This is a genomic window from Pseudomonas ulcerans (assembly GCF_036324125.1).
GTDB lineage: Bacteria > Pseudomonadota > Gammaproteobacteria > Pseudomonadales > Pseudomonadaceae > Aquipseudomonas > Aquipseudomonas ulcerans.
This window is the reverse complement of record NZ_JAZDQN010000046.1, coordinates 1-51,122: the sequence shown is the minus strand read 5'-3', so window position 1 is coordinate 51,122 and position 51,122 is coordinate 1. Positions and strand designations below refer to the sequence as shown.

Genomic DNA, 51,122 nt, shown 5'->3' with positions numbered 1-51,122 from the left:
TCCGATACCACCTGGAACGCCTAACTCGTTGATATTCAAGGAGTTTTCCGTTTCGACTGCGCCGGAAGTGGGGCGAATTATAGACAGATAAAACGGGGCGTCAAGCACTTATTGCAACATATTTGTCATTACAGTCAAAAAGCCCGTAAAACGAAGAGGGGAGGCCTTGCGGCCTCCCCTCTTCTATATAGCTACGCTCACAGACTCGGGAACGCGAACTGCGAAGCCTCGTGGCTGGCCCGCTGCGGCCAGCGCTGGGTGATCGCCTTGCGCCGGGTGTAGAAGCGCACGCCATCCGGGCCATAGGCATGCAGGTCGCCGAACAGGGAACGCTTCCAGCCACCGAAGCTGTGATAGGCCACCGGTACCGGCAGCGGTACGTTGACGCCGACCATGCCGACTTCGATCTCGTCGCAGAACAGGCGAGCGGCTTCACCGTCCCGGGTGAAGATACAGGTGCCGTTGCCGTATTCGTGTTCGTTGATCAGTTGCATCGCCTCTTCCAGGCTATTCACCCGCACCACGCACAGCACAGGCCCGAAGATCTCTTCCTTATAGATGCGCATCTCGGTGGTCACGCGGTCGAACAGCGTACCGCCAACGAAGTAGCCGTCTTCGTTGCCAGCAACACGATAGCCACGACCGTCCACAACCAGTTCGGCACCGGCAGCGACGCCATCGTCGATGTACCCCACGACCTTGTCACGCGCCGCAGCGGTAACCAGAGGCCCCATGTCCAGACCGCAGGAAGTCCCGGCACCGATCTTCAGGCCCTTGATCTGCGGAACCAGCTTGGCCACCAGTGCATCGGCCACCTGGTCGCCAACGCACACAGCCACCGAGATCGCCATGCAGCGTTCGCCGCAGGAACCATAGGCCGCGCCCATCAGCGCGCTGACCGCGTTGTCCAGGTCGGCATCCGGCATCAGCACGGCGTGGTTCTTCGCACCGCCCAGGGCCTGGACACGCTTGCCGCGCTTGGTGCCTTCGGCATAGATGTACTCGGCGATCGGCGTCGAGCCGACGAAGCTCAGCGCCTTGACTTCCGGCGCCTCGATCAGCGCGTCCACCGCTTCCTTGTCGCCGTGCACCACGTTCAGCACGCCCTTCGGCAGACCCGCTTCGTGCAGCAACTGGGCAATCAGCAAGGTCGAGCTCGGATCACGCTCGGACGGCTTGAGGATGAAGCAGTTGCCGCAGGCGATGGCCAGCGGATACATCCACAGCGGCACCATGGCCGGGAAGTTGAACGGCGTGATACCCGCCACCACGCCCAGCGGCTGGAAGTCCGACCAGGCATCGATGTTCGGGCCGACATTGCGGCTGTACTCGCCCTTCAGCACTTCCGGAGCGGCGCAGGCGAACTCGACGTTCTCGATCCCGCGCTTCAGTTCACCGGCGGCGTCTTCCAGAGTCTTGCCATGCTCTTCGCTGATCAACTGGGAGATGCGCGCTTCGTTCTGCTCCAGCAGTTGCTTGAAGCGGAACATCACCTGGGCGCGCTTGGCCGGTGGAGTGTTGCGCCAGGCCGGGAAGGCCGCCTTGGCCGAATCGATGGCCTGCTGTACGGTGGCACGGCTGGCCAGGGCGACCTTGTGGATCGCTTGCCCGGTGGAAGGATTGAAGACGTCGGCGCTGCGGTCGTTGCCGGAAACCAGCTCGCCATTGATCAGATGTGCAACGGTGCTCATGCAGTAACTCCAGGTATTCAAGTGGGGGCAGGCGCACGGGCCTGCCCCGGGAAAGGGAATCGATCAGTCGATGGCGTTCAGGGCTTCGCCGACGGCGTCGAACAGACGGTCCAGCTCCTGCGGCCTGGTATTGAAGGTTGGCCCGAACTGCAGGGTGTCTCCACCGAAGCGCACATAGAAACCGGCTTGCCACAGCTTCATCGCCGCTTCGTAAGGACGGACGATGGCATCACCATCGCGCGCAGCGATCTGGATGGCGCCGGCCAGGCCGTAGTTACGGATATCGATGACGTTCTTGGTGCCCTTGATGCCATGCAGCACGTTCTCGAAGTGCGGCGCCAGCTCGGCGGCGGACTGCACCAGGTTTTCCTTCTGCAACAGGTCGAGGGCGGCAATACCGGCCGCGCACGCCACCGGGTGCGCCGAGTAGGTGTAGCCGTGGGGGAATTCCACAGCGTACTCGGGGGTCGGCTGGTTCATGAAGGTCTGGTAGATCTCGCTGCTGGCAATCACCGCGCCCATCGGAATGGCGCCGTTGGTGACCTGCTTGGCGATGCACATCAGGTCCGGGGTCACGCCGAACGCTTCGGCGCCGGTCATGGCGCCCATGCGGCCGAAACCGGTAATGACTTCGTCGAAGATCAGCAGGATGTTGTGCTGGTCGCAGATTTCCCGCAGGCGTTTCAGATAACCCTTAGGCGGCGGCAGGACACCGGCGGAGCCGGCCAGCGGCTCGACGATCAGCGCGGCAATATTGGAAGCGTCGTGCAGCTCGATCAGCTTGAGCATTTCATCGGCCAGCGCAATACCGCCCTCTTCCGGCATGCCCTTGGTGAAGGCGTTGCCCGGCAGCACGGTGTGCGGGATATGGTCGACGTCCAGCAACTGGCCGAACAGCTTGCGGTTGCCGTTCACGCCACCGAGGCTGGTACCGGCGATGTTCACGCCGTGGTAGCCACGGGCACGGCCGATGAGCTTGGTCTTGGTGGCCTGGCCCTTCAGGCGCCAGTAGGCACGCACCATCTTCACTGCGGTGTCGCAGCACTCGGAACCGGAGTTGGTATAGAAGACGTGGTTCAGGTTGCCCGGAGTCAGTTCGGTGATTTTCTCGGCCAGCTGGAACGACAGCGGATGACCGAACTGGAACGCCGGCGAGTAATCCAGCACGCCCAGCTGGCGAGCGACGGCTTCCTGGATTTCCTTGCGGGTGTGGCCAGCGCCGCAGGTCCACAGGCCGGACAGTGCGTCGAAGATCTTGCGGCCCTTGTCGTCGACCAGATAGTTGCCTTCCGCGGCAACGATTAGGCGCGGATCACGCTGGAAATTGCGGTTGGCGGTGTAGGGCATCCAGTGAGCATCCAGCTTCAGCTGGCTGGCCAGACCGACAGGAGCGTTTTCAGGCAGGTTCATCGTCGCGACCTCGCAAGGCAATTGAACAGCATTCGTAGGAAAGCGTTGTATTGCCGATAACTTGTCACGGCTATAAAGTCTGGAAAACTCTACTTTTCTAATCCTCAGTTCACCGGACACTAAACTATGAGCCGTCGCCCCGAACCGCTTTCCCAGGTCAGCGATTTCGACATCCGCCTGCTGAAGATCTTCCGCAGCGTGGTCGAGTGCGGCGGCTTCTCGGCGGCGGAAAACGTGCTGGGCATCGGCCGCTCGGCAATCAGCCAGCAAATGGGCGACCTGGAGCAGCGCCTCGGCCTGCGCCTGTGCCAGCGCGGGCGCGCCGGCTTCTCGCTGACCGAGGAAGGCCGCGAGGTCTACCAGTCGGCGTTGCAACTGCTAAGCGCCCTGGAAAGCTTCCGCACCGAGGTCAACGGCCTGCACCAGCACCTGCGTGGCGAACTGAACATCGGCCTGACCGACAACCTGGTGACCTTGCCGCACATGCGCATCACCCATGCCCTGGCCCAGCTCAAGGATCGCGGCCCCGACGTGCGCATCCGCATCCGCATGATCCCGCCGAGCCAGGTGGAACAGGGCGTGCTCGACGGCAGCCTGCATGTCGGCGTGGTACCCCAGGCCAGCCCGCTGTCGGGTCTCGAATACCAGCCGTTGTACAGCGAGCGTTCGCTGCTGTACTGCGCGGTCGGCCACCCGCTGTTCTACGTCGACGACCGGCAATTGGACGATGACCGCCTCAATGCTCAGGACGCCATCGCCCCGACCTTCCGCCTGCCCGCCGAGATCCAGGCGGCGTACCAGGCACTCAACTGCACCGCCAGCGCCTCCGACCGAGAGGGCATGGCCTTCCTGATCCTCACCGGTCGCTACATCGGCTACCTGCCGGATCACTACGCGACGTTCTGGGTCCAGCAGGGTCGCCTGCGCGCACTCAAGCCGGGCGAGCGCTTCTATGACCTGAGCCTGGCCTGGGTCACGCGCAAGGGGCGCCGCCCGCATCTGGTCCTGGAAAGCTTCCTCGAAAGCCTGGCTGCGACACGTTAGGACGCAATTGCGATATTCTCGCGTTTCGCGCTTGTGTGCCCGCCGTGCCTGGGGTATCAGTGCATGTGCCTTTATTTCCCAGCTCTTGCCGGAACCGCCCATGACCCTTGAAGTGCCCGCCCACCGTACCCTTGCCGTCAAGCCCGCCGGGCGCATCCGCCAGAAGAACGAGCAGGCCATCATCCAGGCCGCCGAGGACGAGTTCGCCCGCCACGGTTTCAAGGGCACCAGCATGAACACCATCGCCCAGAACGCCGGGCTGCCCAAGGCCAACCTGCACTACTACTTCACCAACAAGCTGGGCCTGTACATCGCGGTGCTGAGCAACATCATCGAGCTGTGGGACAGCACCTTCAACGCCCTCGACGTCGACGACGACCCGGCCCAGGCCCTGGCCCAGTACATCCGCGCGAAGATGGAATTCTCACGGCGCAATCCGCAGGCCTCGCGGATCTTCGCCATGGAGATCATCAGTGGCGGCAACTGCCTAACCGACTACTTCAGCCAGGACTACCGCGAGTGGTTCAAGGGCCGCGCCGCCGTGTTCCAGAGCTGGATCGACGCCGGCAAGATGGACCCGGTGGAGCCGGTGCACCTGATCTTCCTGCTATGGAGCAGCACCCAGCACTACGCCGACTTCGCCACGCAGATCTGCCAGGTCACCGGCCGCAGCCGCCTGACCAAACAGGACATGGAAGACGCCGGCAACAACCTTATCCACATCATCCTCAAGGGCTGTGGCCTGACCCCGCCGAACTGAACACCCGCTTATGCCTTCTACCCTGCTGGACACCTGCGAATACCGCGAGGAAATTCGCAAGAGCCGCTTCATCACCCTCGCCGCGCCAATCAGCACGCCCGCCGACGCCCAGGCCTTCCTCGAACGCCACAGCGACCTGGCCGCCACCCACAACTGCTGGGCCTGGAAACTCGGCGCCCAGTACCGCAGCAGCGACGACGGCGAACCCGGCGGCACTGCCGGACGACCCATACTCGCGGCCATCGAGGCGCAGGACTGCGACCAGGTCGTGGTACTGGTGATCCGCTGGTACGGCGGCATCCAGCTGGGCACCGGCGGCCTGGCCCGGGCCTATGGCGGCGGCGCCAACAAATGCCTGCAACAGGCGCCGAAACGCCTGCTGGTCAGCCGGACCGAGCTGAAATGCAGTTGCTCGTTCAGCGAACTGGCCCTGCTCAAGCTGCGCGTCGCCGAGGCCGACGGGGTGATCCTCGATGAAGCCTTCACCGCCAACGGCGTCGACGTGCGCCTGGCCCTGGGCGCCGAACAGCTCGACACCGTGCAACGGCAACTGGCCGATCTCAGCCGCGGCCGGATCCTCCTGGAAAAAGGCTGAGCAGTTGCCCACATCCACTGTGGGCCCGGTTGTGGATAACCTCTGGGCAGCCGGCTGGAAGCCTTTGCCAGCAAGGCTTTCAGGCGAAAGATCATATTTTGATCAAAATTTGATGACAGCCTTGGTTCCGTCGAAAAATCAGCTGCTTAACCCGGATTATCGCCGTTCGAAGGCAGCCCGGCAGGGCTTATGCCCAGCGCAGCGGCTTGCTCACAGATACTGTGGGGCAAGCTGTGGATAAACCGTGCAAGCCTGCGTCAATCGCCTGCCCGGCCGTTACGCAGCGGAATTGATCGTTTTTTGATCAGCGCTGCGTACCGGCCAAAGTTGCAGCACTGCCCAGAACAACTCCATCAGCAGAATGCCCCCGAGCAACTGGCTCGCACCCTGCGCCAGCGCATAGCCCTGCCACAGGGCGAACAGCAGACGCCCTACCGCGTCATAGCGCCCGAACTGCGCCTGCGGATCACGAATGCGCAGCACCGACCAGACACACACGATCGACCCCATCAGGTTCGCCATCAGCACATGCATCGGGGCGAAATCCGGCAGGTCGCCCGCCAGCCCCCACTGGGCGCTCAACTGCCGCAACAACCCGTGCAACGCCATCAGGCTCCACGGGGTGACGAACGCTGCCGTGATCAGCAGATCGTACCAACCGCTGGCCCGCACCAATCCTCGATAACCGCTCTGGCTCCACATGTTCCGCTCCTTTCTGGAAAGTGAGAGCGGCAGGCTAAAGCCTGGAGTATGCTCCAGGGTCAACCCCTTCTCCCAGGAATTGCCCGTGCGTATCGGCGAACTGGCGCAGACCTGTGGCGTCAGCCGCGACACCCTGCGTTTCTACGAAGATCGTGGCCTGATCCGCGCCCAGCGCAGCGCCAACGGCTATCGTGACTATCCGGCAGAGACTGTGCAGTTGGTCCTGTTGATAAAGACCGCGCAGAAGCTCGGTTTCAGCCTTGGCGAAATCAGCCAGAACGTCGCCGAGCTGTGGCAGGCACAAGACCCGGAAGCGCTGGTGACGCGCTTCATCGAAGACAAGCTGGCACTGGTCGAGTCGCGCATCGATGCCCTCGTCGAGTTGCGCCAGGCACTACACCAGCGCCTGGCAGATCGCTGTCCCCTCACATTGAAAGGAGCTCCCGCATGACTACCAAAACCGCCCTGATCATCGGCGCCTCCCGCGGCCTGGGCCTCGGCCTCGTGGAACGTCTGAGCGAAGACGGCTGGAAGGTCGTCGCCACCGTGCGCGATACCGCCAAGGCTGGCGCCCTCAAGGCCCTGACGGGCGTCCAGGTGCAAACCCTGGAAATGAACAGCAGCAGCCAGCTCGATGCCCTGCAGAAACACCTCGAAGGCCAGGTCTTCGACCTGCTGTTCGTCAACGCCGGGATCAAGGGCCCGGACAACCAGGACGCCGAGGTGGCGCAACTGGCAGAAATCGGCGACCTGTTCATGACCAACAGCGTGGCGCCGATCCGCGTTGCCCAGCGCTTCGCCGGGCAACTGCGCGAAGGCAGCGGAGTGATCGCCTTCATGAGCTCGATCCTCGGCAGCGTGGCCATTCCCGACGCACCAGACCTGGCGCTGTACAAGGCGAGCAAGGCCGCACTGAACTCGATGATCAACAGCTTCGTCGTGCGCCTCGGCGAGACCGGCCTGAGCGTGCTGGCCATGCACCCGGGCTGGGTCAAGACCGACATGGGCGGCGAAGGCGCGGACATCGATGTAGCCACCAGCACCCGCGGCATGGTCGAGCAGGTCAAGGCCCACAGTGGCAAGCCGGGCCTGCACTACATCAACTACAAGGGCGAAACCCTGGTCTGGTGATTTCCCGCGCGGTGGGTGTAGACTCGACGCCTCGCCCACCGCGGCGGACCTGGATCAGCAGACAGGGCAACACTGAGCTGGCTAACCCTGAACCCACTTTCAGAGGAGCCGGCGACCATGCCTGCGACCCGTATCTGGTTGAAAAACCCCCTTGCCATCTTCACTGCCAACGACCTCGACGCCCGCGGCGGCCTGGTCATCGAAGACGGCGTCATCCGTGAAGTCCTCGCTCTCGGCCAGGTTCCCTTCCATCCCGTAGAACAGACCTTCGATGCCCGCGAGCATGTGGTGCTGCCGGGCCTGATCAACACCCACCATCACTTCTACCAGACCCTGACCCGGGCCTGGGGTCCGGTGGTCAACCAGCCTTTGTTCCCATGGCTGAAAACCCTCTACCCCGTCTGGGCCCGCCTGACGCCGGCCAAGCTGGAACTGGCCAGCCAGGTGGCCCTGGCCGAGCTGCTGCTGTCCGGCTGCACCACCGCTGCCGACCACCACTATCTGTTCCCGGACGGCCTGGAAAACGCCATCGACGTGCAAGTCGAAGCCGTGCGCAAGTTGGGCATGCGCGCCATGCTCACCCGTGGCTCGATGAGCCTGGGCGAAGCCGACGGCGGCCTGCCACCACAGCAGACCGTGCAGCAAGGCGAGGTGATCCTCGACGATAGCCAGCGACTTATCCACAGCTACCATGAACGCGGTGCGGGCGCGCAGATCCAGATCGCCCTGGCCCCCTGCTCGCCCTTCTCGGTCACGCCGGAAATCATGCGCGCCAGCGCCGAACTGGCCGAGGAACTGGACGTGCGCCTGCACACCCACCTGGCGGAAACCCTCGACGAAGAGGACTTCTGCCTGCAACGCTTCGGCCTGCGTACCGTCGACTACCTGGACAGCGTCGGCTGGCTCGGCCCGCGTACCTGGCTGGCCCACGGCATTCACTTCAATGCCGATGAAATCGCCCGGCTGGGTGCTGCCGGCACCGGCATCTGCCATTGCCCAAGTTCGAACATGCGCCTCGCCTCGGGCATCTGCCCCACTGTCGAACTCACCGATGCCGGTGCACCGGTCGGCCTGGGTGTCGATGGTTCGGCGTCCAACGATGCTTCCAACATGATCCTCGAAGCCCGTCAGGCCCTGTACCTGCAGCGCTTGCGCTACGGCGCCGAAGCCATCACCCCGGAACGCGCGCTGACCTGGGCCACCCGAGGCTCGGCGAAGCTGCTGGGCCGCGACGACATCGGCCAGCTGGCGGTCGGCAAGCAGGCCGACCTGGCGCTGTTCAAGCTCGACGAACTGCGCTTCTCCGGCAGCCACGACCCGATCTCGGCCCTGCTGCTCTGCGGCGCCGACCGCGCCGACCGGGTGATGGTCGGCGGCAAGTGGCGGGTCATCGACGGCCAGGTCGAGGGCCTGGACATCCAGGCGCTGATCGCCAAGCACCGCCAGGCCGCCGCGCAACTGATCGCCGGCTGACGAGCAACAACAGCCAGGTCACCAGCTCCCCCTGGAACCTGGCCGCACTGCTGGCCCGGTGCTGCTATCGTTGAACCTGCCGGTCAGGTTTTACCGCGCCGGGCCGGCAACCTCTGTAGAATGCGTCGATTGCACCTGATGAGAACCCACCATGTACGATTGGCTTAACGCGCTGCCCAAGGCAGAACTGCACCTTCACCTGGAAGGATCGCTGGAGCCCGAATTGCTGTTCGCCCTGGCCGAACGCAACAAGATCGCCCTGCCCTGGAACGATGTTGAAACCCTGCGCGCGGCATACGCCTTCAACAACCTGCAAGAGTTTCTCGACCTGTATTACCAAGGCGCCGATGTCCTGCGCACCGAGCAGGACTTCTACGACCTCACCTGGGCCTACCTGCAACGCTGCAAGGCGCAGAACGTCATCCACACCGAGCCGTTCTTCGACCCGCAGACCCACACCGACCGTGGCATCCCCTTCGAAGTGGTGCTGGAGGGCATCACCCGCGCCCTCAAGGACGGCCGTGAGCAACTGGGCATCGGCAGCGGCCTGATCCTCAGTTTCCTGCGTCACCTCAGCGAGGAAGAGGCGCACAAGACCCTCGACCAGGCCCTGCCCTTCCGTGACGACTTCGTTGCCGTCGGCCTCGACAGCTCGGAGATGGGCCACCCACCGAGCAAGTTCCAGCGCGTCTTCGACCGTGCCCGCAGCGAAGGCTTCCTCACCGTCGCCCACGCTGGCGAGGAAGGCCCTCCCGAGTACATCTGGGAAGCACTCGACCTGCTCAAGATCCAGCGCATCGACCACGGCGTGCGGGCCATCGAGGACGAACGCCTGATGCAGCGCATCATCGACGAGCAGATCCCGCTGACCGTCTGCCCGCTGTCCAATACCAAGTTGTGCGTGTTCGACCACATGAGCCAGCACAACATCCTCGACATGCTCGAACGTGGCGTGAAGGTCACGGTGAACTCGGACGATCCGGCCTACTTCGGCGGCTATGTCACCGAGAACTTCCATGCCCTGCACACCCACCTCGGCATGACCGAGGACCAGGCCCGCCGCCTGGCCCAGAACAGCCTCGACGCACGGCTGATCAAAGCCTGACAGGCGATGCGTGCGCGGTGATCGATCCACCGCGCACTGCTCCCGCTGTACCTCATCCCATCGACAGCGGTGCCGGCCGCCGCGCTATCTGCTCGATTCCACGCAATCCCGCCGCCGTGACCTGTACCGCCCGGGAATCATCGCTGAACCGCACCCAACCGGATTGCACGAACAGCTTGAGCAGGCTGCTGCCAAGGGCGCCACCCAGGTGCGCGCGACGGTCGTGCATTTCACTGCAGCAGTTGCACACGCTGCACAAGCGCCCGTCCCGAGGCGCCAGTGCATCGATGAAGATCCCCTGCGCAGCGAAGTGAGCACGCCCGACCAGAGTGATTTCCAGTTGCTGCTCGCTTTGCTGCAGCCATTGCGCGTCGAGCAGGCGTTGCAGCAGGTCCGCCGCCACTTCCCCGCCGAGATGGTCCCGGCACAGGCGCGCCCTGCGCATCGCCAGGGATACCGTCATCACCGGCTCCGCAGCCCGGGGTTGGCGCTCGGACTCACGGATGCCGACGCTGGCCATGGCTTCAACCGCCGTGCCGATCTCCGGCGCCGCCAGGCGGAAGTAACGCTTGCGTCCGCGGGCCTCGCGCTTGAGCAGCCCGCCGGCCGACAGCCGGGCCAGATGCGCGCAGGCCGACGAAGGGGTCAGGCCGGCCAGCATGGCCAGCTCCTCCGAAGGACGCGCCATTCCATCGATCAGTGCCCAGAGCATGGCACTGCGTTTCGGGTCGGCCATCAAACTGGCGATCTGGCTGATACTGGCTATCGGTTGCATCGGTCCACTCCCTGCGTAATTGTCATTGGCGAATGAAGTTCCCCACATATCCAGGGCAGGCCAAAGTTGACCAGTTGCCAGGAAAGGGAAGTTTCTCCCCCTGTTGTTCATCATGAGTTGGTGACTGCGCAAAGCGTCCGGCCCTACGTCAGCCGAGGAAACATTATCTTGGTGGCGGCAATTGCCCGCCCCAGTATAAGCCTGCTTATTCCGGCAATCGCGACGGTTTTGCGACAGATCGACGTAGCTTTGCCAAACCTCGGCCGCCTGCTTCAGGACCGTGGCAAGCGTGCCGCAGCCTTGCAACTCCGGCAAATGCCCATGATTCAACGTATTCGTCGGCGATGAAAAATATACGCAGTCAACATATATCCAGTAACGCGCCTACATTGAAAGTAATCATGCCTTTCAAGCAAATGCGCAGAGGATGTAAGACCGTACTAACAATCAAACACGCCGCGTTTAAAGTTCATCGAGCAATGTAAGACAACGCGACTTGAGTAATGCACTCAACAGTTGTACAGGCTTGCTCAATTGCGCCCGATGAGTGCACAGCAGGTTCAGCGGCGCCGACTCCCCCCGATACTGGCCCAGCAGCATCCGCAAGTGCCCGCTGCGCACGTCGGCTGCCACATCCAGCCAGGACTTGTAGGCGATTCCCGCCCCGGCCAGGGCCCAGCGCCGCACCACGTCGGCGTCGTCGCAGAAGCGGTCGCCGCTGACCAGCACGCCTTCTTCCTGCCCGTCCAGCTGGAAGCGCCAGTGGTCATGCACCCCGCTGCCCAGTTGGTACAGCAGGCAGTTGTGCTCGCTCAGTTGCGCCACCGTGCGCGGTTCGCCATGCCGTGCCAGGTACTCTGGCGCGGCACACAGCACGCGGCGGTTATCCACACACAGCGGCACTGCCACCAGGCTGGAATCCTCCGGCTTGCCGTAGCGCAGGGCGATATCCACAGGCTGGCGGAACAGGTCGGCGTTGCGGTCGCCCAGCAGCAGGCGCACGTTGAGCCGCGGATGTTCCCGTTGCAGCTCATCCAGCCATGGCAGCAGGACGTTGCGCCCGAAGTCCGAAGGTGCCGAGAGCTGCAACACCCCGCTGATCTCATCCTGCTCGCGAGCCAGCAGGCGCCGTCCCTCGTCGAGGCTGGCCAACGCCGCCCGGGCGTGCGCAAGGAAACCCTCGCCCTCGGCGGTAAGACGCAGGCTGCGGGTAGAGCGGGCCAGGAGGCGCGCGCCGAGTTGCGCCTCCAGGCGCTTGAGCGCCGCACTGGCCACCGCAGGCGACAGATCCAGCAACCGTGCCGCCGCCGACAGGCTGCCGTGCTCGGCGGCACGCACGAAGAGTTGCAGGTCATCGAAACGCAGCACGGCGGCGCTCCCCATCTTCAATATTTTTTTGAAAGTTTCTCTGGTTTTAGCGGCTTTTAACCAGAAACGAAAGGATCAATCATGGCCGCCATCACTTATCCACACGGAATTGCGCTCCATGAAAGCCATCGCCTACTACCAGTCGCTGCCGATCGACGATATCGCCGCCCTGCAGGACATCGAACTGCCCGCCCCTGCACCCGGCCCTCGCGACCTGCTGGTGGAAGTCCGGGCCATCTCGGTCAACCCGGTGGACACCAAGGTACGACGCAACGTCCAGCCCGAGGACGGCGCCGCCAAGGTGCTCGGCTGGGACGTGGCCGGTGTGGTCAAGGCAGTGGGCAGCGAAGTCAGCCTGTTCCAGCCCGGCGACAAGGTCTGGTACGCCGGCTCCATCGCTCGCGCCGGCGGCAACAGCGAGCTGCATGTGGTGGATGAACGCATCGTCGGGCACATGCCCAAGTCCCTGGGCTTCGCCGAAGCCGCCGCGCTGCCGCTGACTGCCATCACCGCCTGGGAGCTGCTGTTCGACCGCCTGCAGATCGCCGAGGGCAAGGAAGACCTGGGCCAAAGCCTGCTGATCGTCGGCGCCGCCGGCGGTGTCGGCTCGATCCTTACCCAACTGGCCAGCCAGCTCACCGGCCTCAAGGTCATCGGCACCGCGTCCCGCGCCGAGACCCAGCAATGGGTCCGCGAACTGGGCGCCGATCATGTGATCGACCACCGCCAGCCACTGGCCGAGGCCCTGCGCGCCGCCGGCATCGACCAGGTGACCCATGTCGCCAGCCTGACCCAGACCGACCAGCACCTCGACCAATTGGTGGAAGCCCTGGCCCCGCAAGGGAAGCTGGCGCTGATCGACGATCCGAAGCAGCTCGACGTGACCAAGCTCAAGCGCAAGAGCCTGTCGCTGCACTGGGAGTTCATGTATACCCGCTCGCTGTTCGAGACCCCGGACATGCTCGAACAGCACAACCTGCTCAACCGCGTCGCCGGGCTGATCGATGCCGGCACGCTGAAGACCACCCTCGGCGAGCACTTCGGCACCATCAACGCGGAAAACCTGCGGCGCGCCCACCAACTGCTGGAGAGCGGCGCGGCGAAGGGCAAGATCGTACTGGAAGGTTTCTGAGGATCCGACGCATGGCATGACCGCCAGTCCGTCCCTTGCTCCAGGTCATGCCTTGTCGTCGAAAGAGGCGCCTACAATCCAGCGACCTTTGCCAACCGGAGGTAGCCGCGATGAACGTTGTACTCGATGCGACAGGCAAGAAACCGGACCGTCCCTGGGAAGTCCGGCTTGATCAGCATGTAGTGAGTTTTCGTAGCGAGGCCGAGGCCCGGGCCTTCATCAACACCTTGCAGGCCCGCATCCAGGCGCCCCATCCCTTGCTCAGGCAGGCCGGCTGAGCAGCAGCCGGCGGGTCAGCATCGCTGCTGCCACCGCCGCCGCCCCGCACAGGGTGATGACCATGGCCATGGGCATCGCACTGCCATCATGCAGCACGCCCACCAGTGCCGCCGCACCCGCGGCGACACTGAATTGCAGGCATCCCAGCAACGCCGAGGCACTACCCGCCCGTGCCCCCTGGCCGTTCATGGCGCAGGCCGAGGCATTGGGAATGATGCAGCCGAGGCTGGCGATGCAGACGAACAGCGGAATCAGCAGTGGCCACAGCGCCTCGGTATGCAGCGCACTGACGCCGAGCAGCGCCAGTCCCGCCGCCAGGTAAAGCCAGACCATCCGCACCAGGAGGAACGCCGGGCCGCGCTTGGCCAGCAGGCGCGCATTGACCTGTGCCACCAGGATGAAGCCCGCAGCGTTGGTGCCGAACAGCCAGCCGTAATGCTCGGCCGGTACCCCGTAGAGCTTGATGAAGACGAACGGCGAGCCGGCGATGTAGGCGAACATCCCGGCCATCGAGATACCGCCGGTCACCGCGTAGCCGAGGTACAGCGGGTCCTTGAGCAGGCGCAGGTACTGGCCGAGGGCACCGGACAGCGGCAGGCGCGAGCGATCGGCGGGCAGGCTTTCCGGCAGGCCGCGGTAGACGGCCAGGGCGCACAGGGCACTGAACAGGGTCAGGGCGAGGAAGATCGACTGCCAGCCATACAGGTTGACCATCAGGCCGCCCAGCATCGGCGCGAGGATAGGCGCCAGGCCCATCACCAGCATCAGTTGCGAGAAGACCTTGGCCGACCCCACCGCGTCGCATTTGTCGCTGACGATGGCGCGGGACAGGACCATGCCGGCACAGCCGCCCAGGGCCTGGATGAAACGGGCGACCACCAGGGTGTCGAGGGTCGGCGCGTAGGCGCAGGCCAGCGACGCGAAGGTGAACAGGATCACCCCGCCCAGCAGCGGGATGCGCCGGCCGAAGCGGTCGGCGATCGGCCCGTAGGCCAGCTGGCCGATGGACAAGCCGAGGAAATAGGCGGCCAGGGTGGCCTGGACATGTTTCTCGTCGGTGCCGAATGCCAGTGCCATGGCCGGGAAGCCGGGCAGGTAGAAGTCGATCGCCAACGGCCCGAACGCACTGAGGGCGCCGAGGATCAGGATGGTTCGCAGGTTCATGGGAATCCGTAGCTAGCTAAGCAAGTTGCCTAGTCTACCGGGGCCCTGCCTGGAAGATGTGAAAAATCGAGAGGCTGTACGCATACCTTGTGGGAGCGGATTCACCCGTGATTACAGCAGTGGATTCACTATTGCAATCGCGGGTGAACCCGCTCCCACAAGGTCCGCGCTCGACCTGGGATCAGATCGCCCGCGCCTCATAACCTTCGTCACGAATCAGCTGCAGGATCTGCTCCACGCCCAGCTCGCTGTTCACCGACACCTGCTTCTGCGCCAGGTCCACCTTCACCTCCGCCGCCGCATCCTCGCGCTGCACCGCGCTGGTCACAGCCTTGACGCAGTGGCCGCAGGTCATCCCTTCCACGTTGAATACTTGCATCGTCACTGACTCCTTGGTTGGATTTGGCCGCAGTCTCAAGCTTGCCACCGGGGCAAGGTCAAGTTTGCCGTGACGCTGCCGGGCTGGAAATCCTTGCCCGGGTCGGCCAAGCTGCGTGCTTGTCGGTTTATCAGCAGGAGTATTCATCCATGGGCAAGGTAGCAATCGGCCTCCTCGGCCTGCTGGGGTTGTTCAGCAACGTCCCCCTGGCCAGCGCCGAAGGTTTCTCGACGGACGCGGTGCTGATCGTTTCCCGAGAGCGCCTGGAAGTCGCCACCCCCTGCGAAATCGGGATCTACCTCAACGACCAGTTGGCCAACCGCCTGTTCCAGGAGCAGTCGACCTCCTTCAACCTGCCCGCAGGCAGCGTCGATATCCGCCTTCGCCTGCTGCCAGGCCAGGCCCCCGGTTGCGAGAACGGCATCCAGGACCAGAACTCCCAGCGCATTTCACTGCGTGCCGGTGAAATCGCCAAGTACCGCGTCGCCAGGAACGCGCAGGGCCTCTACCTGAGGAAAGCCGACCTCAACTATTGACCTTGCCAGCATGTCAAGGTTGATGCTGGCGGCCAGTCCACGGAGGAGAGCCCCATGCCCGAGTCAATCACCTTCGACCTGCCGATCGCCGGCATGACCTGCGCCAGCTGCGCAGGTCGGGTAGAACGGGCGCTGCGCAAAGTCGCCGGCGCCGAGCAGGTCAACGTCAACCTCGCCACCGAACAGGCCCGCATCCAGGCGCCGGCCGATCGCTTGCCGGCGCTGGTCGAGGCGGTCAATCAGGCCGGCTACAGCGTCCCCAGCCACAGCGTCGAACTGAACATCAGCGGCATGACCTGCGCCTCCTGCGCCGGGCGCGTCGAACGGGCGTTGAGCAAGCTGCCCGGCGTGCAGTCGGCAAGCGTCAACCTCGCCAGCGAACGTGCCCATGTCGAACTGCTAGGCCAGGTCGACAGCGCCACCCTGATCGCCGCGGTAGAGCGCGCCGGCTACAGCGCCAGCCTGCCGCAGGCCAGCCAGGTCGCCAATGACGATGGTGAACGCCGCCTGCGCCAGGAACGCTGGGCCGTGGCGCTGGCGGTGCTGCTGGCGTTGCCGCTGGTCCTGCCGATGCTCCTGCAGCCGTTCGGCATCTCCTGGATGTTGCCTGCCTGGGCCCAGTTCGCCCTGGCCACCCCGGTTCAGTTCATCCTCGGCGCGCGCTTCTATGTTGCGGCCTGGAAAGCCGTGCGCGCCGGCGCCGGCAACATGGACCTGCTGGTCGCCCTCGGTACCAGCGCCGGCTATGGCCTGAGCCTGTACGAGTGGTCGCAGGCCATGCCGGGAATGATGCCGCACCTGTATTTCGAAGCCTCGGCGGTGGTCATCGCCCTGGTGCTGCTGGGCAAGTACCTGGAAAGCCGGGCCAAGCGCCAGACTGCCAGCGCCATCCGCGCGCTCGAAGCGCTGCGCCCGGAGCGGGCACTGCAGGTGGTGGACGGGGTCGAGCGCGATGTGCCGATCAGCGCGCTGCGTCTCGATGACCTGGTGCTGGTCAAGCCCGGTGAACGCTTCCCGGTGGACGGTGAAGTGGTCGAAGGCCAGAGCCACGCCGACGAAGCGCTGATCAGCGGCGAAAGCCTGCCGGTGCCGAAACAGCCCGGCGACCGTGTCACCGGCGGCGCCATCAACGGCGAAGGGCGGCTGCTGGTGCGCACCCTGGCGCTGGGCACGGAAACCGTGCTGGCGCGCATCATCCGCCTGGTGGAAGACGCCCAGGCGGCCAAGGCGCCGATCCAGAAGCTGGTGGACCGGGTCAGCCAGGTCTTCGTCCCCGCCGTGCTGGTGCTCGCCCTGCTGACCCTGGTCGGCTGGTGGCTGGCCGGCGCTGCCCTGGAAGTGGCGCTGATCAATGCCGTCGCGGTGCTGGTGATCGCCTGTCCCTGCGCCCTCGGCCTGGCCACCCCCACGGCGATCATGGCCGGCACTGGCGTGGCCGCGCGCCACGGCATCCTGATCAAGGACGCCGAAGCCCTGGAGCGCGCCCACGCCGTCAACCGCGTGGTCTTCGACAAGACCGGCACCCTGACTTCCGGCAGCCCGCGCATCGTCCACCAGCACGCGCTGGATGGCGATGACGCGCAACTGCTGCAACAGGCCGGAGCCCTGCAGCGCGGCAGCGAGCACCCCCTGGTCAAGGCCGTCCTCGATGCCTGTGCGGAACAGGGCCTGGACGTGCCGGACATCCGCGACAGCCAGTCGCTGACCGGACGCGGCATCGCCGGCAGCCTCGACGGTCGCGACCTGGCCCTGGGCAACCGGCGCCTGCTGGACGAAAGCGGCCTGCAACCCGGCGAACTGGCCGCCAGCGCCAGGGCCTGGGAGGCCGAGGGCCGCACCCTGTCCTGGCTGATCGAACGCAGCCCGCAACCACGGGTGCTGGGCCTGTTCGCGTTCGGCGACAGCCTCAAGCCCGGTGCAGGACAGGCGGTGCGCCAACTGGCTGAACGCAACATCAGCAGCCATCTGCTGACCGGCGACAACCGTGGCAGTGCCACCGTAGTGGCGCAGGCCCTGGGCATCGACGACGTACACGCCGAAGTGCTGCCGGCAGACAAGGCGGCCGAGGTGGCGTCACTGAAGAAATCCGGTGTGGTGGCGATGGTCGGCGACGGCATCAACGACGCCCCGGCCCTGGCCGCCGCGGATATCGGCATCGCCATGGGCGGCGGCACCGACGTGGCTATGCAGGCCGCCGGCATCACCCTGATGCGCGGCGACCCGCGCCTGGTCCCGGCGGCGCTGGAGATCAGCCGCAAGACCTACGCGAAGATCCGCCAGAACCTGTTCTGGGCCTTCATCTACAACCTGATCGGCATTCCCCTGGCAGCGTTCGGCCTGCTCAACCCGGTGCTGGCCGGCGCGGCCATGGCGCTGTCCAGCGTCAGCGTGGTGAGCAACGCCCTGCTGCTGAAAACCTGGAAACCCGAGACCTCCAAGGAGGAGCACAGCGCATGAATATCGGCCAGGCAGCCCGGCGTACGGGCCTGAGCGCGAAGATGATCCGTTACTACGAGTCCATCGGCCTGCTGCAGCCGGCCACGCGCAGTGAAAGTGGCTATCGCCTGTACGGCCAGGATGACCTGCACAGCCTGACCTTCATCAAGCGCTCACGAGACCTGGGCTTTTCCCTGGAAGAAGTGGCGAAACTGCTGACCCTGTGGCAGGACCGCCAGCGCGCCAGCGCCGACGTCAAGGCGCTGGCCAGCGAACATATCGCCGATTTGAACCGGCGTATCGAGGAACTGGTGAGCCTGCGCGACACCCTCAGCGAACTGGTCGCCCACTGCCACGGCGACGACCGCCCCGACTGCCCGATCCTCAAGGACCTGGCCGCCGGCTGCTGTCACTGAACGCTCACTGCGCCCACGGGGGCGGAGGCTCTTCGCCCTTGACCGGCCCGCGCTCGGCTTCCTCGCGACCCGCGCGGCGCCGGGCATCCTCGAACTTCGCCGCCTCGATCTCGCGCAACACGCCACCGACATCGGCGCTGTGCTCGTCGTCCTTCCACGTCCCGCTCAAGGCGCTGTCCGGCTGCAGGTCGCCGGCCTGGTACAGCGCCCACATTTCCTTGGCGTAGCGGGTCTGCTTGAGTTCCGGGGCGAAGCGCCCGAAGTAGTGGGCCATGTTCGCCACGTCCCGTTCGAGCATGCTGAAAGCGTGGTTGTTGGCGGCCGCGTCCACCGCCTGCGGCAGGTCGATGATCACCGGACCTTCCGGGCCGAGCAGCACGTTGAACTCGGAAAGGTCGCCGTGCACCAGCCCGGCGCAGAGCATCAGCACGATCTGGCGAATGATGAAGGCGTGGTAGTCGCGGGCCTGCTCCGGCTCCAGGTGCACGTCGTTGAGACGCGGCGCGGCCTGGCCGTCCTCGTCGGTGACCAGCTCCATCAACAGCACGCCATCGAGGAAGTCGTAGGGCTTGGGCACCCGCACCCCGGCACTGGCGAGGCGGAACAGCGCTGCCACCTCGGCGTTCTGCCAGGCGTCCTCGGCTTCGCGCCGCCCATATTTCGAACCCTTGGCCATGGCCCGGGCCTGGCGGCTGTTGCGGACCTTGCGGCCCTCCTGGTACTCGGCGGCCTGGCGGAAGCTGCGTTTGTCGGCTTCCTTGTAGACCTTGGCGCAGCGCAGCTGGCGGCCGCAGCGCACCACGTACACCGCCGCTTCCTTGCCACTCATGAGGGGACGCAGCACTTCGTCGACCAATCCGTCTTCGATCAGCGGTTCAATCCGTTTGGGAGTCTTCATCGGCTTTTGTTCTGGCTCCTGTCTGCCACTGCTGGAAGTGCCTCTTCGGCGAGGCGCACACGATAGCTCAAGCGCCCTGTCGGTAACGGACCCGAATCAAAGGCGACTTGGTTTCAATTTACGTCAGTTCAGTCACGGAACAGTTCCCCGGGGGTGGCACCAAACAATCCCTTGAACGCGGCAATGTACGCCGAGGTGGAATCGTAACCGCATCCCAGTGCCGCCTGCGTGACACTCTGGCTCTGCTCCAGGGCATCGAGGGACGACAACAGGCGCATGCGCTGGCGCCAGGCGCGGAAGCTCAGGCCGGTCTCGCGCTGGAACAGGCGCATCAGGGTCTTTTCCGAACGCCCGAGGCGCTGCGCCCAATGCTCCAGGTTATGGCCCTGCTCCGGGTTCGCCAGCAAGGTATTGCACACCTCCAGCAAACCCGGGTGCTGCGGCAGCGGCAGGGAAAAACCCACCTCCGGCAAGGTCCGCAACTGGTCCAGCAAAACCCGCACCAGGTGCGCCTCGTCGCTGTCGCCCTCGGGATACTCCACCGGGTACTGGCAGAACTGCTTGATCAGTTCGCGCGCCAGCGGCGTCACTTCAAGCACCCGGCAATGCCCCGGCGCCCATTCCGAATCGCTGCTGCGCACGTAGAGACTGCGCATTTCCGCGCGGGTCGAGGTGATTACCTCGTGCTCGACCCCGGCCGGCACCCAGACGCCCCACTGCGGCGGCGCGAAGTAGCTGCCCTCGGCGGTATAGACCCCGAGCACGCCGCTGATGGCGTAGGAAAACTGCACCCAGTCATGCCGGTGGCGGGTCGTCCACGAGCCAGCACCGAGGCTTTCCGCCCGCGCATACAACGGCCGCGGCAGGGCACCGAGGTCGGGAATCCGACGGGGCGAGAGGTTTTGTCCGTTAATCGGCATCGCTCGACCTTATGTCGCAGGACGGAAAGAGACAGGCAGGTTAACGCCGCAGATGATTATTACAAGATGATTCGAATAACCCCTGCGAGCCAGCCCGAACGACGCCGGCCGGGTCAGCGCTCGATGATAGCCGTCACCCCCTGACCGCCTGCGGCGCAGATGGAAATCAGCCCGCGGCCCTGGCCGGCCTGGTCGAGCAGCTTGGCCAGGTTGGCGAGGATGCGTCCGCCGGTGGCGGCGAAGGGATGACCGGCAGCCAGCGAGCTGCCCTTCACGTTCAATTTGCTGCGGTCGATAGCGCCCAACGGCTGGTCCAGGCCAAGGCGGTCGCGGCAGTAGTCGGGGTCTTCCCAGGCCTTCAAGGTGCACAGCACCTGGGCGGCGAAGGCCTCGTGGATCTCGTAGTAATCGAAATCCTGCAGGCTCAGGCCGTGACGCGCGAGCAGCCGCGGTACGGCGTAGGCCGGTGCCATCAACAATCCTTCCTGGCCTTTGACGAAATCCACCGCGGCACTCTCGCCGTCCAGCAGGTAGGCCAGGACTGGCAGGCCTCGGGCCTTGGCCCATTCCTCGCTCGCCAGCAACACCACCGACGCGCCATCGGTCAGCGGCGTGGAGTTGCCGGCGGTCAGCGTGCCCTTCTCGCTGCGTTCGAACGCCGGTTTCAGGCTGGCGAGCTTTTCCAGGGTGAGGTCCGGGCGCAGGTTGTTGTCACGGGTCAGGCCCTGGAACGGCGTGAGCAGGTCGTTGTGCCAGCCTTCGTTGTAGGCCGCCGCCATGTGCTGGTGGCTGAGCAGGGCCAGTTCGTCCTGCGCCTGCCGGTCGATGCCCCAGTGCTGGGCCATCAGCTCGCAGTGCTCGCCCATGGACAGCCCGGTGCGTGGCTCGCCGTTGCGCGGGAATTCGGGCTTCAGGTCGCCCGGGCGCAACTTGAGCAGGGCCTTGAGCTTGTCGCCGGTGGTCTTGCCGCGATTGGCCTCCAGCAGCACCCGACGCAGGCCCTCGCCGACCGCGATGGGGGCATCGGAGGTGGTGTCGACGCCGCCGGCGATGCCACAGTCGATCTGCCCCAGGGCGATCTTGTTCGCCACCAGCAGCGCCGCTTCCAGCCCGGTGCCACAGGCTTGCTGGATGTCATAGGCCGGGGTCTGCGGCGACAGGCGTGAGCCGAGCACGCATTCGCGGGTCAGGTTGAGGTCCCGGGAGTGCTTGAGCACCGCGCCCGCCGCCACCTCGCCCAGGCGCTGGCCATGCAGTCCGAAGCGCTCGATCAGCCCTTCCAGCGCGGCGGTCAGCATCATCTGGTTGCTGGCCTTGGAATAAGGCCCATTGGAGCGGGCAAAGGGAATTCGATTGCCGCCGATGATCGCGACCCGTCGCAAAACTCGCATCAAGACATTCCTTTTTTCGCGAAATAGACGCCTACAGAGTAGGACTTTTTTCGCAGGTAGAACGACCAACGGCCGATCATGGTCCACACTTTGGGGCTATTTCACGGAGAAGACCTTATGAGCGACCGCTATATCAACTTCGCCAACTCCGATCTCGGCCGGCGTGTGGTGGGGGCTGTCGGCCTACCAGCGCCTGCTCGCCTGGAGCGCTGGGAAGCCGGGCGGCTACGGCCGGTGGAGGGCGCCCTGCTGCTCGGCGGCGGCCCGCTGGCGGCGAAGGTGGCGGGGTTTTCCAGCCGGCTCACAAGTGAGACCTACAGCTTCGCCGACGAGGCCTTGGGCCTGCCGGCCTGGGTTGCCGGGCTGGGCAGCAAGCTCAAGGCGGTGGTCTTCGATGCCAGCACGCTGGCCGATATCGACCAGCTCAAGCAGCTGCGCGAGTTCTTCCAGCCCCTGCTGCGCAGCCTCGACCGTTGCGCCCACGTGGTGATCCTCGGTCGCGCCCCTGAACATCTCCACGACATCCTGGCCCGGGTCGCCCAGCGTGCCCTGGAAGGTTTCGCCCGCTCGCTGGCCAAGGAGCTGCGCAGCGGCGGCACCCTGCAACTGCTGTACGTGGCGCCGGAGGCGGAAGACCAGCTGGAAGGCGCCCTGCGCTTCTTCCTGTCGCCGAAAAGCGCCTTCATCAGCGGCCAGGCACTGCGCCTGGAGGCCTGCCCGTCGCAGGTGCAGGACTGGACCCGCCCACTGGCCGGACGCAAGGCCCTGGTGACCGGCGCCGCCCGCGGCATCGGTGCGGCCATTGCCGAAACCCTGGCCCGTGACGGTGCAGAGATCGTGCTGCTCGACGTGCCGCAAGCGGCCGACGATCTCAAGGCCCTGGCCGAGCGCCTGGGTGGCCGCGCCCTGGCCTTGGACATCTGCGCCAGCGACGCTGCGGCGCAATTGCTCGAAGGCCTGCCGGACGGCATCGATATCGTGGTGCACAACGCCGGCATCACCCGCGACAAGACCCTGGCCAACATGACCCCGGAATACTGGGACTCGGTACTGGCGGTGAACCTCAAGGCCCCGGCGGTGCTGACCAAGGCGCTGATCGACGGCGGCGCGCTGCATGACCACGGCCGTATCGTGCTGATGGCCTCCATCAGCGGCATCGCCGGCAACCGCGGGCAGGCCAACTACGCCGCGAGCAAGGCCGGGCTGATCGGCCTGGCGCAAGCCTGGGCGCCGTTGCTGGCCGAGCGTGGCGCCAGCATCAACGCCGTGGCGCCCGGCTTTATCGAAACCCGCATGACCGCAGCCATCCCGTTCACCCTGCGCGAAGCCGGACGGCGCATGAGTTCGCTGGGCCAGGGCGGCCTGCCCCAGGACGTCGCCGAGGCCGTGGCCTGGCTGGCGCAACCGGGCAGCGGTGCGGTCAACGGCCAGGTACTGCGCGTCTGCGGCCAGGCGGTGATGGGAGCCTGACGATGACCCAGACCTGGCATGACCTCGGCAATACCGCCGGCCTTTCCGGGCTGTACCTGAAGGCGGCGAGCAAGCGCAAGATCAGCGGCGACAGCCTGCCCCACTACGGTTTGCGTTGCGGCATCGATGTCGACGAACGCAACCTCGACGCCTATCGCAAGCTCTGCCTGTTCACCCATGACGGGCGCCTGCCGCCGACTTATCCCCATGTGATGGCCTTCGCCTTGCAGATGCAGTTGCTGACCGCCAAGGATTTTCCATTCCCGCTGCTGGGGCTGGTGCACCTGGGCAATCGCATCCGCGTGCTGCGGCCGCTGGGCGGAATCTCGCGACTGCGCTTCGCGGTGTCTGTGGATAACCTGCAACCTCATGAAAAAGGCGCGACCTTCGACCTGCGCACCGACGCCGAGGATGGCCTCGGGCTGATCTGGTCGGAGACCAGTCGCATGCTCTGTCGCGGCATGAAGCTGGAGGGCGAAGTGCCCGAAGTGACGCCGGCAGAGCCGCTGAAGATGAGCGAACTGACCCGCTGGTACGCCGACACCGATATCGGCCGGCACTACGCCAAGGTGTGTGGCGACTACAACCCGATCCACCTGAGTGCCATGAGCGCGAAGCTGTTCGGCTTTCCCCAGGCCATCGCCCATGGCATGTGGAGCAAGGCCATGGCCATGGCCCATCTGCGCGGGCACCTGCCGCGCAGCGGGTACCAGGTGGCGGTGGACTTCCACAAGCCGGTGCGATTGCCCAGCGAGGTGATCCTCGATTGCAGCGCAGAGGCGCCGAGCGGGCAGTTCCAGCTGAGTGGGCATGGGGGGTTGGTGCATATGACGGGTGATTGGCAGCCTGCGTAGGCCGGTGATGGTGACTGTGGCCTCAAGGCCACAGCCCCCCTTGCCAGCCCCGCCCTTCCCCCTGAAGCTATACGGCCTCAGGAGACCCGAAATGAATCTGCACGAACTCACCCAACGCCTGCACACCATCCGCGACAACAACGACTGGCGCGGCTTCCACAGCCCGAAAAACCTGGCCATGGCCGCCAGCGTGGAAATGGCCGAGCTGGTGGAGATCTTCCAGTGGCTCAGCGAGGACCAGTCGCGGCAACTGCCCGCCGACCAGCTGGCCCACGCCGGCCAGGAAGTCGGCGATATCGTGCTGTACCTGCTTCTGCTGTGCAGCGAACTGGGCCTGGACATGGAACAGGTGGTACGGGCCAAGCTGGCCGACAGCGAGAGGCGCTTCGCCAAATGAAGGACCGTCATTTCGATGCCCTGGCGACCCGTTTCGCCGAGAAGATCTACGGCGGCGCCAAGGGCGCGATCCGCCTCGCGGTGCTCCAGGCCGACCTCGCCGAGTGCCTGCCGGAACGTCCGCTGCGCATCCTCGATATCGGCGCGGGCCTGGGCCACATGGCCCTGTGGCTGGCCGAGCGTGGCCATCAGGTGACCCTTGCCGAACCCGCTGCCCCGATGCTCGAAGGCGCCCGCGAGCGCTTCGCCAGCGCCGGCCAGCCGGCCACCTTCATCCAGGCGCCATGGCAGGACCTGCTGGGCGAACTCACCGAACCCTACGACCTGGTGTTGTGCCATGCCGTGCTGGAATGGCTCGCCGAACCCGAGTCGATCCTGCCGGTGCTGCACCAACTGACCCGCGCCGACGGCCTGCTCTCCCTGGCCTTCTACAACCGCGACGCACTGGTCTATCGCAACCTGCTCAAGGGCCATTTCCGCAAGCTGCGCCGCAATACCCTGGCCGGCGAGAAGCAGAGCCTGACCCCGCAGAAACCCCTTGATCCGCGCGAACTCAGGGCGCAACTTGAAGGTCTATGGCAAGTAGAAGCAGAGAGCGGCGTCCGGGTGTTCCACGACTACATGCCGACGGAATTCCAGGCCCGCGCCGAACTGATCGACCTGCTGGAAATGGAACTCGCGCACCGTCGCCACCCGGCTTTCGCCGGCCTCGGCCGCTACCTGCACTGGATATGTCGACCCCGTTAGGGAGAGCCGCATGCCGTACCGTGTCGTTCTTGCCTTCACCTGCCTGGCCCTGGCCGCCTGCCAGGGCAGCAATCCCTACGTGGCCAGCTCGCGCCCGCTGCCACCGGCGCCAGCGCAAGCCGCGACCACCTTCGACGCCAGCGCCTACCCGGCACCGGCCCGCGACTACGGGCGCTACCGCAACTGGAGCTGGCGCAACGGCCAGTTGCCCGCCGGCAGCGCCAGCGCCGATCCCGCCCAACTCGCCGAAGCCGTGAGCAACGCCCTCGACCAGCGTGGCCTGCGCCCCGCGCGCAATACCCGCGGCGACCTGCTGGTAAGCGCCGACCTGCGCCTGGAACGGCGCCTGCGCCAGTACCGCGACGATGACTACTACCCCTATGGCGGCTACGGCGGCATGGGCTACCGCCATGGCTACTACGGCAACAGCTATGGGGCCTATGCCAGCGTGCCGGTGATCCGCACCTACGAAGTCGAGGTGCTGGTGGTACGCGTCGATCTGTTCGATGCCGGCAGCGGCCAGCCGGTATGGAGCGCCAGTGCCGAGACCGACAGCCGGGGTTCCCTGGCCGATCGTGCCGACGCCATGCGCGAGGCCGTCGAGAAGGCCATGAGCGGCTATCCTCCCAGCTAGTCCTTGGAATCCGGAGAACACATCATGCTGCGCCGTCTGGTTTTATTTTCCCTGCTGGCCGTGCTTGCCGCCTGCCAGAGCAACAACGTGACCCAGGACTTCGACGCCAGCCGCGATTTCGCTGGCTACCGCAGTTGGACCTGGCAAGAGCCGGCCTTGCAGTACCGGCCGGACGATCCACGGATCAAGAGCGACCTCACCGAGCAGCGCATCCGCCAGGCCGTCAGCGAACAACTCGACCAACGCGGCCTGCGTCCGGCCCAGGCCGGCAATCGCGGCGACCTCAAGGTGCAGGCGTACCTGATCGTGGAAAACCGTCACCAGCAGATCACCACCCAGTACGGTGGCGGCTGGGGTGGTTACTGGGGCGGCTACTGGGGCGGTCCGTCCATGGCCGAGACCCGCACCATCGAGTACAAGGTGGCGACCATCCAGGTCGACCTGTTCGACGGGCGTGACGGCAAGCTGGTGTGGCGCGGCAGTGCCGAGCAGGTGATGAACCACTATCCGCCGACCCCGGAAGAGCGTAATGCGGCGATCCAGAAGACCGTCGCCCAGGTGCTGTCCAACTACCCGCCTCGCTGATCCGGCAGGTCACGCTGCAGGCGACTGGCCATATCCTTGACTACACTGGATGCACGCACGCGACGTGCACGGCATGTGCCGGCAAAGGAGTGCTCGTGTCTCCCCTCTTCGCGAAACGGCAGCGCGGTGCCATCGGCCTGGTGGCGGCGCTGACACTCGCCACCGCCATGGTCTTCGGGCTCTTGGCGGTGGACGGCGGGCGGCTCTACATGGAGCAGCGCAGCTTGCAGCGGGTAGTGGACATGGCCGCGCTGGAGGCGGCGGGGCAAAGTGCAAACTGTACCGGCACCGGCCCTCAGGCAGCCGCCTTGGCCATCACCAGTGCTGCGCGTAACGGATTCACGGTCGGCAATGGCAATACGCTGGTGACCAGTTGCGGCAGCGTGAGCACAGGTGCAGCCAGCCGGCGCAGCTTCACTGCCAACCCGGCGCTTGCCGAGGCAATCAAGGTAGCCGGGACATCCAGCGTACCGACCAGCGTCGCCGCCGGTATCAGGAACCTGGTCGCTGGCGAACCCATCGCCGCCACTACCCAGCTTCAAGCCCAGGCGGTGGCTGCCGCACCGCTGCCTCCGCGAGCCATGCTCCGTCTGCGTTCGACCCTGGCCACCATGGACTCACGCAAATCGACCCTGCTCAATGCCCTGATCGATCCGCTGGGCGGACGGGTGACCCTGGACGCCGTGGGCTGGCAAGGCATCGCCAATACCGATATCAAGCTGCTGGATTTCCTCGATCAACTGGCGATCGACGTCAATGTCGGCGCGGGACATTACGACGAACTGCTAAGCAAGAACATCCATGCCACCGACCTGATCCGTGCCGCCGCCACCGTCCTGGCTCGTAGCGGCGCGGCTGCCGATGTGGTGACCAACCTGGGGCGGGTGGTGGTGGGTGCGGACAACAGCACGCTGGTCAAGCTGGGCGATATCCTCGACTTGCAAAACGGCACGGCTGCGGCCGGCCTGGATGCATCGCTGAAAGTCATCGACCTGGTCCAGGCGGCGGTGATGCTGGCGGCGAAGAACAGTGCGGCAGTCGCGCAGATCCCCTTGAACCTGCTCGGACTGGTAACGGGCAACGTGCAACTGAAGGTGATCGAGCCGGAACAGCTGTCCGCCGTCGGCAATCCGGCAACAGACGAGATCAAGGTCCATACCGCGCAGGTACGCTTGCTGGTATCGCTCGACCTGCCAGTGCTCAGCACCATTACCGGCCTGGTCAACGCCGTGCTCAACCTCGCCACGCCACTGACCAACATCATCAACCCCTTGCTCAGCCTGAACCTGCAAGGCACCTTGCAGTCCGTCGGCTGCCTGATCCTGGTGCCGTGCAAGGTCAGCGACATCGAGCTGCTGCCCGGGGTACAGCAGCTCAATATCGGTGTGGAGGTAGCCTCAGCGACCAGTGAGGTCACCGGATACAGCTGCCGCCCCGGCAAGCAATTGAATACCAGCAACCAATCGGCGGTGGCGAAAGTCGCGCTCGGCAAGTTCAAGACGCCGAATGATTTCTTCACCTCGGGCACCGCCGCAGTGCAAGCCATCCCGCTGATCGACTTCGGTACCAACGTCTGTACCAAATTGACCCTCATCACCCTCGGTTGCGGAACACGGGTACCCCTTGTCGGCGGCGGCGTCGGTATCAAGGTCGACACCACGGTCCTCGGCACGCCAGCGGCAACCCCCACTCCGCTGCTATTCAGTGGCGCCAGCGCTCCCCCCAACCTGAACCAGCCACCGGTGTACATGCAGACGACGGGTAGCTCCAGCGATGTGGTCAGCAGTCTCAACACCACCGTCAACGGCATCCAGCTACAGGTCTACCAGCCCGTGGGCAGCAATCCCCTGGGGCAACTCGTCACCACCGCCGCCAGTTTGCTGAACAGCGTGAAGACCCTGCTGCTGCCGCCCATCGTCACCCTGCTCGGCCGCATCACCGATCCGTTGATCAATTCGCTGCTGAAGATCCTGGGCATCGACCTGATGGTGGTGGACGTCGGCGCCAACCTCGACTGCAGCAACAACCGCGCTCAGCTGGTGCTCTGAAGGGGCAACTCGATCAGGAACCGCGCCCCTTCGTCACCGTTGCCGACGCTGAGCACGCCGCCCATGCTCTCGACGATCCGATAGCTCACCGACAACCCCAGCCCCGTGCCGACACCCGCCGGCTTGGTGGTGAAGAACGGCTCGAAGATCCGCTCCAGCAAGCGTGGCTCGATCCCCCCGCCGCTGTCTTCCACCCACAGGCGCAGGCGCTGCCGGTCACTTTCGCCGCGCAGGGCGATCCAGGTCTGCGCCGGTTTCTTCTCCAGCAGCACGTCGCGAGCGTTGACCATTAGGTTGATCAGCACCTGTTCCAACTGGTCCTGATGGCCGTACACCGCGCCTGCCACGGGTTCACCGAGGCGCACCTCGATGCCTTTGCCGGCCAGGCCGTCGGCCAGCAGCGACAATGCACCCTCCACCGCCAGCCAGGGCTCGAACAGCGCCCGCTCGACCTCGGAGCGACGGCCGAACACGCGCATGTGATCCACTACCTTCGACGCCCGTACCACCTGGGCGTCGATGCGTTTCAGTTTCTCCTGCAGGTAGTCCGTGTCCAGCCCGCCGTTTTCCAGGCGCTTGAGCACATTGACCACCGCCATGCGCATGACGTTGAGCGGCTGGTTGATCTCATGGGCCAGGCCAGTGGACATCTCGCCGAGCGTCGCCATCTTGGCGCTCTGCAGCAGCAGTTGCTGGCTACGGCGCACCTCGGTGTTGTCGCGGCCCACCGCCTGGATTTCCAACAGCCGGCCCTGGTCGTCGAACAACCCGCGGTCGGACCAGATCCACCAGGCATGCTCGCGCCCAGGCAACTGCAGGCACACTTCGTCGCTGCTGACCGGCGCCTCCGGGCTGAGCCGGGCGATGCGCTGGCGGAACAGGTCGAGCTGCGCCGCCGACATCCACTCGCCGAGGTTCATCCCCGGCAGTTGCGCCGGCGTGCATTCCAGGTAGTCGGCCAGGGGGCGGTTGCCGTACAGAAGCTCCAGATCGGCGCGGTAGCGACAGATCATCGCCGGTGAGTCCTCCACCAGCACCCGGTAGCGTTCCTCGCTCTGGCGCACGCGGTCGGCGGCCAGGGTGGCCTCGGTGACATCGAGCCACAACCCCACCGCCTCCACGGGGATACCCAGGTCGTTGCGCAGCAGGCGCGCCTCGTCGAGCACCCAGTGCCAGCCGCCCTCGCGATCGCGCAGGCGATAGCGGCTGCGCACCTGGCCTTCGCGGAGCAAGGTACGGGTGCGCTCCAGCCACAACGGCTGGTCTTCGGGATGCACCCAGCGCGCCGGTTGCAGGCGCTCGCCAGGCTCGACCTGCCAGCCCAGCAGCGGTTGCAGGCTGGCACTGAAGAATTCGGCGTGCAGCGCGCCGGCTTCGTAGCGCTGGATGTAGATCACCGCCGGCGAACTGGCGATCAGGTTGTCCAGCCGCGCATGGGCGGCGCTGGCCTGCTGCTCCTGCTGCTTGATATCGCTGATGTCGAGCATGAAACCGTGCAGCCGGCGGGCCTCGCCCTGCCCTTCGATCTCGCCGCAGAGGCGGTACCAGCGCGGTGACTCACCGAGCAGGCGCAGACACAGCTGCAGGCTGTCGCCCTCGCGCTGCAAGGCGGTGAAGGCCAGCAGCGCCGCCTCGCGGTCGGCCGGATGCACCCGGGTCAGCCAGTCCGCGAGGCTGACCCATGGCGGGACATCGAAACTGTTGGCCAGGCCGGGTGACAGGTGCAGCGAGGAATCATGCGGCCGCCATTCCCACCAGCCGGCACCGAGCAGGCCCTGGACATGCTCAAGACGCTGCTGGCTGGCCTGCAGGCGATCCCCGGCCAGGCGCGCCAGCAGCGGCTCGACCAGGGCATCGGCAAGCAGCAAGGCCTCGTCGCCCAGGCGCTGCTCGCCGCTGTCTTCGCAGAGCAGCCAGGCCCGCACTTCGTGCTCCTGGCTGTGCGGCATCAGGTAGAACGGCACCTCCATGATCCGCAGCAGCGGCTGGCTGGAGCTGTGCAACAGGTGCCCCGGCGCTACGCCATCGAGCAGCAGGCCCAGGCGCGCCTCGTTCAGCGGCAGGCTGTCGCCGCTGTGGATGAAGACTTTCCAGCCGCCCGCAGCCGGCAGCAGCAGGACCGCCCAGCTCGCCCGCCAGTACGCGGCCAGGCGGCGCAATTGCTCGCCAGCTTCATCGGCCAAGCGTTGCAGGCTGCAATCGCGCAGCGCCGCGGCGATCTCGCCGGCCAGCTTCTGGCCCTGGCGCGCGGCGACACCCTGGCGCTGCTCGCGGACCAGGTCGCCGATATCGAACACCTGCAACATCCAGCCCTCGGGCTGGGCCAGCAGCCAGCCGCGGGTATGCAGCGTGGTGCCGGAGGCGGCGCGCAGATCCAGGTCCAGCGGATGTGCCTGCCAGTCCGCCGGCTCGCCTTCCAGGGCCAGCAGGCTTTGTGGCTGCACGTAGTCATGCAGGTGCGCCGGCACCTGCGCCGGCAGCGCCAGCGCGGTGCGCAGCGGGCCGCTCAGGCGCAACACGCGGCCCTGGTCGTCCAGCCAGACCTGCAAGCCGACCGCTGGCGGTGCCGAAGCCTCGGGCCAGTCCCGGGTCTCGCCGGCGCGGGTCCGCCAGCGATCGAACAACCCCGAACCGCCGTTCAAAGTTGCAGGCTCGTCTGCGTACCCAGGGTCGCCGGCAACCTGGGCACTTCACCGATGCCCGGCAACACCATCACCGGCAGGGTCGAGGTCAGCTTGCTCTTGCTGTAGTGGATGCGCACCGTGAGCAGGTGACCCGGGGTCAGGGTCACCGTGGCATCGGTGGCGAACTGGAAGCCCAGCGAACCCGGCAACCACGACAGTTGCTGTTCCAGGGTCTGCCGGGCCAGGTTGTTGACGTCGGTGGAGAAGGTCGTACTGTCCGGGTCCAGTGCCACGCAGCGGCGCACCGCTTCGCTGCTGGCCTGGTTGAACGACTGCATCATCAGCATCGGCAGGCTGTAGCTGAGCAGTCCGTAGAACACTGCGAAGAACAACACGAACACCACGGCGAACTCGATGGCCACCGCACCTTTTTGCCGTCCAGCAAGGCTTGCTTTCATGATCGCGTCTACCCTGACAATGACACCGCTCAGACAAGCATAGAATCATTCAGACAAGGGATGGCGTTTCGCCAATGCAAAGTCTCGTCCTGCTGTTGTGGCTTGCCCTCTGCGCCGAACAGGATGTCCGTGAACGGCAGATCGCCAACACCCTGACATTCGGTGCCGCCCTCTTCGCCCTTGCCTACCTGTTCCTCACCGGCCACACCTGGATCGGCGCCGAGCCCGCCGACGCCGCCCTGGCCCTCGCCCTGGTGATGGTGCTAACCCTTCCCGGTTATATCCTTGGTCGCCTGGGGGCCGGCGACGTGAAATTGCTTGGTGCCCTGGCCCTGGCAACCGACCAGTGGTATCTGCTCGGCACCTTCATCGGCGCCGGCATCACCCTGATCGCCTGGCTGGCGGGCCGCCGCTGGTTATGGTCCCTGTTGAATCAAAAGCTTAAGAAGCGCGTCCGCGACTGGCAGGAGCGGATGTCAGACAAACAACCCTTCGCCCCCTTCCTGCTCAGCGGCTTCTTGCTCGCAATCATATGGATCCATTAGTCGCCTGGGCCGTCTAACTCCAGTGTCACTCCTTGTAAATAGTTGAAAGGAGCGACTACTTTTTAGTTAGTGCCCCACCGTGACCCGGGACCGCTCCTTGGCAGCATTCAGGGAGGGCACGACAGCATGGAGTCGCCATTCAAAATGCCAGCCAGCCAAGTGAAAGTCCTGGTCGTCGATGACCAGCCATTGATCGTCGAAGAGCTTTGCGAGTTTCTTGAAAGCAGTGGTTATCGCTGCGTTCCCTGCCACTCCAGCGTCAACGCCATCGATCGCTTCATCGCCGACCCGACGATCGGCCTGGTGGTCTGCGACCTGAACATGCCCGAGTACGATGGCATCGAGCTGGTCAAGGCGCTCAAGAGCAGGGCCGGGCCGGAGCGCATCTTCGAAGCCATCATGCTCACCGGCCGCGCCGACAAGCAGGACGTGATCAAGGCCCTGCGCGAAGGCTTCGCCGATTACTACCAGAAGCCGGTGGACCTGGAGGAACTGCTCGAAGGCCTGCAGCGCCAGGAAAACGTGTTGCTGGCGCGGCACAAGGATTTCCAGCAACTGGGTCACCTGAACCAGAAGCTGAAGTACCTGGCGGAGTCCATCGACGACCTCTACCACGACCTCGACAAGGCCCGCACCCAGGCACCGGCCCGGCAGGATGCGCCCGAGGACGCCGAGGCGGACAGCGACGCCGTACCGACCATCTTCGCCCCGCTGTCACCCCGCCAGCTGGACGTGGCGCGACTGGTGGGCCAGGGCAAGACCAACTATCAGATCGCCTGCGAGCTGGGCATAACCGAGAACACGGTGAAGCTCTATGTATCGCAGGTGCTGCGCCTCACCCACATGCACAACCGCACCCAGCTGGCGCTGGCCTTGTCGCCCAACAACCCGGCGCTGCGGCAGCGAGCGACGGAGCATTGAGAAAGAGGCGTCAGGAGAATCGCTATAGACGGTACCCTCCTCCTGGCTCACCTTCATGCATTGCGCTTTGGATGACTCCGTACAACTGATTCGCCTCCTCGGTGGTGATGGACCGCGAAGCATCACGCAACACGATGTGCAGGAGCACGTTTTCCTGGCCTGGGATCAAACCCAGACGCTGAATAGCCTGCTCAGGAAGATCACCATAGGCCCAGCGTCCCTCGATCTGCATTTCCTCAATCCAGCAGGCATGCTCTCCAGCTGCATTCAGCATTTTCTCCGTCAGCGCTTCCTCACTTAGGCCTGGCGAAACAGCAAGCGAAATGTCCCTGCTCGTCGACGGCAGGCGCGAAACAGGTCGCCATTGCGACAAGTCGTGCATCTGCGCTTGCACCCGAGGATGTTCATCCCGCAGCAAGCGAATGTCAGGTAGTCCCTTGCGTAACATGGTCAGGCGGTCCAAGCCCATGCCCAGTGCGAGGCCACCGTGTTGCTCTGGATCGATGCCAAGGCGTTCGAGGAGGCTGCGAGCGATGCAACCACACTCCAGCACCTCGATGGCTTTCTCGTCAGCCAACAGATTTACCTCGATGCCCTCATCGGTGTAATGATGCGGGCTGTCGCTGAACACCCAGCCCAGGCTGGGGGTTGCTGCTTCCAGTATGTCCCGTACAAGTCTCAGAAGATCTTTTCGATTGGAAAGCGCTGGCTCCCCCAGGACCCAGACATCCATCTGATGTGGTTCGGCGCAGTGCCAGCGGTCACGAGTGTCCCGGCGAAATGTAATCCCGGGAGCAGCGATCAACCTCATCTCACCAGGCTTTCTCGCCGTGGCGGCAGCCTGCAATGCTGCCGGAATCTGACTGGTCGTCTGCGTACGCAGCAGCCGTTCTTGATCCACCCAGCGAGTGTGTTCGCTACCCAGGGTTACTTCGTCGGGGGAGTACCCCAAGAGTGCATAGTTTTCCCTGGCGTGCACTACCCTTGGGCCAGTAACGACTTCGGCTGTTGGCCAGCCTCGCTCACGCAGCCCCTCCAGTACTTCGCTTGCCATCAAGTGCACCGCGTGTGAATTGGACGACCAGAGCGTCAGGTCTTTCAGTGCTAGAGCATGTTCCAGTTGAGTCGGCGTAATACAGGTTTTTGTAGCCATCTCTTGTAATCCCCATATATGCAATACACATAACCACATGACCAAAAGACCACGACAAAAGCTAATTCCTCAGTATTTGGAAGTGCAAGACGCTTTATAAAAACCAGAAAACCCTCTCAGAAAAATCTTCAAAAACTTAAACATCCTTACTCAGCAGGCCATATAAATATTTCAAGGATTTAACAAAAAAATTCTTGCCATCCGGTAGCTCACAGCAAAAAAATCCGACGACCCTCAATTTCGAGGGCATATAACAATGACAAACTCATGAATGACCCTATGGACTTCAAAGATCTTGCACGCACTGCCTCTGGGCCAGGAAACTTTGGTTGGTCTCCACTGGTCTGGGCCCACTCTGACGAATAACTGTCGGTAAACCCAAGGTGTAGAGGCTCTCTCTACACCTTGCAAGGAGAACTTCATGCCTAATAAAAACCACTCAGTAGGCTGGATAAACGCAGAGCACGCTTTGATCCTTTCCGACAGCGAAGCTTTTCTCGCCGCCTCCGCCCAAAAAGGATTCCGCACTCAGCCGCTGATGCAGAATCACGCCCTACCGCCTTGCAGCCTGGTTTTTTCTTTCAGCCACGACGCTGCAAGACATACCTTTGAAGCTGCAGAGAGAGCAAGCAACAAGCAATCTGTTTTTTGTGCTCTGCATGTATTCAAAGCAACGGTAATGCATGCCGAGTACACGCTGGACCTGATCATGAAAAGCGACTTTGACATGGCGCTGCGCACGCAGAGAAAAGTCCTTAAAACACTTAATAACTTTCGCAACCTGAGGGTGAGCGGAAATAACTCGCGAGGAGCGGTCAGGGTACTCGAAAAGGCCACACCCTACGCTCTGATCGCGGAAGACCTAGGTAACGGCTATATCCACTCGCTGGCAGAGTTCTTCGAGGTGCACTACGCACATATGAACCCGAAACACCCTTGTCCTTTCAACTTTACAGGGAGTCTTCACATATCAGGCATTCTGATCGTCCTGAGGAATAACACTCTCCCTCAAGCGGCTGCACTGAATGATGACTTGGAGAACCTTGCCAGCCTGCTGGCCAAACATGGAGGAGTTCTTCATGTCACCGAAAACATTGTCACTTCCTTCATGTGTAGTGAAGTTGACTACGCTGCCCTTCTCCAAAAAGTTGCAGGCCCACGCGGCCTGGCACTCACCGAGTTCGCCATCGGTGTCAATACCGCGTTAAACGGCATTATCGACTACACGATCAACTCTCAGATCAACGAAGGCATCGAGGGTTTGCATGTCGCGCTCGGCGACGGCTCAAGCGGTTTTCATATCGATTTCCTGAGCCCACAGACCCGAGTAGATCCCGTTAGCCCGGTTTGAGCCGAGACTACAGGAGGCAGCTCAATTGCCTCCTGATCCCCCCGAACTCCCCGAGCTCATCTTCTCCCACTTGAAAACCTCGGGGATCTTGTAGTCGTACACCTTCAACCACCGCTCCATGCTCTTGTCATGCTCCCGCGCCGTGCTGCTCTGCGCCTTGGCGGAAGCCTTCTCGCCGCTGGGCTGGAGCTGCACCCAGGCCTCGGTGACGGCCTGCTGCGGTGAAGACGGCCCCGGCGGCATGGCCGAGGCGGCCAGCGGCAAGCCGGCGAGCAGCATCGATGTCAGGAATCGAATCTTCATGAAGACCTCCGTGGCGTTTGCTCACCGCCGGGTTTGAGTTGCTCGGCACGCGCCTGGGCTTCGCTGAATTGCGCCGCGCTCAGGCCCAGGCGACTGACCAGATCGGCCGCCTGCTGCCATTTGTCCTGGTACAGCAGCAGGGTCACCAGGTTGACCGCTGCCAGGCGGTCGCCATCCTTCAGTTCGATGGCGGTAAGGAATTCGAAACGGGCCTTTTCCAGTTCACCCAGGTTGAGATAGACCACCCCCAGGTCGTTGCGCACCTTCTCGTCGGTGGGCGCCAGGCGGACGGCCCGCATCAGGTGCTGGCGGGCCTGGACATTGTCGCCGCGGGAAGCCGCCAACTGGCCCAGGCCATGCTCTGCCTCGGCGCCCATGCAGCCGCCGAGCAGGCTGCGGTACAGCGGTTCAGCCTCGCTGCTGCCCAGCAGGCGCAGCACCTTGGCCTTGCGGATGCGCACCTCGGCCAGGCTGTCCGGCATCTCTTCGAGGTGCGCCAGGCTCGCGTGCGGACGACCATCGGCCAGCATCTCGTCAGCCAGGTTGAGTGCCAGTTGCTGCGATGAATCCACCTTGGCACAGCTCGTCCCGCCCGCCTGCAAGGCCAGCCACGGCGCACCGTTCTGGCCGGCGCAGCCACTGAGCAGCAGCGCGCCCAGCATCAATCCAGCGATTCGCATGACACTCTCCCCTTTTTCAGGAACCGAACACCCGGGCCAGCGCACTGAGCCCCGGTCCCGCCAGGACGATGAGCAAGGCGGGAAACAGAAACACCATCATCACCACGGACATCTTTCCGGACATCTTTGAAACCCGTTCCTGCAGCCGGGTCAGGCGCCGGTCGTCGAGCAGTTGCTTGAGCGCCAGCAGCGACTTCATCGCCCCGCCGCCCTGGGTCAGCAGTTGCTGGAGAATCACGCAGGTGTCGTTGAATTCATCCACCGAGAGCAGCCGCGCCGTCTGCTCCAGCTCCGGCGACAGGGCCAGGCCGGAGTCGACCCGCACCAGGATCAGACGCAGTTCCTCGCTCAGCACCGGCAGCAGTTGCCGCCCCTCGATGCTGAGAATGCGCAGGCTCTGCTCCACCGCGAGCCCTGCGTCGAAGAGGATGCGCAGCAACGGAATGAAGCTCGACACCTCGTCGGCGACCTGCCGCTGACGCCGCGCTGCAGCCCAGGCCAGGGTGCGCTTGGGCAACAGGTAGCCCAGGCCCAGGGCCATGGTTGGCCACAGCCAGCGCGCCGAGTCGCCGCCACGGAACAGTTCCTGCAGCAGTAGCGCAAGCCCCAGCGCCAGCAAAGGCACGCCGATCTGCAAGGCAGCGAACAATGACCGCTGGCGCGTTCGCCGCCAGCCGATCCGGTCCAGCAGCACACGGGTCTCGCTGTCCAGGCTCAGGGAGCGCTGGGCCAGGGCGCTGGTGCCCAGGCGTTCCAGCCATCCCTCTTCTTGCGCTGCATGAGTCTGCTCGCCCTGCAGGCGCAAGCTCACCAGTCGCTCGCGGCGGTGCTGGCGCGCCAGCACGCTGACCAGCAAGAGGAAGGTCAGGAGGAACAGCCCGGCACTGATCAGCAAGGCCATCTCAGATACTCCGCAACATGCGCCACAGCGCCAGGCAACCCAGCACCTGCAGGGTGAATGCCGCCAGCAGCATCAACTGGCCGTCATGGTTGTTCCACATCGACAGCAGGTAAGCCGGATTGACCAGGAGGAAATAGCCGGCAATACCGATCGGCAGCATCGCCAGGACCAGGGCGGTCATGCGCGTTTCCCCGGTCATCGCGCGCAACTGGCGGGCAGCCTGCTCGCGCTCGCGGATCAGCTTGACCAGGTTTTCCAGCAGTTCGCTGGAACTGCCGCCATAGCGGTGGTTGATGCGCAGACCGAGGGCGAAGACGCGGAATTCATCCTGGTCGTAGAGTTCGGCGAGGTCCTGCAACGCCTCATCGAGGCTGACCCCCATCTGCACGTTGCGCTGGACCCGCTGCATGGCGCTCTTGAGCGGGTCGGCGCAGACATCGACGGCCCCCAGCACCGCATCGCTGAGAGTGCGCCCGGCCTTGAGGCTACGCACGGCATGGTCGAGCAGGGTCGGCAGTTGTTCGATCATGCGCTGCAGGCGCCGCCGGTAGCGCCAGCCCATGTAAAGGCGCCATAGCAGCGGACCGAGCACCAGCATCAGCAGCGCCCCTGGCCAGCCGAAGAACAGGCGGCCCAAGGCGATCAGCAAGAGCCAGGCCGCGACCCAGAGCATCAGGCGATCGGCGTTCAGGTCGAAGCCGGCTCGCAGCAGGAGCAGTTCCAGCCCGCCACGGACCGGCTTTTCCACGACAACCGCTTCGGGCAACTGGCCGAGGCGCTGCAGGGTGCGCTCCTCGGCGGACTTGCGCACGCCGTTGTAGAACAGCCCCACCGAGGCGGCCAGCAAGACCAGCCCGCACAGGCCCAGCAGCACGGCGATCAAGGCGCCGACTCCTGCGGCTCGCGGCGCAGCTTGTCGCCGGCCGGATTGACCGCCTCGCGGACGAAACCGCCGCTACCCCGCCGGTCGAAGCGGAACAGGGTGTTGGTGACATAGACATCGTCGCGGATGCCGACCACTTCCAGCACCTCGCTGATACAGCGCCGGCCATCGGGCAGGCGGGCCAGCTGGATGACCACGTCGAGGGCGGCGCAGATCATCTGCCGCAAGGTTTTCTCCGCCACCTGGCGCCCGGTCAGGCCGACCAGAGTTTCCAGGCGCAGCAGGGCGTCCTGGGCGGTGTTGGCGTGCACGGTACTCATGGAGCCGTCATGCCCGGTATTCATCGCGGTGAGCACGTCGATCACCTCGACGCCGCGGATCTCGCCGAGCAGGATGCGGTCCGGGCGCATGCGCAAGGCGTTGCGGATCAGTTCGCTGGCCTTGATTTCGCCATGGCCCTCGGCATTGGGCGGGCGGGTTTCCAGGCGCACCACATGGGGGTGGTCAAGTTGCAGCTCGGCCACGTCCTCGATGGTCACCAGGCGCTCGTGCGGACTGATGAGCTGGCTGAGGATGTTCAGCAAGGTGGTCTTGCCCGTGCCGGTGCCGCCGCTGACCAGGATGTTGCAGCGCTTGCCCACGGCATTCTCGAAGAACTCCAGGATCCCCGGATCGATGGCCCGGGTCGCCAGCAGGTCGGCACTCTTGAGCATGTCCTTGCGAAACTTGCGGATCGACAGGCAGGGCCCGTCCAGCGCCACCGGCGGGATGATCGCGTTGACCCGGCTGCCGTCGGGCATGCGCGCGTCGACCATCGGCGACGACTCGTCCAGGCGCCGCCCCAGCGGCGCAAGGATGCGCTGCATGACGCGCTCGACATGGTGCGCATCGATGAAGCGCAGGTCGGTCTGGTGCAGCACGCCGGCGCGCTCGACGAAGACCCGGAACGGTCCGTTGACCAGGATCTCGGTGACGCTGGTATCGCGCAGCAGCACTTCCAGCGGGCCGAAGCCGGTGAGTTCGTCCACCAGCTCCTCGGCCATGCGCTCCATTTCATAACGCGACAGGGCCAGGTGCAGGCGGGCGATGTATTCACCGACCTGCTCGACGACGAATTGCGCCAGGGCCGGACGCGCGCCTTCCAGCAGGTTGCGTCCGGAGTCTTCGATGGCGTCGATGATGTAGCGGTGCAGCGCACGCTTGAGCGCCTGCGGATCGGAACCGAGGTTGTGCCGGGGGCCACCGAACAGTTCGTCACTGCTCATGCTTGCCGCCCCACAGCCGACTGAGCCAGTTGTCGGCCTTCGGCTTGAGGTTTTCCGAACGCCGCGCCAGGCGCTCGCCGAGGGTCTTGAGGGCCTGGGTCAGGTTGTCCCGCGGCGCCAGCTCGAACAGGCTCAGGCCCTGGTTGCGCGAATTCAGGCGCACCTCGGGGCTGGACGGCAGTTCGGTCAGCACTGGCAGGGCGAAACGCTTGCCGAGGGCTTCGGCATCGGGAATCACGCTGCGCAGGTAGCGGTCCACCAGGAGCTTGGCGTGCTCCAGGTTCATGCCCTTTTCGCGCCAGGTGTTGAGCACCTCCAGGTTGCGCCGGCACTCGATGACATTCTGGTCGGTGTACCAGATCAACTTGTCGCAATGGCTGACGAAGGTGCGCAGGGCCTCGCAGTCGACCTGTCCGGTGAGGTTGACGATGATGTGCTGGAAATGTTGGCGCAGGGCACTGAGCAGCATGTACAGCTCGGCGGCGCTGGTGCGTTCCAGCGGTTCGTCGCCGGGCGCGTAGACCAACAGGCGCAGGCCGCTGGCCTCGCGGGCGAAGGCGCTGTCGATCAGGGTGCTGTCGAGACGGCGCAGGTGGCGCAGGGCGTCACCGAAATGAAACGAGGCTTCCAGCCCGAGCAGGGCCAGGCTGTCGCCCCGTGGCAGGCCAAGGTCCAGCAGCAGTGTCTGCTGGCCGCTCTTCTGCACCACCTGGCCGAGGTGCACGCTGAGCAACGCGCCATCGGAGCCGCACTGGGTGCCATAGAGTACGGTGAGGCCGCCCAGGTGCGGGTTGCTGGTCACCGGCGGCAGGCGTTTGCTCAGGCGCCGCACCAGCCCGGCCACCTCGCTGGCGCGGGAGCCGTAGGCCACGAAATCCCGCGCGCCGGCTCGCATGGCGTTGAGCACCAACTGGTTGTCCATGCCGTCGCCGAGCGCGACGATCGCCAGCATCGGCTTGGCCTCCAGCACCCCTTCGATCAACGCACACTGGTTGACCAGGTGGTCGCGGTCGAGACCGATGAACACCAGGTTGGCGAAGGTCACGTCCACCAGCGCCAGCAACTCGTCGAGGCTGCCGCTGCCGGCGCCGACCACCTGGCCCAGCGGCGTGAGCGCAGTTTGCAGCCACTGCAGGTCGCCCTCGTTGCGGGTGATGGCGAGGAAGGTCTGGCTCAGGCTTTCACTCATCGGGATAACCCACTGCGACCATCGAAGTCGCCGTTTTCCATGAAGAACAGGCGGCCCCAACTGGGGTCGTAGGTGCGCAGTCGCTCGCCCGGCAGCTCGGGCAATTTAGCGTTGGCGGCCAGTGGCCGGACCAGGTGCGGAGTAACGATCATCAGCAGCTCGGTTTCGTCGCGTTGTACCGAGGACTGGCGGAAGAACGCGCCGAGAATGGGGATATCGCCAAGGCCGGGGAACTTGTCCACGGCGGAGCGATTGCTGCTGTTGATCAGGCCGCTGATGACGAAGCTTTCGCCATCGCCAAGGGAGATGCTGGTATCGGTGCGACGGACCTTCAGCGCGGGTACCGTAACGCCGGAGATTTGTACGCCGTTGGTGTAGTCCAGCTCGCTGACTTCCGGGGCGACCTTCAGGTTGATCCGGTCACGACTGACGATGGTTGGTGTCAAAGCCAGGCGGACGCCGAACTCCTTGTATTCGATCGACAGACTATCGCTGCCACTGCTGGGCACCGGGATGGGGATTTCGCCGCCCGCCAGGAAACTCGCGGTCATGCCGCTCAACACCACCAGGCTCGGACGTGCCAGGGTGTAGGCAAAGCCGCTGTTTTCCAGAGCGTTGATCGCGACAAGGGCGCGACTGCTTCCACCGCCCCAGACAATGTTGAACGCCTCGTTCACCAGCGGAATCTGTGGCGTGGTCAGTGGTTGGTCGTTGGGAAGCTGGCGGACTACCGGCACCTGTCCTGGCGTTACCGATGTATTCGGCACCGTCCCGGGCGAGCCGATCAGCGAGTTGTTGGAGCCGTTGTAGAACAGCCTGGCACCCGCCTCCTTGAGTTTGGTCCGGCTGACCTCGACGAAGCGGATGTCGGCCTGGATCTGGCTGGGCAATTCGCCGTCCATCGACGGAGGCACGTAGGTCGAGGCCATGTCTGCGGCAGCACGCCCACGCACGAACACCATGGTCTGGCGCGGCGTGCTCGAACAGGCGGTCCACAGGCTCAGGCTGGTGGCGCCAGGGCCGAGGGCGGTGAGCAGCAGGGCGTCGTTGCCGACCGGATGCACGTCGGCGACCCTCGGGTCACCGACTGCGGCACGGCTGATGCTCACCGGCAAGCGCAGTTCCTGTTGCAAGCCCTGGTCGATTTCCAGGGTCGCCGGCACCCGCGGCAACGCCGTGCAGCCACTGGCGGCGGCCTGCGCCTGGGACAAAGGCAGCAGGGCCAGGAGCGAGGCCAGCAGGCTGGAGGAGCAAATCCACGAGGAACGGCTGTTCATCGGCGAGGCATCCTTGCTGATTCAGTGAGAGGACTCGGCAGACTGGGCGCCGCGGATGATCTCGATCCCGCGGGGCGGCGCCGGCGTGGCGCTGCGGCTCGGCGCGGGGGCGGCCATGGCCAGCTGGTTGAAGCGGTAGAGCTGGCGATTGGCGTCGTCGATCGCCCGCGGAGCCGAGCCCGGGTCGGCCCAGTAGCGGGCCAGCAGTTTCTCTTCGGCGCTACGCACCGCCAGGCGCAGGTTGCCGGCCTGGGCGGCGAGGGTCAGGCGGCTGGCCAGTGCCTTGGGTACCGCCAGCACCACGGTGCGTGGCAGGTTGCGGCGTTTTTCCTCGCGGGCCTTGGGATCGGGGTCCACCGCTTCGGCAGGGTGCCCGTCGTTGGCCAGCCCCATCTGCTGGCCGACGCTGAGCAGGCGCAAGGCCGGCACCACGACCTGGGCACTGGCCTGGGGATTGTTCTGCTCTTCGCGCAGGTACAACAGGACATCGACGTAGTCACCCGGGCGGATATGCCCGCCGGCACCGCTCACCTCGTCCACCGGCAGAGTCAGGGCCAGTTCGTCGGGCTGGATCATCCGCGCCAGCGGGCCACCGGCATCGAAGCTGCTTTCTTCCAGCCAGGTGCCGGCCGGCAGGTCACGCCACGGGGTGCGTCCGGCGACCTGTTCGATACGCTGGAAACTGCCGGCCGGCGCCACCAGCAAGCGCTCCACGGCGAGGTCTTCGTTGTTCAGGGGAAGGTTGGCGGCGGCGTCGCGGCGCAGGACCACCACCGGCTTGCGCAACTCATCCTGGGCGTCGTTGACCACCTGGGCCACCGGCGCGGTCACCGGTGGCGTCGCGACCACGGGATTCACCGGTTGCTTGCTGAGCATCAGGCCCCAGTAGCCGGCGATGATGGCGCCGATGAGGAACAGTCCCGCCAGTATCAACGTGATGCGACTGCTCATGTGTGGCCCCTCCCTGCCCGTCTGCCGCAGCCCGTGACTTCTTGTAAACAGGCCTACCAATACACACTTGGAAGTAACTATTTCGCTATTTGACGGTAGCGCAGCTAGGACAAAACGCCATTACGGAGGGGGAAAAAATTCGCTGTGATCTGCGTCACGTTCTGAAAACAACGGCTTACTCAGCGAAGGGAGGGGGTTATCACTTTTGGATTAATGCTTTCTTACATTTGCCGAGGTGTTATCTCTTGGCGATGCTCATGATGGCAAAGGGAGATTAGCTGTCCCCGTAACACCCGCGTCTGTGCAAGGAGCTCCATCATGCAAATGTCGAAGATCATGCAATCCATTCGTAGATTCGCCAAGCGCACGGACGGCGCTTCCGGTATCGAGTACGCGATCGTCGCGGCCATGGTGGCCGTCGTCATCGCCGCGTTCATGGGCGATATGAAAGACGGCCTGGACAAGGTCTTCACTGATATCACGACCGCAATACCCGCTGCGCAAAGCGGTAGTAGTGGTGGTAGCGGCACTCCGTGATCGACAGCTGATCGATCCGGGCTAACACCTACCACTGCATCCCTGTCAGCAGGACTACGCCATGCCACCTTCCCACCCGCGTCAACAGTTGTTGCTGGTGGATGATGAAGAGGACGCATTGCTGGAGCTGGCTGAACTGCTGGAGAACGAAGGCTTCCGCTGCCACACGGCAACGTCGGTGAAGTTCGCCCTCCAGCAGTTGACCCGGCATCCGGATATCGCCCTGGTCATTACCGACCTGAACATGCCGGAAGAGTCCGGTATCTCCCTGATCAAACGACTGCGCGAACACACGGCACGCCAGCATCTGCCAGTGATCGTCACCACCGGGCATGCCGACCTCGAAGCGGTCAGTCAGTTGCAGCGCCTGGAAATAGTGGACCTGTTCCGCAAGCCCATCTACCACAACCGCCTGCTGGAAACCCTGGGCAACCTGTTTCCGCTGCAGGCTCCGCCAAGCCGGCAAGCGGCGCGCTAAAGCGCCGCTGTCGCGCATCTGCAATCACAGCTGGTAGCTGAAACTCACCGTGAACCGCGGCCGCCGGTTGAAGCTGTCCAGGGCGATGTCCGACATCGGCTTGGCCACTTCCAGGGAGATGTTGTAGTAGCGCGCGTCACCAAAGCGCAGGCCCAGTGCCGCCGAGGACATCTTCGAGTCCTGGATGGCCAGCTCGTTGAACCAGGTCCGCGCCGCATCCAGCACCACGTAGGGTTGCAGCAGCTTCACCCAGTCGCCGTCGCGCTGGAAGCTGTAGTTGACCTCGTAGGCCGCGCCCCAGCCTTTGTCGCCCGAGGCCTGGTCCACCGGATAGCCACGCCCGAAGTTCTGCCCGCCGAACACCGCGCGCTCGCTGTCGGGCAGGCTGTCGTCGGTCCAGTACAACGCGGCGGACGCCACGCCCTGCCATTTTTCGAAGAAGCGGTCGCTCTGCACGCCGGACAGGCGCAGGCGGAAGAAGTCGAGGTCGTAGCCTGCGTTGGTATCGGCGCCGAAATGGTCCAGGCCCTGGTACACGCCGGCGCTGACGATGCGCAAGCGGGTGTCGGTGGCCTTGCGCCAGTCACCTTCGAAGGCCATGGCACGCACGTCGGTGTGGGTGCTGACCTTCAACGGGAAACCGATCACCCGGTAGTCCGTGGTGTCGTTGACCGCATAGAAGCGCGCGGCAAGGCTCAGCCATTCGTTGGGCGAGGCGATCAGGGGATGGCTCAGGCCAATGGAGTAGCGATCGTTCTCGCGGTGCTGCTTGAGGTTGACGTCGTTCTCCAGGCGCACCACGGCGCTCGGGTCGCTGCGATAGCGCGAGGCCGACAGCAACAGTTGGGTGCCCTCCGTGTCGAGGTTCTGCGAATAGTCGACGCGGAAGTAATGTTCCTTGTCATCGCCGGGCGGAAACAGCGCGCTGACGCTGAGCTGCTCGGCCCACGCAGTGTGTGCGTTGCTGTTGGCGCCGAACAGCGCCTGGGTCTGGTCGCGGCTGCCGTCGGTGAGGTTCATGGTGGTGGTGAACGGCTTGCGTGATGCCTGCACCAGCATCTTGCTCGCACCGTCGGTGGTGCCTGGCGGCGGTACCTGCGCCTGCAGAGTGATGCCCGGGATCCGGCTCATCAGCGAGGTGTAGCGCTCGAACGTCTTGCGGGTCAACGGACGCTCGGCCTTGAGCTTGGCCGCCAGCTCGTCCAGGTAGCCGGAAACGCGACCGACATCGCCCTGCAGTTCGTAGTCGCGGATATAGCCCTCGACCAGTACCACCCGCAGCAAGCCGTTGGCGAAATCCTGCACGGGCATGAACGCGTAGGACAACAGGTAGCCATCCTGCTGGTAACGCTGGGTGACCCGTCGGGTCGCTTCGATCAGGTCACCGAGGGTCACTTCCCGATCGATCACGCCCTGGTAGTTTTCCCGCAGCTCGCTCAACGGATAGACGCTGCCGCCCTCGATGCGCACCTTGCGGATCAGCACCCGGGTACTCATGGTCAGTTGTTCTTGCTGGGTTGCGGCGGGCACCGGCACGTTCAGCTTCGGCGTCACCGGCCTGAAGGCGTCGGCGGGAAGGTTGGGGGCGGGGAGGTTGCGTTCGGTCTCGTTGCTGTTCAGATAACTTGGGAGCGGCTCTGCGGATAGCGCACTGACCCAGGAAAGACTCGCTAACACGATTGCCATCGATCGCATAGGGCACTCCATGTCCTGGAAAAATACGAGGGAACCAAGGCGGTTCCCTCGTCAGACTCAAGCGTAGGTGTTGCCCGTAAAATCGTCTAACAACCCTGATGGCTTTTTACTTCTTGGTACCCAGCAGGCCACCGGTGACACCGTTGAGCAGGCCACCCACTCCGGCATTCGCGCCAGCCCCGGCGTTGGCGCTGCCAGTACTGGCACCGGCGCCGACACTGACGGTACCGAGGGCTCCGGTCACGGTATTGACCACGCCGCCCACTGCGCCACCCAGGGCGCCAGTCACAGTGTTGACCACACCACCGACACCGCCGGTTCCGCCAGTCGCACCGCCCAGGGCGCCGGTCACGGTGTTGACCACACCGCCGAGGCCTGCACCAGCACCGCCGCCGGCTGACCCGTTGACCAGGCCACCGGCCTGGGCCACGGTCGCGCCCACCGAACTGACGGTCGCACCCAGTTGATCGGCCACCGGATTGTTCGTAGCACCACCCAGCTGCCCACCCAGGCTGCTGACCGCACCACCGACCTGAGTGAGCAGACCGTTCACCGGTGCGCCCAGGCCCGTCGCCGCGCCCACTTGCTGGGTCACGCTGGCAACGCCATTCACCACCGGAGTCACCGCGCCGCTGATATTGCCGGCCAGGGCCGCCGCCGGTGCTGCCGCGCTGCTGCTGGCGACGCCATTGCCGCCCAGTACGGTACCGAGCGCCGCCACGGTGTTGCCCAGGCCGCCGGTGCTGCTGCCCGCAGCGCTGACCACGCCATTGTTGCTGCCGGCATCGAGCCCGCTGCCGACGCCGGCGACCACGCCACCGACGGTTTCCAGCAGACCGGTGGAGCCGCCTGCAGTACCGTTGCCGAGCAAGCCGCCTGCGGTGCTGGTGCCGCCGCCGATGTTGCTGACCAGGCCGCCCACGGCGTTGGTCAGAGGATTGCCATTACCCGCCGCAGTAACGGTACTGCCCACCTTGGTCAGTACCCCGCCAACGTTCTGCACGGCGGAATCGAGCGGCGCCCCCAGCCCGGTCTTGCTGCCCAGGTTGTTGGTGGTGTTTTCAACCAATGAAACCACCGGAACGACCGCGTTACTCAGTTGCTGGCCGACATTGCCAAGTGCACCGGTCGTGCTCTGGGTACTCAGGGTATTGCCGATCATGGTCACGGCCTGGCCAACCTGGCCGACCACGCCACCGACCACGGGGATCTGCTCGATGGCCTGGCTGCTGGCGACGGCCTGGACGCCAGTGCCCAGCGAAGCGACGCCCTGGCCGACACCGGCCAGCGTGGTGCCGATTGCATTGCCGCCGGTACCCAACTCGCCAAGCCCGTTACTCAGGCCCGTGCCGACGTTGGTCACGGCCTGGCCTGCAGAGTTCACCAGGCCGCCGGCATTGGTCGCACCGATGACCGGGAGCGAATTGACCACGGTGCCGAGGCTGCTGACACCGGTGCCCAAGCCGGAAACGCCGGTACCCAGCTGATCGACGACCTGTGCGACTACCAGCGGCGTCGTGGTGCCGCCGGCATTGCCGCCATTACCGCCACCGGTGCCTCCGCCAGTGCCGCCACCCGTACCTCCGCCGGTGCCGCCGCCAGTACCGCCACCGGTACCTCCGCCGGTGCCGCCATCGCCACCACCGGTACCGCCACCCGTACCACCATCTCCACCACCGGTACCGCCACCCGTACCACCATCTCCACCACCGGTGCCGCCGCCAGTTCCACCATCACCACCGCCAGTGCCGCCGCCAGTGCCACCATCACCACCACCGGTTCCACCACCAGTACCGCCATCTCCACCACCAGTACCGCCATCTCCGCCACCGGTTCCACCATCACCGCCGCCAGTACCGCCGTCGGTCTGCGACGAACCGTCCACCGAACTGTGATGACCGCCACCGCCGCTGCTGCATCCCGCCGAAAGGGTTACAGCCATGACCAGTGCCAGTGCCGTGCTTGCCTTGATCCACGCTTGAGTTTTCATGGCGACTCCATTGCTTTCGCTGCCGCTGCTTTTATGGATGCGGAGGTTTCTCGGTGAATCCTCCACCTCGGTGCAGCTATCTCAGTCCGGCGTGGGCGGTGTAACAATTCTGAGATTGGTATTAACCCGATCTATACGTTGGTGATGGCAAAAAAAGTCGCTTTTATTCAATGGGTTGCAGACCGAATTCGGCCCAGGTAATGGCACTTCGACTTTCGCGCTATAACCATTTGACGGGTATCTGGCGTCAACCCGCCGTATACTCCGCGCCCTTTTTCCAGGAGAAACCTATGACCTCCCCCGCCTGGTGGCTGCTCTGCCTGCCCTTCATCGCCGGCGCTTTCCTGCCCTTGCAGGCCGGTATCAACGGCCAGCTGGCCAAGCAGGTCTCAAGCGTGCTGGCCGCCGCGCTGATTTCCTTCGCCGTAGGCAGCGTCGCCTTGTTGGCGCTGGTCCTGAGCCAGCGGGAAATGCCCGGCCTTGCCGCTTTGAAAGGACTGACCTGGTGGCACTGGAGTGGTGGCCTGCTGGGTGCGTTCTTCATCACCACCGCGGCCTTCGCCGGCCCGCGGATCGGCGCGATGCTGTTCATGGCCCTGGTACTCGCCGGACAACTGGCAATGGCCATGACCCTCGATCATTTCGGCTGGGCCGGCTTCAAGGAAGCCCCGGCGACCCTGGGCAAGGTCGCCGGACTGCTGCTGATCCTCGCGGGCGTGTGGATGATCCGCCGCTTCTGATCCTCAGTCGCTGACCTGGAAGGTCAGGCGCGCGGTCTGCCCGCTGGCATCGAGCACACTCAGCTCGTAGCTGCCCGCCGCGTCGAAGCGTGCCTTGAGCGCGTCCTGGCCGCTGGTCTCGCCCAGCGGCGCGTCATTGAGGAACCACCAGCGCGACCCGCCGCCGCCCAGCGCCGAGACATCCACTTGCAGCGCCTCGCGACTGGTGGCCGGACGGCGCAACTGGTCACCCTCGCGCACCCCGACGATGGACAGCGGCGGTGCGGTGGCCGGCACCTGGGGCGGGCACTGCTCGGCCGGCGCCGGCAAGCGTGCCTCGCGGCGCTCGGCCCGTGGCAGCCAGGGCTCCAGCGGAGCCGGCCACAGGGCGATGTCTCGCGCCTGGGCGCCCAGGCAAGCGGCATCCACCCGCAACCCCTCCCCGTTGACCCAGGCCCGCTCCAGCAAACCGACGCCCAGTGGCTGATCCTGCGCCAGCAGGGTCGGCGGCGTGGTGCCTTCGAGAGTCCAGGCAAAGCGTTGCCTGCGGCAGTTGGGATCGCTACGAGCCAGCGGCTGGCCCAGCGGCCAGCAGATCGCCGCGACACCCACCGTGTCCGGCACCGGCGGTACCGGCGTGCTGATCCCGCGCTGGCTGTCGCGGTTGCTCAGGACATCGTGGACCTGCAGCATCAGCGGCGCCGCCGAGGCCAGGCCGAACTGCCCCGGCACCGGCGTGCCGTCGGGGCGGCCGATCCACACGCCGATCAGGTAGCGGGGCCCGACACCGATCGACCAGGCATCGCGAAAGCCATAACTGGTGCCGGTCTTCCAGGCCAGTTGAGGACGCTGCACCAGTTCGGCATGCGGGTCGCGATCCGGGCGCGCCTGGCCACTGAGGATGCGCCGGATGATCCACGCCGCGCCGGGCGACAGCATGCGCCGCTCCAGCAGCGGCGCATCCGGTTGCAGTCGCAGGCTGGCGCTCATGCCGTCACGGGCGAACGCGCTGTAGCCACTGACCAGGTCTTCCAGGCGACTGCCGCCACCGCCGAGGATCAGCGACAGGTTCGGCTCGGCCAGTGCCGGCAGGCTCACCGGTATGCCGCCGGCACGCAGTTGCGCGGTGAAGCGCTTCGGCCCGTAGGCTTCCAGCAACTGCACCGCCGGCAGGTTGAGCGACAACGACAGCGCCGAACTGGCCGCCACCGGACCGCTGAAGCCCATGGAGAAATTGCCGGGGCGGTAGTCGCCGTAGCGACGCGGCACGTCCTGCAGCAGCGATTCGGAATGGATCAGGCCGTCGTCCATGGCCATGCCGTAGAGAAACGGCTTGAGGGTCGAGCCCGGTGAACGCAGCGCGCTGATCATGTCGACATGGCCGAAGCGGCGTTCGTCGTTGAGGTCCACCGAGCCAAGGTAGGCGCGTACCGCCATGCTCTGCGACTCCACCACCAGGATCGCCGCCGAGGTGCGCTCGGGCAGGCGCGCGCGCCAGCCGGTCAGCAGGTCTTCGAGGCGGCGTTGCAGGGCGGCGTCGACCGTGGTGCGGATCAGGGGCGGGCTGTCGGCGCGGTTCAGCCGGCGCGCCAGCAGCGGCGCCAGCGCCGGCTCCTGGCGCGGAGCCAGAAGCAGGGGTTCTTCCATGGCTTCGCGGATCTGCTGTTCGGGCCACACCGCGTACTCGCCGAGGCGCTGCAGGACTTTGTCGCGGGCGGCGGTGGCGCGCTGCGGATGGCGGTCCGGTCGCAGCCGGCTGGGGGCCTGGGGCAGTACCGCGAGCAGCGCCGCCTCGGCGGGCGTCAGTTGCGTCGGTGACTTGCCAAGGTAGGCCCAGCTCGCCGCCGCCACGCCTTGCAAGGTGCCGCCGAAGGGGGCGCGGTTGAGGTAGATCTCGAGGATCTCGCGCTTGGACAGGTGCCACTCCAGTTGCAGCGTGCGCCACAACTGGCGCAGCTTGCCGGGCAAGGTGCGCGGGTGCGGGTCGAGCAGGCGCGCCACCTGCATCGACAGGGTGCTGCCGCCGGACAGCACGCGACCGCCGCTGAGGTTCTGCCAGGCCGCACGGCCGAGGGCCAGCGGGTTGACCCCGGGATGGCTGTAGAACCAGCGGTCCTCGTAGGTGAGCAGGGCTTGCAGGTAGAGCGGCGACACCTCGTCCAACGAAACCGGGTAGCGCCACACGCCGTCGGCATCGGCGAAGCGCCACAGCGGCGTACCGTCCTCGGCGAGGACCACGCGGGCCAGGTCGTCGGCGGGCATGGGCAGTGGCCAGATGCGGTCGGCCAGCCACAGCAGGGCAACCAGGCCGAACGCGGTCAGTGCGCTGATCGCTGCCAGGCGGGCACCGCGTTGGCGCGGCAGGGCTAGTCTGAACATGGACGGGAACCGAAGCGGCCCAGTGATGGCCAAAGTGCAGTAACGATCATCAGGACACGACCATGCGGGTAGAAGGTTTTTTCGAGTGGCTGGGGCAGGCGCTGGGCGCCGTGATCCGTTTCGTGGTGGATGCCCTGAGCGGGCTTTTCGCCCTGCTGGCCAATGCCGGGGGGAATTTCATCGACGGGCTGGCGAACACGCTGGGGATGGATACGTCGATCGTCAGCATCCTGATCCTGCTCATTGGCCTGTTGCTGCTGTATTCGGCAGTGCGGGCATTCATGCGGGCGTCGGTGATTGCGGGGATCATCTGGGCACTGCTGGGGTTGTGGGTGTTGAGTTGGGTGGTGCATTGACCAGAGGTTGGCAGGGACCTTGTGGGAGCGGGGGGGCCCCCCCGTTGGGGGGGGGGGTCAAAGCCCCCCCCGCCGGGGGTACCCCCCCCCCCCCCGGCGTTTGAGGGCCGGCACGCCCCGGGAGACCC

Annotated in this window: 51 protein-coding genes; 26 read left to right on the top strand and 25 right to left on the bottom strand. The window is 65.0% G+C overall.

Features of this window, described 5'->3' with window-relative positions:
* Positions 1-197 precede the first annotated feature (197 nt).
* Complete coding sequence (locus V0R59_RS27230) at positions 198-1,691, bottom strand: CoA-acylating methylmalonate-semialdehyde dehydrogenase (protein ID WP_330075821.1); 1,494 nt, start codon at positions 1,689-1,691, stop codon at positions 198-200.
* Between the two features lie 63 nt (positions 1,692-1,754).
* Complete coding sequence (locus tag V0R59_RS27225) at positions 1,755-3,101, bottom strand: aspartate aminotransferase family protein (protein ID WP_330075820.1); 1,347 nt, start codon at positions 3,099-3,101, stop codon at positions 1,755-1,757.
* A 126-nt stretch (positions 3,102-3,227) separates the two neighbouring features.
* On the opposite strand from V0R59_RS27225, the gene V0R59_RS27220 reads away from it, so the two are divergent.
* From V0R59_RS27220 to V0R59_RS27210, 3 genes are all read left to right on the top strand, one after another.
* Positions 3,228-4,145 carry a LysR family transcriptional regulator gene (locus V0R59_RS27220; protein ID WP_330075819.1) on the top strand — a complete coding sequence of 306 codons (918 nt, stop codon included), beginning with the start codon at positions 3,228-3,230 and terminating at the stop codon, positions 4,143-4,145.
* 100 nt (positions 4,146-4,245) lie between these two features.
* Entirely contained in the window at positions 4,246-4,905 is a 660-nt protein-coding gene (locus tag V0R59_RS27215) for a TetR/AcrR family transcriptional regulator (RefSeq protein WP_330075818.1), read from the top strand.
* Positions 4,906-4,915: 10 nt separating this feature from the next.
* Positions 4,916-5,500 carry an IMPACT family protein gene (locus tag V0R59_RS27210; protein WP_330075817.1) on the top strand — a complete coding sequence of 195 codons (585 nt, stop codon included), beginning with the start codon at positions 4,916-4,918 and terminating at the stop codon, positions 5,498-5,500.
* Positions 5,501-5,776: 276 nt separating this feature from the next.
* On the opposite strand, the gene V0R59_RS27205 is transcribed toward V0R59_RS27210, so the two are convergent.
* A complete protein-coding gene (locus V0R59_RS27205) occupies positions 5,777-6,202 on the bottom strand; it encodes a hypothetical protein (RefSeq protein ID WP_330075816.1) in 426 nt (141 codons plus the stop codon).
* 85 nt (positions 6,203-6,287) lie between these two features.
* On the opposite strand from V0R59_RS27205, the gene V0R59_RS27200 reads away from it, so the two are divergent.
* The 4 genes from V0R59_RS27200 (at position 6,288) to V0R59_RS27185 (ending at position 9,911) form a co-directional block, all read left to right on the top strand.
* Positions 6,288-6,653 (top strand): MerR family transcriptional regulator, encoded by a 366-nt coding sequence (locus V0R59_RS27200; protein ID WP_330075815.1) that lies wholly within the window; start codon positions 6,288-6,290, stop codon positions 6,651-6,653.
* Positions 6,650-7,333, top strand: a complete 684-nt coding sequence (locus V0R59_RS27195; protein ID WP_330075814.1) for an SDR family oxidoreductase — start codon at positions 6,650-6,652, stop codon at positions 7,331-7,333. The genes V0R59_RS27200 and V0R59_RS27195 overlap by 4 nt, the downstream gene beginning before the upstream one ends.
* Positions 7,334-7,450: 117 nt before the next feature.
* Positions 7,451-8,806: an 8-oxoguanine deaminase gene (locus V0R59_RS27190; RefSeq protein ID WP_330075813.1), complete on the top strand. Its 1,356-nt coding sequence runs from the start codon at positions 7,451-7,453 to the stop codon at positions 8,804-8,806.
* Between the two features lie 151 nt (positions 8,807-8,957).
* Positions 8,958-9,911, top strand: a complete 954-nt coding sequence (locus V0R59_RS27185) for an adenosine deaminase (RefSeq protein ID WP_330075812.1) — start codon at positions 8,958-8,960, stop codon at positions 9,909-9,911.
* Between the two features lie 52 nt (positions 9,912-9,963).
* Here V0R59_RS27185 and V0R59_RS27180 read toward each other — a convergent pair whose 3' ends face one another.
* Together V0R59_RS27180 and V0R59_RS27175 are read right to left on the bottom strand one after the other, a co-directional pair.
* Positions 9,964-10,686 (bottom strand): ArsR/SmtB family transcription factor, encoded by a 723-nt coding sequence (locus tag V0R59_RS27180; protein WP_330075811.1) that lies wholly within the window; start codon positions 10,684-10,686, stop codon positions 9,964-9,966.
* 462 nt (positions 10,687-11,148) lie between these two features.
* Positions 11,149-12,054 (bottom strand): LysR family transcriptional regulator, encoded by a 906-nt coding sequence (locus tag V0R59_RS27175; protein ID WP_330075810.1) that lies wholly within the window; start codon positions 12,052-12,054, stop codon positions 11,149-11,151.
* A gap of 118 nt (positions 12,055-12,172) precedes the next feature.
* Here V0R59_RS27175 and V0R59_RS27170 point away from each other — a divergent pair, with 118 nt between their 5' ends.
* Together V0R59_RS27170 and V0R59_RS27165 are read left to right on the top strand one after the other, a co-directional pair.
* The gene (locus V0R59_RS27170; protein WP_330075809.1) at positions 12,173-13,186 is read left to right on the top strand and encodes a zinc-binding alcohol dehydrogenase family protein; all 1,014 of its coding nucleotides are present in this window, start codon (positions 12,173-12,175) and stop codon (positions 13,184-13,186) included.
* A gap of 110 nt (positions 13,187-13,296) precedes the next feature.
* Entirely contained in the window at positions 13,297-13,464 is a 168-nt protein-coding gene (locus V0R59_RS27165) for a hypothetical protein (RefSeq protein WP_330075808.1), read from the top strand.
* Here V0R59_RS27165 and V0R59_RS27160 read toward each other — a convergent pair.
* On the bottom strand, positions 13,448-14,629 hold the full coding sequence (locus V0R59_RS27160; RefSeq protein ID WP_330075807.1) for a multidrug effflux MFS transporter: 1,182 nt from the start codon (positions 14,627-14,629) through the stop codon (positions 13,448-13,450). The genes V0R59_RS27165 and V0R59_RS27160 overlap by 17 nt on opposite strands.
* A 181-nt stretch (positions 14,630-14,810) precedes the next feature.
* Positions 14,811-15,008, bottom strand: coding sequence for a heavy-metal-associated domain-containing protein (locus V0R59_RS27155; protein WP_330075806.1), 198 nt, complete (start codon positions 15,006-15,008; stop codon positions 14,811-14,813).
* 149 nt (positions 15,009-15,157) lie between these two features.
* On the opposite strand from V0R59_RS27155, the gene V0R59_RS27150 reads away from it, so the two are divergent.
* From V0R59_RS27150 to cueR, 3 genes are read left to right on the top strand one after another with little or no spacing between them, the layout of a single operon-like run.
* Positions 15,158-15,544, top strand: coding sequence for a hypothetical protein (locus V0R59_RS27150; RefSeq protein WP_330075805.1), 387 nt, complete (start codon positions 15,158-15,160; stop codon positions 15,542-15,544).
* A 54-nt stretch (positions 15,545-15,598) separates the two neighbouring features.
* Positions 15,599-18,001, top strand: a complete 2,403-nt coding sequence (locus V0R59_RS27145) for a heavy metal translocating P-type ATPase (RefSeq protein WP_330075804.1) — start codon at positions 15,599-15,601, stop codon at positions 17,999-18,001.
* Positions 17,998-18,396, top strand: coding sequence for a Cu(I)-responsive transcriptional regulator (gene cueR, locus V0R59_RS27140; RefSeq protein WP_330075803.1), 399 nt, complete (start codon positions 17,998-18,000; stop codon positions 18,394-18,396). Before V0R59_RS27145 ends, cueR begins: the two co-directional genes overlap by 4 nt.
* 4 nt (positions 18,397-18,400) lie before the next feature.
* Here the strand turns inward: cueR and V0R59_RS27135 are convergent, their stop codons facing one another.
* The 3 genes from V0R59_RS27135 to V0R59_RS27125 form a co-directional block, all read right to left on the bottom strand.
* A complete protein-coding gene (locus V0R59_RS27135; RefSeq protein ID WP_330075802.1) occupies positions 18,401-19,294 on the bottom strand; it encodes a PA4780 family RIO1-like protein kinase in 894 nt (297 codons plus the stop codon).
* Positions 19,295-19,422: 128 nt separating this feature from the next.
* The gene (locus V0R59_RS27130) at positions 19,423-20,214 is read right to left on the bottom strand and encodes an AraC family transcriptional regulator (RefSeq protein WP_330075801.1); all 792 of its coding nucleotides are present in this window, start codon (positions 20,212-20,214) and stop codon (positions 19,423-19,425) included.
* 113 nt (positions 20,215-20,327) lie between these two features.
* Complete coding sequence (locus V0R59_RS27125; protein ID WP_330075800.1) at positions 20,328-21,605, bottom strand: acetyl-CoA C-acetyltransferase; 1,278 nt, start codon at positions 21,603-21,605, stop codon at positions 20,328-20,330.
* Between the two features lie 117 nt (positions 21,606-21,722).
* Here V0R59_RS27125 and V0R59_RS27120 point away from each other — a divergent pair, with 117 nt between their 5' ends.
* The 7 genes from V0R59_RS27120 to V0R59_RS27090 all read left to right on the top strand — a co-directional run bounded on the left by V0R59_RS27120 (position 21,723) and on the right by V0R59_RS27090 (position 28,339).
* The gene (locus V0R59_RS27120) at positions 21,723-23,075 is read left to right on the top strand and encodes a 3-oxoacyl-ACP reductase (RefSeq protein ID WP_330075799.1); all 1,353 of its coding nucleotides are present in this window, start codon (positions 21,723-21,725) and stop codon (positions 23,073-23,075) included.
* 2 nt (positions 23,076-23,077) lie between these two features.
* Positions 23,078-23,929: a MaoC family dehydratase gene (locus tag V0R59_RS27115; RefSeq protein WP_330075798.1), complete on the top strand. Its 852-nt coding sequence runs from the start codon at positions 23,078-23,080 to the stop codon at positions 23,927-23,929.
* 91 nt (positions 23,930-24,020) lie between these two features.
* Positions 24,021-24,326, top strand: coding sequence for a MazG-like family protein (locus V0R59_RS27110; protein WP_042130553.1), 306 nt, complete (start codon positions 24,021-24,023; stop codon positions 24,324-24,326).
* Positions 24,323-25,072, top strand: a complete 750-nt coding sequence (locus tag V0R59_RS27105) for a methyltransferase (RefSeq protein ID WP_330075797.1) — start codon at positions 24,323-24,325, stop codon at positions 25,070-25,072. Before V0R59_RS27110 ends, V0R59_RS27105 begins: the two co-directional genes overlap by 4 nt.
* 10 nt (positions 25,073-25,082) lie before the next feature.
* Positions 25,083-25,706: a DUF4136 domain-containing protein gene (locus V0R59_RS27100; RefSeq protein WP_330075796.1), complete on the top strand. Its 624-nt coding sequence runs from the start codon at positions 25,083-25,085 to the stop codon at positions 25,704-25,706.
* A gap of 24 nt (positions 25,707-25,730) precedes the next feature.
* Positions 25,731-26,291, top strand: a complete 561-nt coding sequence (locus tag V0R59_RS27095; protein WP_330075795.1) for a DUF4136 domain-containing protein — start codon at positions 25,731-25,733, stop codon at positions 26,289-26,291.
* A 95-nt stretch (positions 26,292-26,386) separates the two neighbouring features.
* Positions 26,387-28,339, top strand: a complete 1,953-nt coding sequence (locus V0R59_RS27090; protein WP_330075794.1) for a TadG family pilus assembly protein — start codon at positions 26,387-26,389, stop codon at positions 28,337-28,339.
* On the opposite strand, the gene V0R59_RS27085 is transcribed toward V0R59_RS27090, so the two are convergent.
* Complete coding sequence (locus V0R59_RS27085; RefSeq protein WP_330075793.1) at positions 28,324-30,981, bottom strand: ATP-binding protein; 2,658 nt, start codon at positions 30,979-30,981, stop codon at positions 28,324-28,326. The genes V0R59_RS27090 and V0R59_RS27085 overlap by 16 nt on opposite strands.
* Positions 30,978-31,421, bottom strand: coding sequence for a TadE/TadG family type IV pilus assembly protein (locus V0R59_RS27080; protein WP_330075792.1), 444 nt, complete (start codon positions 31,419-31,421; stop codon positions 30,978-30,980). Before V0R59_RS27080 ends, V0R59_RS27085 begins: the two co-directional genes overlap by 4 nt.
* A gap of 74 nt (positions 31,422-31,495) precedes the next feature.
* Between V0R59_RS27080 and V0R59_RS27075 the strand changes: the two genes are divergently transcribed.
* Both V0R59_RS27075 and V0R59_RS27070 read left to right on the top strand, forming a co-directional pair.
* Entirely contained in the window at positions 31,496-31,966 is a 471-nt protein-coding gene (locus tag V0R59_RS27075; RefSeq protein WP_330075791.1) for a prepilin peptidase, read from the top strand.
* Positions 31,967-32,110: 144 nt separating this feature from the next.
* The gene (locus tag V0R59_RS27070) at positions 32,111-32,887 is read left to right on the top strand and encodes a response regulator transcription factor (RefSeq protein WP_330075790.1); all 777 of its coding nucleotides are present in this window, start codon (positions 32,111-32,113) and stop codon (positions 32,885-32,887) included.
* A gap of 22 nt (positions 32,888-32,909) precedes the next feature.
* On the opposite strand, the gene srmL is transcribed toward V0R59_RS27070, so the two are convergent.
* Positions 32,910-34,040 (bottom strand): PheS-related mystery ligase SrmL, encoded by a 1,131-nt coding sequence (gene srmL / locus V0R59_RS27065; RefSeq protein WP_330075789.1) that lies wholly within the window; start codon positions 34,038-34,040, stop codon positions 32,910-32,912.
* A gap of 421 nt (positions 34,041-34,461) precedes the next feature.
* Between srmL and V0R59_RS27060 the strand changes: the two genes are divergently transcribed.
* Positions 34,462-35,391 (top strand): hypothetical protein, encoded by a 930-nt coding sequence (locus V0R59_RS27060; protein ID WP_330075788.1) that lies wholly within the window; start codon positions 34,462-34,464, stop codon positions 35,389-35,391.
* Between the two features lie 21 nt (positions 35,392-35,412).
* On the opposite strand, the gene V0R59_RS27055 is transcribed toward V0R59_RS27060, so the two are convergent.
* From V0R59_RS27055 to cpaB, 8 genes are read right to left on the bottom strand one after another with little or no spacing between them, the layout of a single operon-like run.
* Positions 35,413-35,694: a DUF3613 domain-containing protein gene (locus V0R59_RS27055; protein WP_330075787.1), complete on the bottom strand. Its 282-nt coding sequence runs from the start codon at positions 35,692-35,694 to the stop codon at positions 35,413-35,415.
* A complete protein-coding gene (locus V0R59_RS27050; protein WP_330075786.1) occupies positions 35,691-36,374 on the bottom strand; it encodes a tetratricopeptide repeat protein in 684 nt (227 codons plus the stop codon). The genes V0R59_RS27055 and V0R59_RS27050 overlap by 4 nt, the downstream gene beginning before the upstream one ends.
* 16 nt (positions 36,375-36,390) lie before the next feature.
* Positions 36,391-37,275, bottom strand: coding sequence for a type II secretion system F family protein (locus V0R59_RS27045; protein WP_330075785.1), 885 nt, complete (start codon positions 37,273-37,275; stop codon positions 36,391-36,393).
* A 1-nt stretch (position 37,276) separates the two neighbouring features.
* Positions 37,277-38,158: a type II secretion system F family protein gene (locus V0R59_RS27040; protein WP_330075784.1), complete on the bottom strand. Its 882-nt coding sequence runs from the start codon at positions 38,156-38,158 to the stop codon at positions 37,277-37,279.
* Entirely contained in the window at positions 38,155-39,423 is a 1,269-nt protein-coding gene (locus tag V0R59_RS27035) for a CpaF family protein (RefSeq protein ID WP_330075783.1), read from the bottom strand. The genes V0R59_RS27040 and V0R59_RS27035 overlap by 4 nt, the downstream gene beginning before the upstream one ends.
* Positions 39,413-40,612, bottom strand: coding sequence for a pilus assembly protein (locus V0R59_RS27030; protein WP_330075782.1), 1,200 nt, complete (start codon positions 40,610-40,612; stop codon positions 39,413-39,415). Before V0R59_RS27030 ends, V0R59_RS27035 begins: the two co-directional genes overlap by 11 nt.
* A complete protein-coding gene (locus V0R59_RS27025) occupies positions 40,609-41,889 on the bottom strand; it encodes a type II and III secretion system protein family protein (RefSeq protein ID WP_330075781.1) in 1,281 nt (426 codons plus the stop codon). The genes V0R59_RS27030 and V0R59_RS27025 overlap by 4 nt, the downstream gene beginning before the upstream one ends.
* A gap of 21 nt (positions 41,890-41,910) precedes the next feature.
* Positions 41,911-42,840 (bottom strand): Flp pilus assembly protein CpaB, encoded by a 930-nt coding sequence (gene cpaB, locus V0R59_RS27020; protein ID WP_330075780.1) that lies wholly within the window; start codon positions 42,838-42,840, stop codon positions 41,911-41,913.
* A 318-nt stretch (positions 42,841-43,158) separates the two neighbouring features.
* On the opposite strand from cpaB, the gene V0R59_RS27015 reads away from it, so the two are divergent.
* Entirely contained in the window at positions 43,159-43,377 is a 219-nt protein-coding gene (locus V0R59_RS27015) for a Flp family type IVb pilin (RefSeq protein ID WP_330075779.1), read from the top strand.
* A 61-nt stretch (positions 43,378-43,438) separates the two neighbouring features.
* Positions 43,439-43,855 (top strand): response regulator, encoded by a 417-nt coding sequence (locus tag V0R59_RS27010; RefSeq protein WP_330075778.1) that lies wholly within the window; start codon positions 43,439-43,441, stop codon positions 43,853-43,855.
* A 24-nt stretch (positions 43,856-43,879) separates the two neighbouring features.
* Here the strand turns inward: V0R59_RS27010 and V0R59_RS27005 are convergent, their stop codons facing one another.
* The 3 genes from V0R59_RS27005 to V0R59_RS26995 form a co-directional block, all read right to left on the bottom strand.
* Positions 43,880-45,550, bottom strand: a complete 1,671-nt coding sequence (locus tag V0R59_RS27005) for a ShlB/FhaC/HecB family hemolysin secretion/activation protein (protein ID WP_330075777.1) — start codon at positions 45,548-45,550, stop codon at positions 43,880-43,882.
* 106 nt (positions 45,551-45,656) lie between these two features.
* Positions 45,657-47,012 carry a collagen-like triple helix repeat-containing protein gene (locus V0R59_RS27000; protein WP_330075776.1) on the bottom strand — a complete coding sequence of 452 codons (1,356 nt, stop codon included), beginning with the start codon at positions 47,010-47,012 and terminating at the stop codon, positions 45,657-45,659.
* A 41-nt stretch (positions 47,013-47,053) separates the two neighbouring features.
* The gene (locus V0R59_RS26995) at positions 47,054-47,455 is read right to left on the bottom strand and encodes a hypothetical protein (RefSeq protein WP_330075775.1); all 402 of its coding nucleotides are present in this window, start codon (positions 47,453-47,455) and stop codon (positions 47,054-47,056) included.
* Between the two features lie 375 nt (positions 47,456-47,830).
* Here V0R59_RS26995 and V0R59_RS26990 point away from each other — a divergent pair, with 375 nt between their 5' ends.
* A complete protein-coding gene (locus V0R59_RS26990; RefSeq protein WP_330075774.1) occupies positions 47,831-48,280 on the top strand; it encodes a DMT family transporter in 450 nt (149 codons plus the stop codon).
* Between the two features lie 3 nt (positions 48,281-48,283).
* On the opposite strand, the gene pbpC is transcribed toward V0R59_RS26990, so the two are convergent.
* Positions 48,284-50,638 carry a peptidoglycan glycosyltransferase PbpC gene (gene pbpC / locus V0R59_RS26985; protein WP_330075773.1) on the bottom strand — a complete coding sequence of 785 codons (2,355 nt, stop codon included), beginning with the start codon at positions 50,636-50,638 and terminating at the stop codon, positions 48,284-48,286.
* A gap of 62 nt (positions 50,639-50,700) precedes the next feature.
* Here pbpC and V0R59_RS26980 point away from each other — a divergent pair, with 62 nt between their 5' ends.
* The gene (locus V0R59_RS26980) at positions 50,701-50,994 is read left to right on the top strand and encodes a hypothetical protein (protein ID WP_330075772.1); all 294 of its coding nucleotides are present in this window, start codon (positions 50,701-50,703) and stop codon (positions 50,992-50,994) included.
* Positions 50,995-51,122: the final 128 nt, after the last annotated feature.

Coding starts and splice junctions, on each gene's coding strand:
- V0R59_RS27230 (WP_330075821.1), bottom strand. CDS start 1,691: ATGAGCACCGTTGCACATCTGATCAATGGCGAGCTGGTTTCCGGCAAC.
- V0R59_RS27225 (WP_330075820.1), bottom strand. CDS start 3,101: ATGAACCTGCCTGAAAACGCTCCTGTCGGTCTGGCCAGCCAGCTGAAG.
- V0R59_RS27220 (WP_330075819.1), top strand. CDS start 3,228: ATGAGCCGTCGCCCCGAACCGCTTTCCCAGGTCAGCGATTTCGACATC.
- V0R59_RS27215 (WP_330075818.1), top strand. CDS start 4,246: ATGACCCTTGAAGTGCCCGCCCACCGTACCCTTGCCGTCAAGCCCGCC.
- V0R59_RS27210 (WP_330075817.1), top strand. CDS start 4,916: ATGCCTTCTACCCTGCTGGACACCTGCGAATACCGCGAGGAAATTCGC.
- V0R59_RS27205 (WP_330075816.1), bottom strand. CDS start 6,202: ATGTGGAGCCAGAGCGGTTATCGAGGATTGGTGCGGGCCAGCGGTTGG.
- V0R59_RS27195 (WP_330075814.1), top strand. CDS start 6,650: ATGACTACCAAAACCGCCCTGATCATCGGCGCCTCCCGCGGCCTGGGC.
- V0R59_RS27190 (WP_330075813.1), top strand. CDS start 7,451: ATGCCTGCGACCCGTATCTGGTTGAAAAACCCCCTTGCCATCTTCACT.
- V0R59_RS27185 (WP_330075812.1), top strand. CDS start 8,958: ATGTACGATTGGCTTAACGCGCTGCCCAAGGCAGAACTGCACCTTCAC.
- V0R59_RS27180 (WP_330075811.1), bottom strand. CDS start 10,686: ATGCAACCGATAGCCAGTATCAGCCAGATCGCCAGTTTGATGGCCGAC.
- V0R59_RS27170 (WP_330075809.1), top strand. CDS start 12,173: ATGAAAGCCATCGCCTACTACCAGTCGCTGCCGATCGACGATATCGCC.
- V0R59_RS27165 (WP_330075808.1), top strand. CDS start 13,297: ATGAACGTTGTACTCGATGCGACAGGCAAGAAACCGGACCGTCCCTGG.
- V0R59_RS27160 (WP_330075807.1), bottom strand. CDS start 14,629: ATGAACCTGCGAACCATCCTGATCCTCGGCGCCCTCAGTGCGTTCGGG.
- V0R59_RS27155 (WP_330075806.1), bottom strand. CDS start 15,008: ATGCAAGTATTCAACGTGGAAGGGATGACCTGCGGCCACTGCGTCAAG.
- V0R59_RS27150 (WP_330075805.1), top strand. CDS start 15,158: ATGGGCAAGGTAGCAATCGGCCTCCTCGGCCTGCTGGGGTTGTTCAGC.
- V0R59_RS27145 (WP_330075804.1), top strand. CDS start 15,599: ATGCCCGAGTCAATCACCTTCGACCTGCCGATCGCCGGCATGACCTGC.
- cueR (WP_330075803.1), top strand. CDS start 17,998: ATGAATATCGGCCAGGCAGCCCGGCGTACGGGCCTGAGCGCGAAGATG.
- V0R59_RS27135 (WP_330075802.1), bottom strand. CDS start 19,294: ATGAAGACTCCCAAACGGATTGAACCGCTGATCGAAGACGGATTGGTC.
- V0R59_RS27130 (WP_330075801.1), bottom strand. CDS start 20,214: ATGCCGATTAACGGACAAAACCTCTCGCCCCGTCGGATTCCCGACCTC.
- V0R59_RS27125 (WP_330075800.1), bottom strand. CDS start 21,605: ATGCGAGTTTTGCGACGGGTCGCGATCATCGGCGGCAATCGAATTCCC.
- V0R59_RS27120 (WP_330075799.1), top strand. CDS start 21,723: ATGAGCGACCGCTATATCAACTTCGCCAACTCCGATCTCGGCCGGCGT.
- V0R59_RS27115 (WP_330075798.1), top strand. CDS start 23,078: ATGACCCAGACCTGGCATGACCTCGGCAATACCGCCGGCCTTTCCGGG.
- V0R59_RS27110 (WP_042130553.1), top strand. CDS start 24,021: ATGAATCTGCACGAACTCACCCAACGCCTGCACACCATCCGCGACAAC.
- V0R59_RS27105 (WP_330075797.1), top strand. CDS start 24,323: ATGAAGGACCGTCATTTCGATGCCCTGGCGACCCGTTTCGCCGAGAAG.
- V0R59_RS27100 (WP_330075796.1), top strand. CDS start 25,083: ATGCCGTACCGTGTCGTTCTTGCCTTCACCTGCCTGGCCCTGGCCGCC.
- V0R59_RS27095 (WP_330075795.1), top strand. CDS start 25,731: ATGCTGCGCCGTCTGGTTTTATTTTCCCTGCTGGCCGTGCTTGCCGCC.
- V0R59_RS27080 (WP_330075792.1), bottom strand. CDS start 31,421: ATGAAAGCAAGCCTTGCTGGACGGCAAAAAGGTGCGGTGGCCATCGAG.
- V0R59_RS27075 (WP_330075791.1), top strand. CDS start 31,496: ATGCAAAGTCTCGTCCTGCTGTTGTGGCTTGCCCTCTGCGCCGAACAG.
- V0R59_RS27070 (WP_330075790.1), top strand. CDS start 32,111: ATGCCAGCCAGCCAAGTGAAAGTCCTGGTCGTCGATGACCAGCCATTG.
- srmL (WP_330075789.1), bottom strand. CDS start 34,040: ATGGCTACAAAAACCTGTATTACGCCGACTCAACTGGAACATGCTCTA.
- V0R59_RS27060 (WP_330075788.1), top strand. CDS start 34,462: ATGCCTAATAAAAACCACTCAGTAGGCTGGATAAACGCAGAGCACGCT.
- V0R59_RS27055 (WP_330075787.1), bottom strand. CDS start 35,694: ATGAAGATTCGATTCCTGACATCGATGCTGCTCGCCGGCTTGCCGCTG.
- V0R59_RS27050 (WP_330075786.1), bottom strand. CDS start 36,374: ATGCGAATCGCTGGATTGATGCTGGGCGCGCTGCTGCTCAGTGGCTGC.
- V0R59_RS27045 (WP_330075785.1), bottom strand. CDS start 37,275: ATGGCCTTGCTGATCAGTGCCGGGCTGTTCCTCCTGACCTTCCTCTTG.
- V0R59_RS27035 (WP_330075783.1), bottom strand. CDS start 39,423: ATGAGCAGTGACGAACTGTTCGGTGGCCCCCGGCACAACCTCGGTTCC.
- V0R59_RS27030 (WP_330075782.1), bottom strand. CDS start 40,612: ATGAGTGAAAGCCTGAGCCAGACCTTCCTCGCCATCACCCGCAACGAG.
- V0R59_RS27025 (WP_330075781.1), bottom strand. CDS start 41,889: ATGAACAGCCGTTCCTCGTGGATTTGCTCCTCCAGCCTGCTGGCCTCG.
- cpaB (WP_330075780.1), bottom strand. CDS start 42,840: ATGAGCAGTCGCATCACGTTGATACTGGCGGGACTGTTCCTCATCGGC.
- V0R59_RS27015 (WP_330075779.1), top strand. CDS start 43,159: ATGCAAATGTCGAAGATCATGCAATCCATTCGTAGATTCGCCAAGCGC.
- V0R59_RS27010 (WP_330075778.1), top strand. CDS start 43,439: ATGCCACCTTCCCACCCGCGTCAACAGTTGTTGCTGGTGGATGATGAA.
- V0R59_RS27005 (WP_330075777.1), bottom strand. CDS start 45,550: ATGCGATCGATGGCAATCGTGTTAGCGAGTCTTTCCTGGGTCAGTGCG.
- V0R59_RS26990 (WP_330075774.1), top strand. CDS start 47,831: ATGACCTCCCCCGCCTGGTGGCTGCTCTGCCTGCCCTTCATCGCCGGC.
- pbpC (WP_330075773.1), bottom strand. CDS start 50,638: ATGTTCAGACTAGCCCTGCCGCGCCAACGCGGTGCCCGCCTGGCAGCG.
- V0R59_RS26980 (WP_330075772.1), top strand. CDS start 50,701: ATGCGGGTAGAAGGTTTTTTCGAGTGGCTGGGGCAGGCGCTGGGCGCC.